General features: G+C 32.4%; 43 protein-coding genes and 1 riboswitch (2 of these 44 cut by a window edge). Of the genes, 13 read left to right on the plus strand and 30 right to left on the minus strand.

The features are described from left to right. The 4 genes from OZJ21_RS02095 to OZJ21_RS02110 form a co-directional block, all read right to left on the minus strand. Window positions 1-479, minus strand: the 5' portion of a protein-coding gene (locus tag OZJ21_RS02095) for an HAD family hydrolase (protein ID WP_201897013.1). It extends 163 nt beyond the left edge of the window; only the first 479 of its 642 coding nucleotides appear in the window; the start codon lies at window positions 477-479; its stop codon lies beyond the left edge, outside the window. Window positions 480-561: 82 nt separating this feature from the next. Then, window positions 562-1,614, minus strand: a complete 1,053-nt coding sequence (locus tag OZJ21_RS02100; RefSeq protein ID WP_003701193.1) for an aldose epimerase family protein — start codon at window positions 1,612-1,614, stop codon at window positions 562-564. A 131-nt stretch (window positions 1,615-1,745) separates the two neighbouring features. Beyond that, on the minus strand, window positions 1,746-2,309 hold the full coding sequence (locus tag OZJ21_RS02105; protein ID WP_268857350.1) for an NADPH-dependent FMN reductase: 564 nt from the start codon (window positions 2,307-2,309) through the stop codon (window positions 1,746-1,748). Between the two features lies 1 nt (window position 2,310). Next, complete coding sequence (locus OZJ21_RS02110; protein WP_268857351.1) at window positions 2,311-3,375, minus strand: LLM class flavin-dependent oxidoreductase; 1,065 nt, start codon at window positions 3,373-3,375, stop codon at window positions 2,311-2,313. Between the two features lie 143 nt (window positions 3,376-3,518). Between OZJ21_RS02110 and OZJ21_RS02115 the strand changes: the two genes are divergently transcribed. After that, entirely contained in the window at window positions 3,519-3,851 is a 333-nt protein-coding gene (locus tag OZJ21_RS02115) for a winged helix-turn-helix transcriptional regulator (protein WP_003703410.1), read from the plus strand. Window positions 3,852-3,885: 34 nt separating this feature from the next. Here the strand turns inward: OZJ21_RS02115 and galE are convergent, their stop codons facing one another. Then, window positions 3,886-4,878 (minus strand): UDP-glucose 4-epimerase GalE, encoded by a 993-nt coding sequence (galE, locus tag OZJ21_RS02120; protein ID WP_003703422.1) that lies wholly within the window; start codon window positions 4,876-4,878, stop codon window positions 3,886-3,888. Between the two features lie 195 nt (window positions 4,879-5,073). Beyond that, on the minus strand, window positions 5,074-6,225 hold the full coding sequence (locus OZJ21_RS02125) for an RNA-guided endonuclease InsQ/TnpB family protein (protein WP_003705405.1): 1,152 nt from the start codon (window positions 6,223-6,225) through the stop codon (window positions 5,074-5,076). A gap of 363 nt (window positions 6,226-6,588) precedes the next feature. Here OZJ21_RS02125 and OZJ21_RS02130 point away from each other — a divergent pair, with 363 nt between their 5' ends. Together OZJ21_RS02130 and OZJ21_RS02135 are read left to right on the plus strand one after the other, a co-directional pair. Continuing rightward, window positions 6,589-7,314: a GntR family transcriptional regulator gene (locus tag OZJ21_RS02130; RefSeq protein ID WP_003703401.1), complete on the plus strand. Its 726-nt coding sequence runs from the start codon at window positions 6,589-6,591 to the stop codon at window positions 7,312-7,314. Between the two features lie 159 nt (window positions 7,315-7,473). Continuing rightward, entirely contained in the window at window positions 7,474-9,834 is a 2,361-nt protein-coding gene (locus OZJ21_RS02135) for a phosphoketolase family protein (protein WP_268857352.1), read from the plus strand. Window positions 9,835-9,893: 59 nt separating this feature from the next. Here the strand turns inward: OZJ21_RS02135 and OZJ21_RS02140 are convergent, their stop codons facing one another. Next, on the minus strand, window positions 9,894-10,442 hold the full coding sequence (locus tag OZJ21_RS02140) for a cysteine hydrolase family protein (protein WP_268857353.1): 549 nt from the start codon (window positions 10,440-10,442) through the stop codon (window positions 9,894-9,896). Window positions 10,443-10,584: 142 nt separating this feature from the next. On the opposite strand from OZJ21_RS02140, the gene OZJ21_RS02145 reads away from it, so the two are divergent. Beyond that, window positions 10,585-11,175 carry a histidine phosphatase family protein gene (locus tag OZJ21_RS02145; RefSeq protein WP_268857354.1) on the plus strand — a complete coding sequence of 197 codons (591 nt, stop codon included), beginning with the start codon at window positions 10,585-10,587 and terminating at the stop codon, window positions 11,173-11,175. 52 nt (window positions 11,176-11,227) lie between these two features. Here the strand turns inward: OZJ21_RS02145 and OZJ21_RS02150 are convergent, their stop codons facing one another. Then, the gene (locus tag OZJ21_RS02150; protein WP_268857355.1) at window positions 11,228-13,150 is read right to left on the minus strand and encodes a glucose PTS transporter subunit IIA; all 1,923 of its coding nucleotides are present in this window, start codon (window positions 13,148-13,150) and stop codon (window positions 11,228-11,230) included. A gap of 211 nt (window positions 13,151-13,361) precedes the next feature. Between OZJ21_RS02150 and treR the strand changes: the two genes are divergently transcribed. Together treR and treC are read left to right on the plus strand one after the other, a co-directional pair. Beyond that, window positions 13,362-14,075 (plus strand): trehalose operon repressor, encoded by a 714-nt coding sequence (gene treR, locus OZJ21_RS02155; protein WP_268857356.1) that lies wholly within the window; start codon window positions 13,362-13,364, stop codon window positions 14,073-14,075. Between the two features lie 18 nt (window positions 14,076-14,093). Then, complete coding sequence (gene treC, locus OZJ21_RS02160; RefSeq protein WP_268857357.1) at window positions 14,094-15,755, plus strand: alpha,alpha-phosphotrehalase; 1,662 nt, start codon at window positions 14,094-14,096, stop codon at window positions 15,753-15,755. A gap of 47 nt (window positions 15,756-15,802) precedes the next feature. On the opposite strand, the gene OZJ21_RS02165 is transcribed toward treC, so the two are convergent. The 6 genes from OZJ21_RS02165 to OZJ21_RS02190 form a co-directional block, all read right to left on the minus strand. Further along, the gene (locus tag OZJ21_RS02165) at window positions 15,803-17,017 is read right to left on the minus strand and encodes an MFS transporter (protein ID WP_003709586.1); all 1,215 of its coding nucleotides are present in this window, start codon (window positions 17,015-17,017) and stop codon (window positions 15,803-15,805) included. A 136-nt stretch (window positions 17,018-17,153) separates the two neighbouring features. Then, entirely contained in the window at window positions 17,154-17,372 is a 219-nt protein-coding gene (locus OZJ21_RS02170; protein ID WP_003705415.1) for a hypothetical protein, read from the minus strand. A 127-nt stretch (window positions 17,373-17,499) separates the two neighbouring features. Beyond that, window positions 17,500-20,478: a sulfatase-like hydrolase/transferase gene (locus tag OZJ21_RS02175; RefSeq protein WP_268857358.1), complete on the minus strand. Its 2,979-nt coding sequence runs from the start codon at window positions 20,476-20,478 to the stop codon at window positions 17,500-17,502. A gap of 130 nt (window positions 20,479-20,608) precedes the next feature. Then, a complete protein-coding gene (locus tag OZJ21_RS02180; protein WP_268857359.1) occupies window positions 20,609-23,518 on the minus strand; it encodes an N-acetylmuramoyl-L-alanine amidase in 2,910 nt (969 codons plus the stop codon). Between the two features lie 77 nt (window positions 23,519-23,595). Next, complete coding sequence (gene thrB / locus OZJ21_RS02185) at window positions 23,596-24,474, minus strand: homoserine kinase (RefSeq protein WP_268857360.1); 879 nt, start codon at window positions 24,472-24,474, stop codon at window positions 23,596-23,598. Between the two features lie 4 nt (window positions 24,475-24,478). Continuing rightward, a complete protein-coding gene (locus tag OZJ21_RS02190) occupies window positions 24,479-25,765 on the minus strand; it encodes a homoserine dehydrogenase (RefSeq protein WP_095758893.1) in 1,287 nt (428 codons plus the stop codon). 138 nt (window positions 25,766-25,903) lie between these two features. Here OZJ21_RS02190 and OZJ21_RS02195 point away from each other — a divergent pair, with 138 nt between their 5' ends. The 3 genes from OZJ21_RS02195 (at window position 25,904) to OZJ21_RS02205 (ending at window position 30,948) form a co-directional block, all read left to right on the plus strand. Continuing rightward, window positions 25,904-26,899, plus strand: a complete 996-nt coding sequence (locus OZJ21_RS02195) for an FAD:protein FMN transferase (RefSeq protein ID WP_034982800.1) — start codon at window positions 25,904-25,906, stop codon at window positions 26,897-26,899. Between the two features lie 69 nt (window positions 26,900-26,968). Next, window positions 26,969-28,456: a threonine synthase gene (gene thrC / locus OZJ21_RS02200; RefSeq protein ID WP_268857361.1), complete on the plus strand. Its 1,488-nt coding sequence runs from the start codon at window positions 26,969-26,971 to the stop codon at window positions 28,454-28,456. A 125-nt stretch (window positions 28,457-28,581) separates the two neighbouring features. Further along, window positions 28,582-30,948 (plus strand): glucosaminidase domain-containing protein, encoded by a 2,367-nt coding sequence (locus tag OZJ21_RS02205; RefSeq protein ID WP_268857362.1) that lies wholly within the window; start codon window positions 28,582-28,584, stop codon window positions 30,946-30,948. A gap of 60 nt (window positions 30,949-31,008) precedes the next feature. Here the strand turns inward: OZJ21_RS02205 and OZJ21_RS02210 are convergent, their stop codons facing one another. The 5 genes from OZJ21_RS02210 to OZJ21_RS02230 all read right to left on the minus strand — a co-directional run bounded on the left by OZJ21_RS02210 (window position 31,009) and on the right by OZJ21_RS02230 (window position 39,556). After that, window positions 31,009-33,927: an LTA synthase family protein gene (locus tag OZJ21_RS02210; protein WP_268857363.1), complete on the minus strand. Its 2,919-nt coding sequence runs from the start codon at window positions 33,925-33,927 to the stop codon at window positions 31,009-31,011. A gap of 27 nt (window positions 33,928-33,954) precedes the next feature. Further along, complete coding sequence (locus OZJ21_RS02215; RefSeq protein WP_268857364.1) at window positions 33,955-35,709, minus strand: hypothetical protein; 1,755 nt, start codon at window positions 35,707-35,709, stop codon at window positions 33,955-33,957. A gap of 155 nt (window positions 35,710-35,864) precedes the next feature. Continuing rightward, entirely contained in the window at window positions 35,865-37,523 is a 1,659-nt protein-coding gene (locus OZJ21_RS02220; RefSeq protein WP_098183725.1) for a hypothetical protein, read from the minus strand. 29 nt (window positions 37,524-37,552) lie between these two features. After that, window positions 37,553-39,028 carry a YfhO family protein gene (locus tag OZJ21_RS02225; RefSeq protein WP_268857365.1) on the minus strand — a complete coding sequence of 492 codons (1,476 nt, stop codon included), beginning with the start codon at window positions 39,026-39,028 and terminating at the stop codon, window positions 37,553-37,555. A 387-nt stretch (window positions 39,029-39,415) separates the two neighbouring features. Next, window positions 39,416-39,556, minus strand: coding sequence for a hypothetical protein (locus tag OZJ21_RS02230; protein ID WP_003701828.1), 141 nt, complete (start codon window positions 39,554-39,556; stop codon window positions 39,416-39,418). A 189-nt stretch (window positions 39,557-39,745) separates the two neighbouring features. Then, window positions 39,746-39,790: riboswitch (PreQ1 riboswitch) on the plus strand. 17 nt (window positions 39,791-39,807) lie between these two features. On the opposite strand from OZJ21_RS02230, the gene OZJ21_RS02235 reads away from it, so the two are divergent. Then, window positions 39,808-40,791, plus strand: coding sequence for a nucleoside hydrolase (locus tag OZJ21_RS02235; protein ID WP_268857366.1), 984 nt, complete (start codon window positions 39,808-39,810; stop codon window positions 40,789-40,791). Window positions 40,792-40,794: 3 nt separating this feature from the next. After that, on the plus strand, window positions 40,795-41,355 hold the full coding sequence (locus tag OZJ21_RS02240; protein WP_160996324.1) for an ECF transporter S component: 561 nt from the start codon (window positions 40,795-40,797) through the stop codon (window positions 41,353-41,355). 80 nt (window positions 41,356-41,435) lie between these two features. Here OZJ21_RS02240 and OZJ21_RS02245 read toward each other — a convergent pair whose 3' ends face one another. From OZJ21_RS02245 to OZJ21_RS02260, 4 genes are all read right to left on the minus strand, one after another. Further along, window positions 41,436-42,728 carry an NADPH-dependent oxidoreductase gene (locus OZJ21_RS02245; RefSeq protein ID WP_034982810.1) on the minus strand — a complete coding sequence of 431 codons (1,293 nt, stop codon included), beginning with the start codon at window positions 42,726-42,728 and terminating at the stop codon, window positions 41,436-41,438. Window positions 42,729-42,745: 17 nt separating this feature from the next. Further along, window positions 42,746-43,351: an NADPH-dependent FMN reductase gene (locus OZJ21_RS02250; protein ID WP_003709552.1), complete on the minus strand. Its 606-nt coding sequence runs from the start codon at window positions 43,349-43,351 to the stop codon at window positions 42,746-42,748. A gap of 187 nt (window positions 43,352-43,538) precedes the next feature. Then, a complete protein-coding gene (locus OZJ21_RS02255) occupies window positions 43,539-44,693 on the minus strand; it encodes a D-alanyl-D-alanine carboxypeptidase family protein (RefSeq protein WP_095761734.1) in 1,155 nt (384 codons plus the stop codon). A gap of 370 nt (window positions 44,694-45,063) precedes the next feature. Next, complete coding sequence (locus tag OZJ21_RS02260) at window positions 45,064-46,239, minus strand: cation:proton antiporter (protein ID WP_003701155.1); 1,176 nt, start codon at window positions 46,237-46,239, stop codon at window positions 45,064-45,066. Window positions 46,240-46,420: 181 nt separating this feature from the next. On the opposite strand from OZJ21_RS02260, the gene OZJ21_RS02265 reads away from it, so the two are divergent. After that, the gene (locus OZJ21_RS02265) at window positions 46,421-48,826 is read left to right on the plus strand and encodes a Xaa-Pro dipeptidyl-peptidase (RefSeq protein ID WP_268857367.1); all 2,406 of its coding nucleotides are present in this window, start codon (window positions 46,421-46,423) and stop codon (window positions 48,824-48,826) included. 59 nt (window positions 48,827-48,885) lie between these two features. Here OZJ21_RS02265 and OZJ21_RS02270 read toward each other — a convergent pair whose 3' ends face one another. The 5 genes from OZJ21_RS02270 to coaA all read right to left on the minus strand — a co-directional run bounded on the left by OZJ21_RS02270 (window position 48,886) and on the right by coaA (window position 55,563). Beyond that, entirely contained in the window at window positions 48,886-49,296 is a 411-nt protein-coding gene (locus OZJ21_RS02270) for a GtrA family protein (protein ID WP_003709545.1), read from the minus strand. Beyond that, on the minus strand, window positions 49,277-50,239 hold the full coding sequence (locus OZJ21_RS02275) for a glycosyltransferase family 2 protein (RefSeq protein ID WP_268857368.1): 963 nt from the start codon (window positions 50,237-50,239) through the stop codon (window positions 49,277-49,279). Before OZJ21_RS02275 ends, OZJ21_RS02270 begins: the two co-directional genes overlap by 20 nt. Window positions 50,240-50,269: 30 nt before the next feature. Then, a complete protein-coding gene (locus OZJ21_RS02280; protein WP_268857369.1) occupies window positions 50,270-52,171 on the minus strand; it encodes a DUF2142 domain-containing protein in 1,902 nt (633 codons plus the stop codon). Window positions 52,172-52,989: 818 nt separating this feature from the next. Continuing rightward, window positions 52,990-54,531, minus strand: a complete 1,542-nt coding sequence (gene guaA, locus OZJ21_RS02285; protein ID WP_199161407.1) for a glutamine-hydrolyzing GMP synthase — start codon at window positions 54,529-54,531, stop codon at window positions 52,990-52,992. A 111-nt stretch (window positions 54,532-54,642) separates the two neighbouring features. Beyond that, a complete protein-coding gene (gene coaA / locus OZJ21_RS02290) occupies window positions 54,643-55,563 on the minus strand; it encodes a type I pantothenate kinase (protein ID WP_047035958.1) in 921 nt (306 codons plus the stop codon). Between the two features lie 106 nt (window positions 55,564-55,669). Here coaA and OZJ21_RS02295 point away from each other — a divergent pair, with 106 nt between their 5' ends. Further along, window positions 55,670-56,266, plus strand: a complete 597-nt coding sequence (locus tag OZJ21_RS02295) for a GDSL-type esterase/lipase family protein (protein ID WP_268857370.1) — start codon at window positions 55,670-55,672, stop codon at window positions 56,264-56,266. Between the two features lie 75 nt (window positions 56,267-56,341). Here the strand turns inward: OZJ21_RS02295 and OZJ21_RS02300 are convergent, their stop codons facing one another. Then, window positions 56,342-57,082 carry an amino acid ABC transporter ATP-binding protein gene (locus OZJ21_RS02300; protein WP_003704724.1) on the minus strand — a complete coding sequence of 247 codons (741 nt, stop codon included), beginning with the start codon at window positions 57,080-57,082 and terminating at the stop codon, window positions 56,342-56,344. Further along, a protein-coding gene (locus OZJ21_RS02305; RefSeq protein WP_011476410.1) for an ABC transporter substrate-binding protein/permease crosses the window boundary here: on the minus strand, window positions 57,075-57,671 show its 3' portion. The gene runs 903 nt beyond the window's last position; the window shows 597 of its 1,500 coding nt (coding positions 904-1,500); its start codon lies beyond the right edge, outside the window; it ends in the stop codon at window positions 57,075-57,077. The genes OZJ21_RS02300 and OZJ21_RS02305 overlap by 8 nt, the downstream gene beginning before the upstream one ends.

A 57,671-nucleotide genomic window follows, 5' to 3' on the forward strand; every position in this document is an offset into this window, starting at 1 on the left:
GCCTTATCTAGATCATGTCTATCAGCAAGTATGTTTATACCATCTGGAGCTGGCTTGTAGTTTTCCACTTGATCAGATCCAATTGTGTCTGTAAACAAATCTGCTATCCCCAAGTTTTCCAAATTTCTATTTAAGGAAACTGAGTTCTTGCTTGATACTACAAATAAACGTTTCCCATCCTCAACTAATTGCATCAAAGTTTCTTTCATACCTGGGAAAAGTTGTGTAATTTCAAGTTCTAATTCACTATAGTATTGTCTAAATATCGCAAAAACTTCTCCCCATTCAGTATCGTTTAACTCACGATTAGATATTTTAGGGAAGAATATTTCAATGGGAACACCCATATAATATCTGACTGATTCTGCAGTTGGCTTCTCCAATCCATAATCAACAAAAGCTTTTTGAACTGCGATAATTCCAGTTTCACCAGAATCAGCAATTGTACCGTCAAAGTCAAATAAATAATTTTCTAACATAACTCACCTCAAGAAAAAAGCCAGTAATAATACTGACTTTTTGTTTATTATAATCTTAACGAAAGATCTATTTTAGTTCAAATTAATTTTTATCGTTAGAATATGTGTATTTAATGTGGTAGGAACGCTTTGCTCCACGTGGTAATACAATATCTCCAAATGTTTCTTGATTAATTGCATCTGGTAAAGTTTGAGCTTCTAAAGCTACCCCTTCTTGTTTCTTAGCAGGGCGTCCATTATCACGTTTGAAATGAACATCTGGCAAATCATCATTCATTGTATACATGATCAAACTGTTACGATCTGAATCAATTGTTACTGTATTTCCAGATTGAGTATCACGTAAAACAGCGATTGGTTCCACAGCCTTACCTGGTCCATTTACAATAAATGCATCATCAAAGCCACCTTTTTCATTTTGTTGGATAGCTTCGTATAAATTAGCACCCTTAGTAAAATCATAAGCTGTACCTTCGCCATGACGAATGCGGCCTGTTGGAATTAGGTTCTCATCTAATTCTAGATATCCGTCACTATTGATTTTAAGCTCATGACTAGCCAAGTCAGAACGATTACTCAAGTTAAAGTAAACGTGGTTAGTTGGGTTAAATAGTGTATCTACCTTATCGTCTCCAAGTGCATTAAAGGAAATTGTTACGTTATTACTATTGTCTAAAGTATAGATAACAGTTACTAAAATATCTCCTGGGAATCCATCAACTGCACTTAAAACTTGTTTTTGGAAAATTACACTAATGCTGTTACGGTTAGCAGAAGTTGTAAAGCTCCAGTTATAAGTATTAAATCCATGAGGACCACCGTGCAAAGTATTACCGTTTTCATTTTGTGGTAAAGTTACTTGTTCCCCATTAATTTCGCACTTACCATTCTTAATTCGACCTGCAACACGACCAATTACTTGATTAGTGCATAAACCATTGCTGTAGTATTCAGCTACTGTGTTATAGTTTAAAATCAAGTTTTGTTTTGTACCGTCTGCAGCTGGTACTAAGAATTCGTGCCATAAAGCTCCCATTGTCAAACATGAAATTGCTACTCCATTATCGTTTGTCAATGTAATTTTGTTTACCTTTTCACCGTTCAGTTCACCAAAACGTTCTGCTGAGATGTCCATCAAAATCTTCCTCCAATTATTTCAATTTATATAATCATTGTACACTAATTCACGACTATTTTGTAGACCGTTTTCAAAACCTGCTCTAATAAAAAAGAAGAATGGAATTCCATCCACTCTTCTCGGTAACTCTAGAATAATGCATCTTCTTGTTTCTTTCGAAGTTCTTTAAAAGTTTCAACCATGATTAAAGTATCTTCAACTAATTTATCCAGTCTAAAGTTAATATCAGCATTGATGATTTCTTGTCTGAACAAATCCTGCCCTTCAATAAAGACAATTTCTGGTAAAACTTGTGCCTTCATATATGACAAGATTGGCTTAAGTTGCATCTCAGCTACTAAATAATGCTTAGCAGAACCAGCAGTAACCACAATTGAAACCACTTTGTCACGTAAGGCTTTTTCCGGCAGTAAGTCAAAAATATTTTTCACTGATCCAGGAATTGAAGCTTGGAAAATCGGCGTTCCAATTATTAGAGCATCTGCTTCCATAATCTTAGTAGTAATCTCTAAAGTATCTCCTTGATATTCAGTATAATTACGTCCATCGCTAAATTGAATATCCTTTTCACCCAGATCTATCAAGTCAAATTCAACCTCTGGAAAATCTTTATTCATCTTTTCTGCTACATATTTCATGGCAGTTAGAGTCTTTTTCCCAATTACAGCTCCGGAAATTGCTACAACTTTCATGTTATTTCCCCTTTGTATACTTTTTAACTTCTGGTAAAATCTTTGTTCCAATAATTTCGATATTCTTCATAACTTTTTCAAATGGCATTCCACCAAAATCAATTTGTGCTAAATATCTTTGATGGCCTAATTCTTCGTATTGATAAATCATTTTTTCGATAATTTGTTGTGGACTTCCCACCAACATTACATCATTCATGTCTGCACCATTAGCGAATAAACGCTTATGGTAACCTGTACCATTTGCCAACTTCATTCCTTGATCTACATAAGGGTAAAGTTCTCTTAAAGCTGTCTTGGTATCATTAGCTGCATAGAAAAATCCTGTTGTCGCTACTGGGAAATCACTTGGATTATAGCTCTTCATCTTCAAACTTTGACGATAAGCATCGATTGAACGCTTGAAGATTGGTAATGGACCACCTAATAAAGTGATTGTCATTGGTACACCTTGTAATCCAGCTTTAATTGCACTTTCAGCTGGTCCACCTACTGCACGCCAAATTGGTAGCTTATCATTCAATGGTCTTGGTAAAACTTCTGCGTCTTTTAATGGTGCTCGGAAATTACCTTCCCAGTTAACGCGATGATTTTCGTTAATTTTGAGTAGTAATTCAAACTTTTCTTCAAATAATTCTTCGTAATCATTCACGTTATAGCCTAATAAATCGAATAAACCTAAACGTGAAGCACGTCCACCAATAATTTCAGCACGTCCATTTGATAGTAAGTCTAGTGTCGCAAAATTTTCATAAATTCTAACAGGATCAGATGTTGAAACAATTGTTGCAGATGAACCAATCTTGATCTTTTCAGTAGCTTGGGCAACTGCTCCTAAAATAACAGCATGAGCTTGTCCAACAAAGTATTTTTGGTGACTTTCACCTACACTGAAGAAATCTAACCCTGCTTCTTCAGCTAATTTTGCTTCAGCAACAATTTGATCAATTCTTTCTTTAGCTGAAACACGTTTGCCTGTAAGGGCATTAGGCATGTGATCTCCTAGTGAATATAAGCCAAATTCTAGTCCATTTTCTTTATTTATACGATAATCTTCCATTGCCATTGTTAAAACCTCTTTTCTATCTAACTTACTTTATGTAAGCTATTCTACTAGGATTTTTTCTTTTGTGAAGAGGTTTCATTTTAATAACTAGGTAACTTAAAGTATACTTTTAGATGGATACTGAGATATTGCGAGGTATATTTATGAAGATTGATCCACAATTTTGCCGTGTTGATGATGGTTTGGATACTATTTTGGGTAAATGGAAAATACCAATCATCTTATATCTATTAAAAAATCAGACTATGCGTTTCTCAGACTTGCAAAAGGTTCTTCCTGAAATTTCAAAGAAAATGTTATCTAAGAATCTCAAAGAACTTGAAGAAGATGATTTAATTACTAGAACAGTCTACCCTACTGTCCCACCTAAAGTTGAATATAGCCTTACTGAACATGGAAAAGAACTTGAAGATATCATTGATAGTCTTCATAAATGGGGTTTACGTCATCAACAACACTTATCAAAAAAAGCTTGAAACTCGTTTTTAGAGTCTCAAGCTTTCTTTATTTTTAGTCGTTATATCCTTGTGGATGAGTTGTATGCCATTTCCAAGCAGTTTCGATAATCTTGTGAATGTCATCAAATTCTGGTTTCCATCCTAGAACTTTGCGTGCTTTTTCTGAAGCAGCAATCAATGTATCTGGATCTCCCCCACGACGAGCTGCGATTTCAGCTGGAATTTCTTTACCAGTTACTTCACGAGCAGCCTTTACGATTTCCAAGTTAGAGAAACCTGTTGAAGAACCTAAGTTAAAGGCACTTGATTCGTTACCATTACGTAAATAATCTACTGCTAAAATGTGTGCATCTGCTAAATCAAATGGATGTACGTAGTCACGGACATTAGTTCCATCTGGAGTGTTGTAATCATCGCCAAAAATTTGTAACTTTTCACGTTCACCCATTGCTACTTGCAATACAATTGGTAATAAGTGTGTTTCTGGATGATGATCTTCACCAATAGATCCATCTGGTTTTGCACCAGCCACATTGAAGTAACGTAAAGCAACAAACTTAATTCCATAAGCTTCATCTGCCCAACGCATAATTTTTTCCATCATCAACTTACTTTCACCGTATGGGTTAATTGGAAGTTGTGGATCATCTTCATAGATTGGCATTTTTTCAGGAATACCATATGTAGCAGCTGTGGATGAAAAGACGATATACTTGATATCAAACTCATTCATAACTTCAAGAAGTTTAACCATACCTGCTGTATTGTTATCAAAATACTTCAAAGGATCTTTCATAGATTCTGCAACTAATGAGAATGCTGCAAAGTGAATTACTGCATCGATATCTGGATTTTCAGTAAAAACTTTACGCATGAAATCCTTATCTGCTAAATCCCCTTGATAAAATTTTGCTTCTTTACGTACCGCAGCTAAATGACCTGTAACCAAGCTATCAACTACGACAACGTCTTTACCCGCTTCAACTAAGCGATCTACGGTGTGAGAACCAATGTATCCAGCACCACCTAAAACTAATACTGACATAACTTTCCTGCTATATAAAATGTGGAATAATATAGAACAATATTTATTAGTTCTACATCATTAGAAAGAAATATAGCTTTCCCTTTCCTAATTTTATTTACTACCGTCAACACCAGTATTCCCATATCCTAACAAGAGGGTAACGACATTGACTGGCTCTGATAGCATAAGGGTGTAGCCCACCCTAAAAATATTTTAATCTAATAAAGCTAAAAGATTTTTAACTGCATTTTCATCTCTATCCATTTCAAAACCACATGCATAACAAATATATTCGTTATGCTTAGTTTTATATTTTTGATTACCATCAAGACCAATTTTATCTTCGCCAGTCTTAATATGATCACAATTAGAACATCTTTGTGTGCTTGGATAATATTTATCAGCTAACTTCAAGTATCGACTATACCATTCAGCTTTATAAGTCAATACTTGTCTAAAATACCCAAATAATGACCTCTGTAAGCCTTTAGAAGCAACGTGCGTCATCTGCATTTTCTTTACATCTAAATCTTCAATTGCAATCTTGTCGTAATCACTCACTAGTTTGGTCGTAAATTTATGAATAATATCATGTTGGATATTAGCTACTTTACGATAATCACGTTGTAACTTGGCTCTCGTTTTAACGTAATTATGTGATTGAGTAGCTTTTCTTCCATTGACAATACGTTTCCTGGCTAACTGACGTTGATAATACTTAATTCGTTTATAGAGTTTCTTTAAATGATTAGGCAGAGTATTAACTTTACCTTCGGTATAATTAAAATGACCGACATTAATATCAACCGCTGTTTTATTGCTAGTTTTATTTTTCTTAGCTATTTCAACTTCGAAAGGTAAACTAGCCCAATACTTACCATTTTCACGGTAAACAGAAACCACTTTTAAATCACCAGCTAAGCTCTTAGCACCTTTAAACTTAATATCGTACCAAGTTTTCCCACGAGGCTTGTCTAGCCTTAGTTTCCCATTAATAATTTTGGCTCTATCGGTTTTAAAGCCCTGTCTAGAAGCTTTTTTAGATTTAAATTTAGGCTTTCCCCAATCTGGCATAGCTTTATTAAAAAAGTTGCTCCAAGCTTTGCCTAAATCAGAAATCGCTAATTGTAAACAACGAGCTGATAATTGATACTGCCAATCCTCTTTATTAGCCACTAACTCATCTCGAACCTTACGTTTACTAGGTTTTAACTTTTTATCATCTAAAACCAGGGAACTATCATACATATCATTCCATAAAGCTAAACCTCGATTCCAACAATATCTACGATAATCACATAAATCATCAATAACCTTTTTCATAGTTTGATTTGGATAAAGTCTTACTTTTTGAACTCGGATCACTATTTTCACCACTTTTCATAATTAGAATTACTTCAATTAATATTTTATCAATAATTTCAGACTAATCCAAGATGAAAATAGAACTTTAGTTCGCTATATAATTAAACTTCTTAATACAGTAAATTTCTTAAAAAACTTTGTTTGTATAATATTCACTCCACATTATTATTTCTAATGAAATTTTATACCATTAAATTCTACATTATTTTATATACTAGTAACAGTTACTTACTTCCTAAAATTACTTATCTCTTATTTTACCACCTTCTTTTGTTACTGTGTGTCACTACTTGTCGTTTTTTTACAATTGTGCTTTACTTTATTGTATAAGACTTGTCTTTTATGATAGAAAGTGGGGAGAAAATGGCTGAATTAGTCTATAAAAATATTATCAGTGATTTAAAAGAAAAAATATTTGCTGGTAAGTTTACTGATATGAAATTACCAGATGAACGTTCATTAGCTGAACAATACAATGTTAGTCGTAGTTCGGTCAAACGTGCTCTTAACAAAATGTCTAACGAAGGTATTATTTTCAAAAAACGTGGATCAGGTACTTTTATTAATCCCTTGTACTTAAAAAATGAATCTATTTTTAATTATGAGGAAGGATCTAACTTAGGGATTTCCGATAATTTCAGATTAAAAGGAAAGAAACCTCAAACCAAAATTTTAGATTTCCAAGTAATCAAACCAACTTCAGAGTTACAAAGAGATTTATTCTTATCCCCTGAAGATTTTGTGTATAAGATTATTCGTCTTCGTCTTTTTGAAGATGAACCTTTTATGATTGAAACAGGATATATTCCTATTAAAATTTTACCTAAACTTAGTCGTACTCAGCTTGAAAGTTCGATCTTTGCTTACATTCAATCTGAACTTAACCAAACTGCCAGCAAATCATTCATGTCGATTTATGCTGAGCCTTCAACTTCAGAAGATCAAAATTTACTCAAGCTTAAAGAAAATGAACCTGTCAGTGTGATGGAAGGTATCTTCTTCTTGGATAACGGTACTCCATTTGAATTTTCACAAATGCGACTACATTTTAAATACCTTAAATTCAATACTTTTATCAACCTAGATTAACTCTCATGTTTTGCACTGAGAGTTTTTTTCTTAATGTTTTTTAAAATTGGTACGTTCCAATTTTAAAAATGGTTGACATTTAATAAAAAAGCGTTATTATTTACTTGTAAAGTTAATTATTAAAGAAAAAACAGATTTATTAATTAGGAGGGTACACTCATGACAGATTATTCATCTCAAGAATACTTAGATAAATTAGATGCTTATTGGCGTGCTGCTAACTATGTTTCAGTTGGTCAATTATACTTAAAAGATAATCCTTTACTTCGTCGTCCTTTAAAGGCAGAAGACGTTAAGGTTAAACCAATTGGTCACTGGGGAACTATCGCTGGCCAAAACTTCATTTATGCCCATTTGAACCGTGTCATCAACAAATATGACTTGAATATGTTCTATGTTGAAGGCCCTGGTCATGGTGGTCAAGTTATGGTTTCTAACTCATATCTTGATGGTTCTTACTCTGAAATTTATCCTGAAATTTCTCAAGATGAACAAGGTATGAAGCGTCTATTTAAACGTTTCTCCTTCCCAGGTGGTGTAGCTTCTCATGCTGCTCCTGAAACACCAGGTTCTATTCATGAAGGTGGCGAATTAGGTTACTCTATTTCTCATTCTGTTGGTGCAGTGTTAGATAATCCGGATTTAATTGTTGCAGCAGTTGTTGGGGACGGTGAAGCTGAAACTGGTCCTTTAGCTGCTTCATGGCAATCTAATAAATTTATTAATCCTATTCATGATGGTGCTGTTCTGCCAATCTTAGATCTTAACGGATTTAAGATCTCTAACCCTACTATTCTTTCTCGTGAAAGTGACGAAACTTTAACTAAGTACTTTGAAGGAATGGGATGGCATCCAATCTTTGTTGAAGGCGATGATCCTAAGTTGATGCATCCTGCAATGGCTAAAGCAATGGATGAAGCAATTGAAGAAATCAAGGCTATCCAAAAGAATGCTCGTGAAAATAACGATCCTAGCCTTCCAGCATGGCCTGTTATTATCTTCCGTGCCCCTAAAGGTTGGACTGGTCCTAAAGAATGGGATGGCGAACCAATTGAAAATTCATTCCGTGCCCATCAAATTCCAATTCCTGTTGATCAAAATGATATGCAACATGCTGATGCTTTGGTTGACTGGCTTGAAAGTTATAAACCTGAAGAATTGTTCGATGAAAATGGTAAGTTGAAAGCTGAAATTGCTGAAATTACACCTAAGGGCGACAAGCGTATGGCTGCTAACCCTCACACTAACCCTGGTAAATTAATCAGAGAAGTTATCAAACCTGATTTCCGTGATTTTGCTGTTGATACATCTGTTCCAGGTAAAGAAGTTGCTCAAGATATGACTGTTTTAGGTAAATACCTTGAAAAAGTACTTTCTGATAACCGTCATAACTATCGTGTTTTTGGTCCTGACGAAACAATGTCTAACCGTCTAGCACCTATCTTTGACGTAACTAAGCGTCAATGGTTAGCTGAAATTAAGGAACCTAACGATCAATACTTAGCTCCATCGGGTCAAGTTATTGATTCTCAATTATCAGAACATCAAGCTGAAGGTTTCTTAGAAGGATATGTTTTGACTGGTCGTCATGGTTTCTTTGCAAGTTATGAATCATTCTTGCGTGTAGTTGACTCTATGTTGACACAACACTTCAAGTGGTTACGTAAAGCAACTGAACAACCTTGGCGTACATCAATTCCATCATTGAATGTTATTGCTACATCTACTGTATTCCAACAAGATCACAATGGTTACACACACCAAGATCCTGGTATTTTAGGTCACTTAGCTGATAAGAAACCTGAATATATTCGTGAATACTTACCTGCAGATGCTAACTCATTATTGGCTGTATTCGACAAGACTATTAATGATCGCGATAAGATTAACTTGATTGTTGCTTCTAAGCACCCACGTCAACAATTCTACTCAGTTGCAGAAGCTAAGGAATTAGTTGATAAAGGTTTGAAGATTATTGATTGGGCTTCAACTGATAAGAATGCTGAACCAGACGTAGTTATCGCTGCTGCTGGTACAGAACCAAACTTAGAAGCTTTAGCTGCAATTTCTATCTTGCATGAAAAATTACCTGACTTGAAGATTCGCTTCATCAATGTTGTTGATATCTTGAAGTTACGTAGTCCTAAGGTAGATCCTCGTGGCTTAAGCGATGATGAATTTGATGCTTACTTTACAAAAGACAAGCCCGTTATCTTTGCTTTCCATGGTTATGAAGGCCTATTGCGTGACATCTTCTACTACCGTCACAATCATAACGTTGCTTTCCACGGCTATCGTGAAAATGGTGATATCACAACTCCATTCGATATGCGTGTGCTAAGCCAAATGGATCGTTTCGATCTTGTAAAATCTGTTGCACTTTCTCTTCCAGATGCTGACAAGTATGGTCAACTTGTTGCTGAAATGGATGCTAAAGTTGCTAAGCATCATCAATACATTCGTGATGAAGGTACTGATTTACCAGAAGTTGAAAACTGGGAATGGAAACCTCTTGATTAATAAATCAATTGAATAATTAAAAAGAGTCGAGATTAATTTCTCGGCTCTTCTTTTGTATTCTATTCAACTTTTGCTCCTAAACTATTCTTAAAATGTTCTAGAGCCCATTCTTGTCCATTATTTGTAAAAGTAGCTACTCCATCTTTTAGAATTGTTAATTGATAATTCAAATTGTAGCCACCAATTGCTGTATGTAAGACACAAATATCGGTACAAACTCCTACTAAATATAGATCTTTAATTCCTCTTTCACGCAAGAAATTATCTAGATTAGTATTTTGAAAGGCAGAGTAGCGATTCTTCGCAAATTGATATACCTTTTCGTCTGCTTGATGTTCTTGATACCATTCATCTAATTTTCCATACAACTTTTGTCCCCAAGTCCCTGCTATATTATGTGGTGGGAACAATTTATGTTCTGGGTGAAATACGTCATTTTCAAAATGCGTATCTGTTGGTAGAATTACATAATCACCATTGCTATAAAAATCTTGAGCTGTTTTAACAATGTAGTCTTCCAACTCTTGAGCCGGCTTACCACAAGTTAAAGCTCCCTTATCATCCACGAAATCATTAGTATAATCAATAATCAACAATGCCTTTGTCATTTATACCACTCTTTTCTTCGACTAGTTGTCTTTTCTACCTACTGTATCACTTTTAAATAATTTAGCAATATTAATTTTATTTTCTTGAATTAATTTTTGAAAACCTTTAAACTAAAGAAAATTACGCTAGAGGTGTGCAATTATGACAACATTTTATATTATCCGTCACGGACAAAGTGAAGCTAATGCTAAAGGAATTCTTCAAGGTAGCCAAATTGACACTCCACTAACTGAACTTGGACGCTCTCAAGCTCAAGTTACACTTTCCAAACTTGGAACTGACAATTTTGACGCTATCTATGCTAGTCCGCTTTTACGAGCTGCTCAAACTGCCACAATCATCGGTGGTAGCGATAAAACTATTACTTTTGACCCTCGCCTAAAAGAATATGATTATGGCACTTGGGATGGCGAAATTGAAGCTGATATTTGGCAAAAGTATCCCCAATATTTCGATGAACATCACAATTTGCTTCCTAATTCTTGGGTGGATTCAAAAGGTGATACATATTTAGAAGTAAAATCACGTTTAGAATCCTTCTTCGATGAAGTTATCGCTCGACACCCTGATGACTCTGTGCTAGTCGTTAGCCATGGTTTCACCATCAAATTAATCTTAGATTATATTCTCTATATCGGTAATCTAGTTAATATTAGCGAACCTACAAATGCTGGTATTACTAAGGTTAAAATGACTAAAGATACTAAAACTGTTATTTACTTCAATCGCTAAAAAATAAGGTACCATCTCCTTTTTGCTAGGAAATGGTACCTTTATTTTATTATTAAACTGTTCCTGGGCGTTTCTTCTTTTCAACTTTCTTACCCATTGCCATGTCGTCACTGTATCCCCATACCCAAGTTACTACAAAACTTACTACTAAAGCCAAAGCACTTGAGATTAAGAATGCATAGAAACTATTTAAATCACTAGGATGTTTCAAATCAAAGAATGAGGAGAAACCGATTAGAGATCCTGTAAATCCAAACATGGAACCGTGCATTAAACCTGTGACAAAACCACCTACAGCAGATCCGATTAAACCGGAAATAAATACTTTACGATAACGTAAGTTGATACCGTAGATAGCTGGTTCTGTAACCCCACAGAATGCGGAGATTGCTGCAGCGATACCTAATGACTTCATGTCATTCTTCTTGGACTTGATAGCTACTGCTAAAACAGCTGCACCTTGAGAAACCATTGTTACAGAAATAATAGCGTTCAAAGCACTTTCGCCCGAACCTGCGATTTGTTGAGCAACCAATGGCACAACGCCCCAGTGTAAACCGAAGATAACTAGTAATTGATAGAAACCACCAATTACCAAGCCGCCTACCCAACCGGAAGAATGTACTAACCAGTTAATGAAGTCAGCGATACCGTTAGCAACACCTTGAATAATTGGACCTGTAACAACTAAAGTAATTGTTGAAACAACTAATACTGTAATTAATGGATTGAAAATCATTTGTAAGTAACTAGGGAGAACTTTCTTCAACCAGTCACCTAACTTCTTAGCCATCCATGCAGCTAAAATCATTGGGAAAATGGAGTATGTGTAGTTTAAGAATTGGAAGTTAATTCCAAAGATTGTAAACATACCTTTAAATGCTTTACCCCAAGTTACTAATTGTGGATATGTTAGTACCCCACCAATAACTGCGGCTACAATTGGATCGCCACCTAAACGCTTAGCTGCCGCAAATCCTACCAAGACTGGTAAGAAGTAGAAAGCAGAGTCTGCCATTGCACTAACAGTAATGTATGCTGTACTCTTGGCATCAAGCAATGCTCCTAATTGAGGTAAAGTTAATAATGCTAAAAGACCTTTAATAATACCAGATGCTGCGATTACCCCAACTACTGGACTCATGGAACCAGTAATAACACCAATTAAATTACCAAATGCACGACTAACAGGATTTCTACCATCATCAACAGGAGCTGTATCTTCTGCTGGTGCGTCAGCTAGATTTGGCATTTTCTTCATAACTGCATCAAAAACGTTAGTCACTTCATTTCCGATAACAACTTGATATTGACCAGATGCATGTAAAACATCAATTACTCCGTCTGTATCTTTCAAGACATCATCATGAGCTTTACCTTCATCTTTTAAGTTGAAACGAAGACGAGTGATACAATGAACTAAGCTATTTACATTTTCTTGTCCACCGACATTATCAATAATTACATCTGCCAAAGTATCATAATCTAACTTGCCATTTTTCTTGGTAGCTGCTTTAACGTAGGCAGTTGCAACTTCTTTACCAGCTTCAACTTCACCTTCTTCAATATCAAGCCCTTCCAATTTATCGCTGGAGTTAGTTATAATTACCATGATTGTTGTTTCTAAGCCAGCTAGTTTAATATTTTCTAGGGACATTGTAGCTAATGCTTGACCTGCTTTAACTTCTTGTCCATCTTGAATGGCTAAATCAAAAGGTTCGCCATTCAAGCCTACAGTATCGATACCCATATGTACCAAAACTTCTAAACCTTCTTTAGTAGTAATACCTACCGCATGTTTAGAATCGGCTACCATAGTTATCTTACCTGACACTGGTGCAACAACTTGTTCACTAACGGGTTCTAAACCAAAGCCTTCTCCCATCATACCTGTGGAGAAAACTTCATCATTAGTTGCACTAAGCGCTAATACTTTACCTGCTGCTGGAGAAACAATTTTTACTTTCTTAGCCATGTTTTCCCCTCCTGTAAACCTTTTCTTTCCCTTTTCGTAATCATAGTATCACTTGTATATACAAGTTGTCAATCAAAAATATGAAATTGTTTACAAATATTGATAAAAAGTTAATATATCTTCACAAAAAAAATGAATATATATTGTATATACATCTATTAATTGTTATAATGATTTTGAAATTTACTTAACTTAATTGGAGGGATGCAAATTGGTTCAAAGTAAACATGATATGATTGCGCAAGACATCGCTTCAAAAATTAAATATCATCAATATAAAGAAGGAGATTATCTCCCAAGTGAACATCAACTTTGCGAACTTTATGGAACTTCTCGCGAAACTATTCGTAAAGCTCTTAATCATTTAAATGAATTAGGCCTTATTCAAAAAATACGTGGTAAAGGTTCTGTCGTTTTGGATATTCAAAAATTTACTTTCCCTATCTCCGGTATTACAAGTTTCAAGGAATTAAATAAATCTTTGAATATGCACGCTAAAACAACTGTATTAAAACAAGCCAATACACTAGCTCCTAAAAGATTTATGGACATTAATATCGATAATCAACAGGCGATCTTCGTTGAACGTCTTCGTACTATCGACGACCTACCTGTAGTGTTAGATCAAGATTATCTACTTACACCTCCAGTTTCTTCTTTGCCAGCTGGTGTAGCTGAAGACTCTATTTATGAATATTTAGAAAAAGAATTACATTTAAAAGTATCCTATGCTACTAAAGCTATTACGGTTGAAAAAGCCGCAGATGACATCGCTGAAAAGTTGCAACTGGATGATGATAAACTCGTTGTTATAGTCAGAAGTCTTTCTTATTTAGACGACACTACACTATTCCAACTAACATCTTCCTATCATCGCCCTGACAAATTTAAATTTATTGACTTTGCTCGTAGAAAAAAAATCTAAGAAAAGAGGTAGCTAAACATGACGAAACTCGGACAAAAAGTAATTTATCAAATTTATCCTAAGTCATTTTACGATTCTAATAATGATGGTTTTGGAGATTTGAAAGGAATTATTGCTAAGATTGACTATTTGAAGAAACTTAATATTGATATGATTTGGTTCAATCCTTTTTATGTTTCTCCGCAAAATGATAATGGATATGATATTGCTGATTACTATAAGATAGATGAACGTTTTGGTACTATGGAAGATTTTGAAGAAATGGTAGCTAAACTAAAAGAAGCTAACATTGGTGTAATGTTGGATATGGTATTAAATCATTGCTCCACTGAACATGAATGGTTCCAAAAAGCTTTGGCTGGCGATGAAAAATATCAAAAATACTTCTATCTTCGCCCAGCTAAAACTGATGGTTCTTTACCTACTAATTGGCAATCTAAATTTGGTGGTCCTGCATGGGAAAAATTTGGTGATACAGATTTATACTATCTTCATTTATATGATAAGACTCAGGCAGATTTAGACTGGCATAATCCAGATGTACGTGCTGAAGCTGCCAAAATTGTTAACTTCTGGAAAGAAAAAGGTGTTGCTGGATTTAGATTCGACGTACTTAATGTAATTGGAAAAGATGAAGTCTTAGTAGATTCTATAGATCCAGATCATGAAAAACCTCTATATACTGATACTCCAATTGTCCATAAATATATTAAGGAACTTAATCGTAATACTTTTGGAACAGATCCTGAGATTGTAACGGTTGGGGAAATGTCATCAACAACTATTCCTAACTCCATTGAATATACAAATCCAGACGAACATGAGCTATCCATGGTATTTACTTTCCATCATTTAAAAGTAGACTACGATAATGGCGAAAAATGGAGTAAAGTTCCCTTTAACTTCATGGAATTAAAATCCTTATTATCTACTTGGCAAACAGAAATAGATAAAGGCAATGGTTGGAACGCATTATTCTGGAACAACCACGATCAACCTTGGGCCTTGAACCGTTTTGGTGATCCTGTAAATTACCGTGAAAAATCAGCTGAAATGCTAGCTACTTCACTTCATTTACTTCGTGGCACCCCTTATATCTACATGGGTGAAGAATTAGGCATGATAGATCCTCATTATAAATCCATTGACGATTATGTTGATGTAGAAGCTTTGAATGGATACCAAATGTTACTTGATAAGGGTGTAGATAAAGATCGTGCTTTTGAAATTGTTGTTTCTAAATCACGGGATAATTCTCGTGTTCCTATGCATTGGGATGATAGTAAATATGCTGGCTTTAGTGAAACAAAACCTTGGTTAATGCCTACTGATCAAGATGAAATTAACGTAGAAAAGGAATTAGCTGGTGGAGAAATCTTTAATCATTATCAAAAATTGATTAAATTAAGAAAAACAGAGCCTCTTATCTATGCTGGACACTTTAAAGAATTATTACCAGATAATAAGCAAGTCTTTGCTTATGAACGTTATTTAGATGATTCTAATAAAAAATTAGTTGTCTTTAATAACTTCTATGGCAATGAAGTTACAGTTGATTTGCCAGCTGAATATCAAGATAAGGACTGCACAACGCTTGTCGATAATTACCACAATGAGATTCAAAAGACTGCAAAACAAATTACACTACAACCTTATGAATCTTTAGCAATTAAAATTTAAGCATATAAAAAATAGCATTTATTACGGTATTTCTACCGTGATAAATGCTATTTCTTTACTAAAATTCGTTTATTTTGTGACCAAATTACTAGAATGAAATTAAATCCTAACATCAAAGCTGTGAATAAAAAGACTGCTTGATAACCAAACAAACTAGATACGAATGATCCTAGCAATGGTCCAATTACCCCACCACTAGCTTGGAAAGATTGGTTATAACTAAATATTCTACCAAATGCTGCTGGTGGTACATCAACTGATAAAATTGTCTGTACAGCTGGTAATAAAGCTGCATCCGCAATTCCTATGAAGAAACGTAATACAGCTAGTAGCCATGGCGATGTTACCAAAGACATAGGGATAAATAATAGTACTTCTACAACTAATCCCGTTATCAATACTTTTTCTGGCCCTATTTCGTCCATCTTGTGTCCTAATTTATTTGCGACTAATAACGTTCCAAAACCTGGAGCTGCCGCAACAATCCCACTAACTAAAGAAATATTACCTTGTCCATGCATCAATCTTTTAACCAACAAACTAATAATTGGTGAGATTGACATCAAAGAAGCGTTAATAATCAAAGTTGTTATAAACATTGAAATTATCAATTTAGTATTTGAAATTTGAGAAAAAATTTCTTTCATAGGCTTCATTTCACGCTTAGCTACTGGTTTAAAGTGTTCTTTGGTGTTTACCCAGGTTAAGAAAAACGCAACTAACATCATAAAACCTGTAATAAAGAATGGTACTCGATAGCCAAATGATCCAGCAATTGCGCCACCAAAAATAGGTCCCAGTAAATTTCCAGAAACACTAGCAGTCATCATATTTGCCATTGCGGACCCCGTTTTAGCACGTGGAGTTTCACCAGCGATAAATGCAGTCGCATTATTTATATAACCAGAAAATGCTCCTTGTAAGAAACGAAGGAAAATAATCACCCAAACACCTTGGGCTAATCCTGTTAGGAAAATCGTAAAAGCCATAACACCTGAAGCACGCATACACATTAATTTACGACCCTTACGATCTGCCAAACTTCCCCAATATGGTGATACAATTGCTTGTGATAAATATGTCATCGAAAAAGCTAAACCAGAATATAAATTTAGTTGCCAAGTCGAAAAATTACCTAAAGTTTCCATGAACAGTGGCATAAATGGCATGGTCATGGAAAATCCTAGTCCAGTAATAAAACAGCCTAACCATAATGATATAAATGTTCTTTTCCAAGTTTTAGGGTATTCATTAACTTTCACCTGCACGTCATCTCCAATGCTACTCTCTTATGTTTTACTCAATATGGTTATCATTATAGCACCGATTTCTTAACTATTCTTTAAAAATTTTCGCCCATACAAAAAAATGATGAACAACTTGTGTCCATCATTTTACTTACTGTAATTTCTTTAGTTCTTTACTATTTCTTCTAATTCTATTGAAGTCACTCAAGCATAGCGTAATTTCAAATGCAGCTATGACCGCAATCATAGTGTCGTAGCCATGTTGAAGCATTCTGATACATATCAGTCCAAATATCATTTGAATTATAATTGTTACTCTTCTATACTTAATATCCTTTTTTAAAATTTCTATCTTTTCCTGATTGTTCATATATGTCATTCCTTTATACAATAAAGCGTCTAACTATCCTATAGTTAATTTTAACATATCTTAACCGATTAAATTATTAAAGTAAATTAAAAAGAACGAGCAGATTAAAAATCCACTCGTTCAAAAATTAATTATTCTTCCAATAATTTTTTCCAGCAGTTATATCGTATTGTAATAGCTTGTAGTCTTCCCACAATTGCTTTTGTTTCTTCGATAATGATTTATATTTTACAATTTTTCCATTATTATCTACGAATTCCGTATGTGTATTATAACTATTAACAGTCGACTTTTGCGTATTAAGCGTTGCTACTGGCAGTTTTTCTTGAACTTCTGTTAATAAAGCTTGATAAGCATTTACTTTTGAGTTAGTTTGTTTTGCCATTAATGCAATAAAGTCATTTGGTCCTACATATTCAGTCTTGCTGACTAAATTTCTAGCACCATGTTCTCGTGCATACTTATTTGAATAAATAAAGTAATCCGTTGAGTGTAATTGAATTCCATATTTAGTCATATCTACTCCGCCATAAATTCCTGGAAGATGATCCCCATAAAATACAAGTGTTACAGGCTTATCTAATTTATCAATTTCACTGATAAAGTCTTTCACAGCTGTGTCTGTATAACTTAATCCTGTAGAAAAGTCTTGAACCGCATTTCTAGTATAATCATCAATTCCTTCGCCTACTGGAGTGTACCTATCTGAATTATTATAGTAATTGCGATCATAAGGGAAATGATTTTGCATGGTTACTAAGTTTATAAATTCACCATTATTAGCTTGTTTCACCTGATCCAATGCATTCTTATATGCAGTTTCATCTGATAAATATGGACTTCTATCTATTTTCTTCTTGTATTTTATTTTGTATTTGCTCCCTAGATAATAGAATCTATCGAATCCAAAACGTTTATACACTTCTGTTCTACTATAATAAACGCCTTGGTAAGGATGGATAGCAACTGCTTCTGGGAAGGATTGTGCAATATTAGGATTATATTTTCTATGTGTTACCAACTGTGTATATGGTGTTGGTAATGTAGGCGAAAAGTTACTCAAATCAAGTCCTGTTAATGACATATATTCCATATTGGCAGTTCCACCACCATAACCCGCACTTATCATGGTGCCTGAAGTCGTCTTTTGTTTTAATTGACGAATATATGGGATTGGATCATTACTTAATTGTATTCCTGGAACTCGATTAGGATCAGAAAAACTTTCACTTAAATTAAAGATAACAACTTGATCTTTGAAATTATTTACTCTATCTTTATTGATATCTGCCGCAACTTTTTTATACTTATCCTTTAATTGCTGCATCCTTTCTTTAGAATATCCACTAGGCTTTTTCATAACCTCAACATCTATGTTGTTTAAAAATTGTTGAGTCGGTCCATTTTTTTGTGCACCTGCTAATTGATTATAAAAAGTAGGATCGTTACCTATTCCTCCATAAATTATATGAATTACAGATTTTTCATGATTCAGGTAAGTAACACTACTAAAAATTACTGGAATTACTATTAACCAAACTACTCGACTATACCATTTTTGCCTAGGTAACCTATATTTCTTTTCTAAGAAGTAGATTATTGGAATCGTTATAGCAATTACTGCAACAACTAAAAGTAATATCCAACCATCTACCATTCCTAATAAGCTTCTCCAAGCTTTAATCATTGATAGTTCAGATGGCAAAATCGGTTCATTACGAATACCTATTTTGATTCGATTAGCTACTACCCATATTATCCACAGTAAACTAGCCACAATTGTTGAAAACCAATACCTATTTGTCAGACTGAAGATAAATTTCAAAAACAGCAAAAATATTATTGTATTTACAAGAACCATTGCCTGTCTTACACCAATTGTATATGTGAAGATGTTATATTTTACGTCAACATTGGGTGCTACAGTCCATTTTGTATTCATCATTAAAAATGAAAAGATTGCTAAAAAATATCCCAAAGCAATTGTTGCTAGGTACACTCGATGTACTTTTAGCCAACTTTTTATTCCATTAGTAATTCTATAAAAGAATTGAGAAAGTTCCTCATCTGCTCTGATGTCATAAAAATTTGAAATCTTTCGTGATATTCCAATTAATTTACAAATTCCTAATATTATAAAGTTAGAAAGGATTACAATTAACATTAACCATAATATCTCTTTAATATCTTTGGCCAAAATCCATCTAGTTACGCTTTGTGCAGTTTTGCGATTATATTCGATTAACTTATTCAAAAGAGTTTGATTATTACTAATTACTAGTAAAGCCCATGCTGTATAGATTATGAAATCTACATAACCATTTTTTACGTTTACTTTTATCTTCGACACTAACAAAACAACGTAAAAGGCTAATAGAATTAATAACGCTGAAGCTGAGTTAGTAAAACGTCCAGCAGTTGACAGATCATTATGTACAGCTTTACTAAATTCAGGCATAAGTGATACTACAATAATATTTGTCAAAAGTAATAAAATTATCCTTGTTACTACTTTTTTTACATTTAATTTTGACTTGATATAATTTCCATAAAATCCCAAGTTAACCAGAATGTATCCAAAAACTGTCCCATTAGCAAATCCAAAAATATCTTTATTGAAAATAGTAGGAGCTATTATTACCAATAGTAAACTTAACTTTATTATATTTGCATACTTCTTAACTCCTTTATTAAATAAAGGTAACGTCAACATTCCTAGTACTATACCTGATAATACACCATAAGTATTGCGAACAAATGGGAATAACATATTGTATAAGTCCACTATTGAAAATTCTCTACCAAATAACGTTAATATTATTAATCCTAATGTTCCTACAAAAATAGTATATAACCAATATTTTATAGAACTACTCCAAGATTTATCTTCATTACCTTGCAATAAAAATCCTAGTGTTATAGCAAAAATATCAACTCCTATCAAAGTAGTTGCATGATATATTTGCAATAAAGATTGTTGCAAGTTAACCTTATCATTTATTAAGATATCTGGATTGGATTGCCAAAATATTCGATCTAAACATACTAATAAAGAACTGAATATAAGCAATATAGCTAATCCTATATTTTTTCTCTCTTTATTCACTTTTATAACCTTCCTAATCAATCATTTACTAACACATTCTATCAAATTATAACACTTGATTAAATCTCTTTTTTATATAAAAAATGAGGACAACTTTTAGTCATCCTCAAATTTTAATTAACTTTTATTTTTACACACCATACAATAAATCATGTGCTAACTTAGCTTGTGTAACACCAAAGCGACTTAGATATCCGTATGGATCAACATGGTCTCCCCAGATATTCTTTGTTACCCAGTAATGACTCTTGATACCCCTAGTTCCAGCACCACCTGCATCTAATGTCAAAGGTATACCATACTTACCAGCCATATCACGAGCTACTCTGACATATGTTACATAGTCTTGCCAGAATTGACCAGAATTATATGTTCTGCCAAGTTCAATTTGAACTGGGGCATTGTGGTTAGCAACTCTACCAGCACCCCAAGATACTTGTCCAGGTCTACCAACTTGGTAAACTTTACCACCATCACCAACAACAAATGTTACATATGATTCATTTGTATCTACTGTGTCATGGAAGTATCTAGCATTAGTAGCAGCACCTGACTCTACACCAACGTCATGCAAAATAATGTAGTTGTTAGCAGCTGTTTCATCATCGCCCTTACCTGCTGGCAATGCATATCTATAGTCGATGGAGTAGTTCAAAATTTGTTTACCGTTGCCATCAAAGTTATAACCAACACCGTTAATTACAGCACTACCTGTTTGTAACTGTCCATTTTGTTGGTTGTAGTAATACCAGTCATTACCTGACATTAACCAACCTTTGTACATTGCACCATCAAAAGTATTAAATAAATACCAATGTCCATCAATATTTTGTTTACCGTATTGCATTTGACCATTTGAAGCATAGTATACTGTCTTATTTTGACCGTATGGAGTTAAATCTTTGAAACCTGTTTGCATAGATCCATTAACTTTATCAAATAAGTACCAATGTCCGTCAATATTTTGTTGACCATATTGCATTTGTGCATTATTTGGACTGTAGTATACTTTGCGGCCATCTTTTAATGTTTGGAAACCAATTAATACATGGTTATTGTTATCAAACAAATACCAGTTTCCAGCAATATTAGCTTCACCTTGTAAGTGCTCTAGTACACCAGCAACATTAAATACATATTCAACATTGTTAATCTTGTACTTCATATTCTTAGCAACTAAACCTTCGCTAGTTACATAAGATAAAGTATGATTTGTTTTATCAAAAACTAATGTACCTTTTCTCATTGCTCCAGTTGTTGTATCGAAGTAATAATTCTTACCATTGATTACTTGATTACCATACACCATTTGACCATAGTTACTTTTAGCTTCACTGTAGTAAACTGTACGCTTTCCACCATCTAAATCGTGGAAACCTACTTGCATTACACCTTTACTATCAAATAGATACATATGATTATCTATTTTCTTTTCACCAGTTGCTACTGTTCCTTGCACTTTGTCGAAATAATAAGTTTTACCACTTATGGTTTGAAAACCATATAACATTTGACCTAACTTAGTCTTATCTTCACTATAGTAAACTACCTTATTTGAGTCTGTTAAATGTGTGAAACCAACTGACATCTTACCTGTTACTTTGTCAAAATTGTACCAGTGTCCATTAATATACTTTTGACCTTTTTGAACTGCACCAGTTACTTTATCAAGATAGTATCTACCACTGTTGATATCTTGCCATCCAAATTCCATTTGACCTAATTTAGACTTATCTTCACTATAGTAAACAGTCTTATTTTGGTCAGGAATATTAGTAAAGCCTATTGCCATTTTACCTGTTGCTTTATCAAATAAATACCAATGCTTATTAATATATTTTTGACCGAATTGCATTTGTCCATTCGATGCATAGTATGCCACTTTATTTTGACCATACGGTGCTAGGTTTTGGAAACCTGTTTGCATTGCTCCGGTTACCTTATCAAATAAATACCAGTGCTTATCAATGTATTTTTGACCATGTTGCATTTGTCCATTTGTTGCATAATATACTACTTTATTTTGGCCATATGATGCTAGATTTTGGAAACCTGTTTGCATTGCTCCGGTTACTTTATCAAATAAATACCAGTGATTATTTACTACTTGTTGACCATGTTGCATTTGTCCATTTGTTGCATAGTAGACTACCTTATTTTGACCATATGGTGCTAGGTTTTGGAAACCTGTTTGCATTACACCACTACTCTTATCAAATAAATACCAATTATTGCCTACTACTTGTTGGCCCTTACGTACTTCTCCACTTACTTCATCTAAATAGTAGGTCTTTTGATTTACTTTAGTTAAACCATGTTGCATTTGACCTTTTTTATTATAGTAGACTACCTTATTTTGACCATATGATGTCAAATTTTGGAAACCTGTCTGCATTGCTCCAGTATATTTATCAAATAGATACCACTGATTGTTTACTACTTGTTGACCATGTTGCATTTGACCCTTTTCATTGTAGTATACTGTCTTACCTTGATTTTCTATTTTTTGGAATCCAGTTAAGTTCTTACCAGTGCTATTATCTATTAAATACCAATTACCATTGATATACTTTTGACTAGCATTATCAGCAGTATTTACTGGTGTTTCTACTTTAGGTTCTTCGCTCTTTTGTGTAGTTGAGCTTTGAGTAGAACTAGCTTGATCCTTATTAGCTACTGAAGTATTTTGAGAAACAGCTACTGATGTTGTAGTTGCTTGCTTGTTGTTTTGGCTACTACTTGTAGCATCAGTATTTGAACTACTTTGTTCTGTTGTAGTAGTTGCTGATGTTTGAGCAGCATTACTTTCATTTGTAGCATTTGTTGCTTTTTCTACTTGAGTTGTAGCTTGTGTAGAAGTTGTAGTTGCACTTGTTGTATCTACCTTGGCAACTTGTTCAGTTGTGCTTTGAGCAACTGTATCAGCTTTAGCAGTATTACCACTCATCGCCATTACACCTGTTAAAGCTATAGTTGATAACATCGCAAAGACCCAATTTTTACCTGCTTTATACATCTTATAATGCGTTTTACGTTCCATCTTATAACCCCACTTTTAATAGAATACGCACTAATTATAACACTATATTTTATCAAATTTAAGATTTTCTAAAGCAATTATTCCACTTCAATCCTTGCACCATCTCTATCAACTTCAAGCAAACGATATTCATCATTTAAGCCCGATTCTTGAGCAATTTTTATAAATTCATCAACCTTGTCTTTTTCAATTAGCGTCATTGTTGTAGGACCAGCTCCACTTAAATATGTAGCAAGTGCTCCTACCTCATGTCCCAAATATCTTAACTTTAAGAAATGTGGAACTAATTTATCACGATACGGTTCGTGTAAGAGATCTGCTTCCATCAATTTTCCCATATCTTTTTTATTTCCTGATACAATCTTCGCTACCAAAGCATTGCCAATTGCATTAGCTCTAACAGCATCTTTGAAATCCAAATTTGCTGGTAATACTCCTCTACTCTTTTTAGTAGCTAACCAATAATCAGGAATATACGCTAACAAGCTTACGTCTGGGAAACTTATTTTTTCATACATTATTTCTCCATCCAAATATGTAGCAACGACAAAATCACCTAGTATAGCTGGTGCAACATTATCTGGATGCCCTTCAATTTCAGTCGCTCTTTGAACTAATTCTTGTTTTGATAGATTTAAGTTTCCAAAATGATTTGCTAACATCAAACCTGCAACGATAGCAGAAGAACTACTTCCTAAACCTCGGGTTAATGGAATATCAGATTCTACTTTTACTACTAATGGTTGTAAATCTGGTACTAATTCTAAAGCTGTCTTTACAATTAAATTTTCTTCATCATGTGGAATTTTTTCACCTAAATTATGATCAACATACCAAGCGTCTACATTCTCTTCCACAACAGTCACTGTTAAATAGCTAGTTACAGCTAAACCTAAAGAATCAAATCCTGGACCTATGTTAGCACTAGTAGCTGGTACAATAATTTTTACACTCACCTTACTACCCCTTTTCTAAAACTTTATATGCTGCTAGAAGTTCTACGTCTTTTTCTTGCTTAAGACCTTCTTCAATCTTTAATAACTGAGCTTCTGTCATTGCGTGAGTAACAATTGAGATTTTAGCAAAACCTTCATTAGCTTCTGTTTGTGTAATTAACTTGAAACTAGCTTCTACATTAGTAAACAGTTCTGTTAATTTCAACATTTCCCCTGTCTTGTCTGGAACAATTAATGAGATATAATATGGATTCTTCACTTCGTCTGGAGTTGCTAGCTTAATCTCATGTGAATAATCATTAAAACTGTTACCTGTAATTCCCATTACAATATTTTTAGTTACACTAATAATGTCACTTAACACACTGTTGGCAGTTGGAAGTTCACCTGCACCTGGACCATAAAACATTGTTTCACCTACTGCAACACCTGTAACAAAAACAGCGTTATTTTCATTAATAACAGTTGCTAATGGATGTGTTTGAGGTACCAATACAGGTCCAACTGATACAGTAATGTGGTCATTAACCTTTTCTGCTACCCCTAAGAGCTTAATATTGTATCCTAAACGTTTAGCTTCTTTAATGTCTGATAATTGAATTTTGGAAATTCCTTCAATCTTTACATCATCTAAAGTTATATCTTTTCCAAAAGCAAATTGTGTCAGAATTATCATCTTATATGCAGCATCGATTCCCTCGACATCGTTAGTTGGATCAGCTTCTGCAAAACCTAATTTTTGTGCATCTTTTAATGCTTCCTCATAAGCAACATTATTTTGATTCATCTGTGTCAAAATATAGTTCGTCGTTCCATTAACAATTCCCTTAACTGATACAATTTGGTCAGCCGCAAATGAATTGACGATTGTTCGTAAGATTGGAATACCACCAGCTACACTTGCTTCGTAGAAAAGATCACATTTCTTTTCCTTGGCTAGTTTTGTAAGTTCTGGACCATATGTCGCAATCAAATCTTTATTTGCTGTAACCACATGCTTACCAGCTTCTAAAAGACGCTTAATATATTCGCGTGCTTTTTCTACTGTTCCCATTACTTCCACTACCATTTGAATCGAATCGTCATTGATCAACATTTCAAAATCATCAGTCAAGGTTACCCCATCTAAATCAACTGTCCTTTTCTTAGTCATATCACGTACAACTACCGTTTTTACCTTTAACTTTCTACCAGTAATGCTTGAGATTTTATCTGCGTGACTTTGTAAAATCCTAACAACACCACTACCTACTGTACCTAAACCTAAAATACCGATATTGATAGTTTCCATAAAGAGAACCTCCCTACTAATTATTATAATAATCTTATCAAATTTTAATTATTATTGAAAGATACTGTTTTCATATTTAATATATTTTTTGATATTTTTTCGTTATAATTAGTATCATCAATAATATTTTTAGAAAAGATGATTCATTTGGAAAATAAAAATACAACATTTAAACAAACTCCACTTCAAAAAACTTATTTTGCACTGGGAACTAGAATTAATCTAACTATCTTTGGTTGCGAAAATCCTGTTATCTTAGATAAAACATTTGACTTAATAAAATATTACGAAGATATCCTAACTGTTAACCGTGACGAATCTGAAGTCATGTCCATTAATCATGCTGCTGGCAAATATCCTGTCAGAGTAAGCGAGGCGACTTATAAGCTTATTAAACGTTCTGTTCAAGTTAGTCAGGAATATCTTGGCTTCAACTCTTTAATTGGGCCACTTGTTAAACTTTGGGGAATTGGCTTTGATAATGCTAATGTACCTGAAGATAAAGATATTAAGTCAACTTTAAATCTGATTGATCCTCAAAAAATTATTCTAGATGATAATGAAATGACGGTATTCCTACAAGATGATGGAATGGAACTAGATTTAGGTGGAATTGCTAAGGGATATATTGCTGATAGAATTAAAGATTTTTGGCATGCCTTTGACATTAGTTCAGGTATTATCGACTTAGGTGGAAATCTATTATTGGTCGGTCCTCAGCCTAAACATGATGATGCACTCTGGCGAATTGGTGTACAAAATCCACATGATGCTCGTGGTAGTGCAATTGGAATAGTTGTGACATCTGAATGTTCTATTGTAACTAGTGGAATTTATGAACGTCATTTAGAAGTTGATGGTAAAAGTTATCATCATATTTTAGACTCTAAGACTGGTTATCCTAAACAAAATAATCTAGCAAGTGTTACAGTATTCTCTAAATACTCCATTGATGGAGAAATTGAAACTACCAATCTCTTCTTTGCCGGCGAACCAGTTAAAGATTGGGGCAAAGATAATCCAAACTTATTAGGAGCTGTATTTGTAACCACTGATAATAAGATATATTTAAGTAAGTTTACTCCTAATGATTTCCATTTACTCTCCGATGAATTCGAAGTTATTCAACATTAAATTTAATTGAGCCTCCCTAATGTTTTTGTTAAAATAAACTTAACAAAATTTCATTAAGGAGGCTTTTTTATGGCAACTTTGTATCGTAGTACACGCGACGCTTCAGCTAATAGTATTTCTTCGTCTCAAGCTGTTCTTCAAGGAATTAGTCCAGATGATGGTTTGTTTGTTCCGGTTGATTTTCCTAAATTAGATCTAGATTTATCACAATTACCATCGCTATCCTATCAAGAATTAGCTTATAAAATTCTCCAACCTTTTTTCAGTGACTTTACTGAAGATGAATTGCGTTCATGCATCAACTCTGCTTATGGCAGTAATTTTACTAGCAAAGAGATTACTCCAGTTTCCTATCATGCTGGCAATATTTACCTTGAACTATTTCATGGCCCTACAATTGCTTTTAAAGATGTTGCGCTACAATTATTGCCCTACTTATTAATAACATCAGCTAAGAAAAATAACTCTAATCTGAAAAATGTCATCTTAACTGCTACTTCAGGCGATACAGGTAAAGCTGCCATGGCTGGATTCGCAGATGTAGAAAATACACAAATTATTGTCTTCTATCCTAAATACGGTGTTAGCCCTATTCAAGAAAAACAAATGCTTACACAAACTGGTAAAAATGTCTATGTGGTTGGTATTACTGGTAATTTCGATAATGCTCAAACAAATGTTAAGCAGATTTTTAATAATTTAACTTTAACTGATAAATTACTAAAAAGTGGCTATCAATTTTCATCAGCTAACTCTATTAATATTGGTAGATTATTACCACAAATTGTTTATTACTTCTATGCTTATGGACGATTATTAGCTGATAATAAAATTAAATTAGGTGACAAGATTAATTACAGCGTTCCGACTGGTAACTTTGGTGATATTTTAGCTGGCTTCTTCGCTAAAAAGCTTGGCTTACCGATTAACAAGCTACTATGTGCATCAAATGAAAATAATGTCTTAACTGAATTTTTCAAAACTGGTACATATAATAAGAAACGTGATTTCAAAGTTACAAACTCTCCTTCAATGGATATTCTTGTATCTAGTAACTTGGAACGTTTATTATTCTACGCTACAAATGGAAATGCAGCTTTAGTAGCTGAATGGATGAACCAACTTGAAAAAGAAGGTAAATATACTGTTGACTCAGATACACTTAAATTTCTCCAAACATATTTCTACGCTGGTTCGGCAAGTCAAACTGATACTAAAAATGAAATTAAACAAGTTTTCACTGAGAGTAATTATGCTATTGACCCTCATACAGCTGTTGCTTCCTTTGTTACTCGAAAATATAAAGATGCAACTGCTGATTCTTGTCTAACAGTTACAGTATCTACGGCAAGTCCGTATAAATTTCCACAAACAGTTCTAGCTGCTTTAGGAGTAGATGATGCGACTGGTGATTTAGATGATGTACAAAAATTAGTTGATTTAATTAAACTGCCTCTACCTAAAACAGTCGCTAATTTATTTGATGCTAAACAGTTACATGATACTGTTATTGAACCTGATGAGATGGAAAAATATGTTAAAGAATTGCTGATTTAATATTACCAATACTTTACAAAAATTAAACTTTAAGGATACATCTTGCATTGTATCCTTTTTTTGTTCAAAATATATTTTCAATAGTTTATAATGAAAACTAGAATAAAAAATAAGGAGAGCAAATCATGACCGAAAAAAAGAAGACAATTTCTGATAATTCGTTAGTAAAGCAAGCCTACATAGCCTCAGGAATTGCATTACTTTCCTTAGGGGCTGGGACTGCTGTTAATTCTAATAATGTAAAAGCTGATACAACTGAAACTACTCAAAATAATAATACAAATACTAATAATCAAGTAACTAATAATACTCAAACAACAACTAATAATTCTGTTAAAGCTACATCTGTTCAAAACAATAGTAATACTACTAATACAACAGAAAATAATACACAAAATACTACTAATAATTCTCAAAGTAATACTTTGGTAATTCAAAGCAATAATACTAGCAACACTGATTATAGCTACAGTGGTGAAATCAAACATGATGTTTCATCTAATAGTCAAGCTGCTGCTACTAATGCTACAAATGTTCAAGGAACAACTGATACTAATGAAAATATTTCATATAATACAAATCTGACAAATGCACCCGCTAGTGTTAACAATTTTGTTAACCAAGTTGGTAGTGCTGCTGTGAAAGTTGCTAATGAATATGGTGTTTATGCTTCTGTAATGATGGCTCAAGCTGGATTGGAAAGTGCTTGGGGACAAAGTTCCCTTTCTAGAAACGCTCATAATCTCTTCGGCGTTAAATATAGAGGAACTGGGAATTATGTAGTTATGCCTACATTGGAATATTATGGTGGAGCATATCATACTGTAAATGCTCGTTTCCAAAAATATGACAGCTACTATGATTCTCTAGTTGGATATGCACAACTTATTAAGAGTAACTTTTATTTATCTACTAAAGTAAATTCTTCTACATATCAACAAGCTGCTAACAATCTTCGTAATGGTAAATGGGGATCATATGCAACTGATCCAGGTTATGCTAATAAATTAATTAACTTAATTAATTCATACGGTTTCTACAAGTTTGATTACAATCAAAATGCCGCTCAAGAAAAATATATAGATGGTCACTGGTATTTGTATAAAAATAATCAAAAACAAACCGGATTACAACATCTTTCTACCGGTAATAGAGTTGCATATTATAACTCTCAAGGTCAAATGGTATTTGGTCAACAAAATATTAACGGACATTGGTATTACTTTGACGATGTTACTGGTGCAATGCAGAAGGGATTAAAATATATTGCTAGCCAAAAGAAGAATGTTTATTATGACTCTCAAGGTCGTATGCAATACGGCGAACAAAATATCAATGGACAATGGTATTTATTCGATAGCGTAACTGGTGCGATGAAATATGGCTGGCAAAAACTTGCTAAGGGCAATAGAACTGTCTTCTACGACAACAATGGTAAGATGGTTCATGGTCAATATAATATTAAGGGAAGCTGGTACTACTTTGATGATAATGATGGTCATCAGTTATTTTCCCAATTCAAATGGATACCTGGTCAAAATAAAACTGTTTATTACAATAATCAAGGAAAAATGTTATTTGGTACTCATCTTATCAATGGTAAAGTCTATTACTTTGATAAAGTAACCGGTGCAATGAGAGCTAATACTTTCTATTACAATGACGAAACTAAAGGTATCCAATACTACAATTCCAAAGGTCAACTTACCTTTGGTCAAGCTCATATTGGCGATAGCTGGTACTTATTTGATAAGAATAACGGTAATATGAAGACTGGATTCCAAAATCTCTCTTCATACGGTCAAGATAAAACTGTTTATTACAACTCTCGTGGTCAAATGGTATTTGGACAACAAAATATCAATAATAAATGGTACCTCTTTGATTCTGTTACTGGCGCAGTAAAATATGGATTCCAAAGCATTAAAGATCAGAATAAAACTGTTTATTATAATAATAATGGTCAAATGGTATTTGGTTTACAAAAAATAAACAACCATAATTATTACTTCGATAAAACAACTGGTGCGATGAAGACTGGTTGGTTATACGTCCCAAATACCAAGAAATTATATTATTTCAATCATAACGGCCAAGCTGTTACAGGAACACAAACTATTGCTAATAAACAATATCAATTTGATATAGCAGGTCGTTTAATAAATAAAGCTGGTCAATATTCATTTGATGGTAACTGGTACCTACTCGATAAAGATAGTTCTGTATTAACCGGCTGGCAATATATTAAAGATCGAAATAAAACTGTTTACTATGATCCAACAACAGGTATTATGAAGCATGGCCAAGCTTATATTAATGGACACTGGTATTTATTTGACAATGTAACTGGTGCGATGAAGACTGGTTGGCAATACATTAAAGATCAAAACAAGACTGTTTATTATAATTCTCGTGGTCAAATGTTATACGGTACTCAATTAATTGATGGTAAACGTTACTACTTCGATAAGCATGATGGTTCATTGAAATAAAAAAAGAAGTGAAGAATATGGAAAAAATAAAATCCATATTACTTCACTTCTTTTTTGTAATTACTCGATTTTAAAAAATTTAGTTTTATATAAGTATTGATTTCCTGCAGTTAAATCATACTGCACTAATTTTAAATCATTATATAACCTTTTTTGTTTCCTAGTTAATTGTTTATACTTAATAGTTTTTCCTTTTTTATCAACGAAAACCGGATTTTTACCATCATTATATGCATATACTTTTATTGTTGGTAATTCCTTTTGAATTTCTGTCAACAAAGCATAATATGGCGATACTTTAGAATTTGTTTGTTCAGCAGTTAATGCAATAAAGTCAATCGGTGAAACATATTTAACGTGTTTTAGATTCTTCGCACCATGCTGTCTAGCATATTTATTAGAGTAAATGAAATAATCTGTTTCTCGTGCTTCCAAACTATTTCCGTTTATATTGCTATAGATTCCTGGGAGATGATCTCCATAAAATACTAGAGTAATTGGTTTATTGATTTTATCTATTTGCTTGATAAATTTTTGTACAGCTTTATCAGTATATGAGAGTCCTGCACTATAATTACTAATAGCATTTTTCTCACCCTCATCCATATTACCACTTACTTGGTAATCTCCAGAATTATCATAGTAATCTGCATAAGGAAGATGGTTCTGCATAGTAACTAAATTAATAAATTGTCCATTCTTATAATTATTGATTACATCTAATGTATTTTGATATGCCGTTTCATCTGATAAATATGGGTTAGTTCCTATTTTCATCTTATGCTTTATCTTATATTTACTTCCCAAATACATGAACTTTTGAAAACCAAATTTTTTATAAACCACCTCTCTACTGTAAAAACTACCCCTGTAAGGATGGATAGCTGTAGACTTTTTAAAATAGTTATTAATTGTTAAAATTTGGTTAGAATTTGGTACTACTTGTGTATAAGGAGTCGCAATTGTTGGTGAAAAGTTACTTACTGGAAGACCAGTTAACGTCATATATTCCATATTCGCAGTTCCACCACCCAGACCTGAACTTATCATTAATCCAGAAGTTGTATTTTTCTTAACACTATCTATGTATAATAATGGATTCTGCGATAATTCTACTTCTTTCAATCTATTAGGATTTGCTAAACTTTCACTTAGATTGAATACAATGGTTTGTGTAGATAAGTTATTAGTCCTACCTTTATTGATATTTTCTGCTTGCCTTCTATATTTTTCAGCTATTTTATCAACTTTTTTTCTAGAATAATTTGCATTGTCTTTCATAATATTAGTATCAATATTATTTAAAAATTGTTGTAATGCACCATTATTTTGTACTCCCCATTCTTGGTTCCAAAATATTGAGTTGTTTCCATATGAACTTAACCACGCACTTACTATTGAATTTCTATGATTAATTCGTGTACTACTACCAAAAATAACAATAGCTAGTAAAATTCCTAATAACCTTGACTTCCAATTTAATCTTTCTTGTGGAAATTTGATTTCACAAAAAATAATAATTCCAGTTAAAATAATGATTCCTACTATTGCTATCCACAAAATAATTTGGGGAATCATCTCTAAAATATCACCATAGGCAGACACCATTGTCACTTCAGTAGGCAATATTGGTTCAGAACGATAGTATATCTTAATGGCATCTGCTACTATCGCTATTGCTACAACTATATAGGTAATAATAGAACTTAACCAAAATTTATTTGTAATTCCATAAAAAAACCTATATATCAGATAATATAAGATAAAGTTTAGCAGTAGCATATTTTGCTTAATAAAAAAAACAAAGAAAAAGATACTTGTATATGAATCACCATCCATATGTGGAGAAATAAAATGTGGAGACATAAAAATAAAAGAACAATATGCTAAAGTATACAAAATGACAATATTCATTAGATTATGCTTGTGATTTTTAACATAGTTAATCATTTTCACAATTGTCTCACTTATCCATGGAATAATTGTCTTTTCATCATTCAATGATAATTTTCTCTCTAATATATGTTCTCTTTTATCTATTTTTGCTAGTAACCGTCCTAAAAAAACAATAATTATGGTAACTATACAACTCTTAAAAAGCAAAATTTTCAAACTCGCATTATTATTAACTATTTTTTCAATAATAAAGTTATTTGAATATATTAATAATGCTAATAATCCTGTATATTCTGGTATCTTTATATTAATCTTTAGTCTCTGTCCAACTATAAATATGACTATAGACATTGCTACAACAGATATTGAGGTTAGCACATTAAACCTGTATGCTGTTGAAAAATCACTATGTGCTTTTAAAGAAATATAAGGCATAGAAAGTGCCAAAACTACATTTACTATTACGCCCATACTCATTAAAGTAATAGCTTTTTTATCTATATGCAATTTATCTATTCCTACATTTGAACAGGCTATTCCTAATGCTACTAACGAAAAAGCTGTAATTATATTATTTCCATTACCTAATCCAAAAATATCTTTATTGAAGAGACTTGGTAATGTAAAAGCTATAGCATATCCACCTAAAATAACTGAGAATTTATACTTCTTAAACCAATTCTTTAATTTATCTTTTATCAATAGCGCAGATATAGCACCAAGTACAACCGGATAAGTATTTCTAGTAATTGGAAGAACTGCATCGTACAAATTTTGAGTAGTGAAACTTCTAGTCCACAAAAATAGCCCTATAAATATCAATAAGTTTACTACATAAATATATATATACTTTTTTATAAGTTTTATATTTCCTTTTATTTGATAACCAATTAAAATTAGTAACACACCAACAATTACATTAGAAAAATTATTTAATAAGCCATATGCAAATAATCTTTTCGATAGTAGATTGTTTTGCAAAAAAGCTGGATTTGCTTGTGTTATTAATAAAGAAAATGTAACTATTACTATAGCTACACATACTATTAATGCATTACATAATTTCTTTATCAAATTTTTCACCTCTTACAGATAACCATCACTATCTAATTAGTTTACACTTTTTCTTCCACTAAAAATTAATCCTACAAATAAACCCAGCCATGTTATGGTAGCAACGATTATTCCTACATATAGTAACTTACTTGGTTGATATGTCACAGAAATTTTATTATTTCCCTTGTTTCCATCAACCATAACAGTTCCACGTGGACTAACAGTATAATTAATATTTCTTCCGTTTAACATAACCTTAGTTCTTTTATATGCAAGAACTGGAACATCTATCTTCTCCTTTTTATTAACTTTGACACTATACTCTATACGATTAGCTGTTGCTTTAGGAGTTTCTATTTTCCCTTTATTACCCATAATTACTTTATGCAATAAAATACTATTTATCTTCGGATTTATTTCTACTGATACATTCCTATCTTCAAGATTATCAAAAGCCATTTTAGGATAATAATCTGTTTCCCCATATAAAATCGAATAATCAAATATGTTATTATAGTTCGAATTTCTTATTATCGCATCATTAGGAATAACCTTTGCTGTTTCTACATTGTTTCTCAAAAGATTTCCCTGCAAAGTATGTACTTTTACAAGTAAACCTGTTAATGATCCATAGTAACTTATTATAAAAAATACTATTATTCCTGTGCCTACTAACATCTTGGTTTTTTTATTAGCAATACTATGTATAAATTTAGATACAATTAAAGAGAATGTTACCATTAAGAAAAAACCGACATATGTATTTAATCTATATGGAAATTGGATAACTCCTAAAATTTTACCAACTACAGTGTTATTAAATAATTGCCATGGCACAACTGTTGAGGTACATAATAAAAAGAAAACTCCTAATCCATATACAACCTTTTCTTTTGCTTCATTTCCTCTCACAAAATACCAACCAGTCATAGTTGTAAATAATGCTAGTATTCCTATAGATTTATTAGAATCAGCAGTATTCGTCAAAGATATTCCAAAAATATTCTGTAATGTATCTAAAAAGCCAAATGCACTAGAATTAGGTGAATTAATTCCTGCATTTATAAAATCTGTAATAAATGGAACTAATATAAAGGAGGATAGCAGAATAACTAGAACTATATTTTTACTTAAGTTAATTACTACCTTTTTTATAGAACTTGGATCAATAAACATATATATAGCGCTAATAATCACTGCACAAAGTATTGTTATATATGCACTGATAATATGACTATATAATATTAAAACCCAACCTATACCTAACAAATACCACTTTTCTATATTTGTTAAACAATAATATAAACCCACGAAAAACAATGGTATAAATGTATATGCTAAAAACTCTCCTACTACTGTATGAACAACTCCAAGATGGACATGATATGGAAAAACAGCATACAGTATTCCAAATAGAACTGCCCTAATCCTATCCTTATCAAATAACCACATAGAATAATAAGCTATACACATTGTTATAAAGAGCATTAGGCCATACCAAACATAAAATGCTGTTACCGGAGAAAATACCAGTCTTAAAATAACCCAGGGATATAATAAAATACTTGGATAAAACAAAAACGTACCTACTCCAGTATTATTAAACGTATGACTAGCAATAAATGTCATGTTCCCACTACGAAAATTATCATATAACTCTTCTAGCCTAGAAAAATGAAAACTCCCATCAGAATTTAGAACTATAGTCCCTAACTTTATAAAAGTAACAGTCATTAAGGCGGTAACTATTCCAAACAAAAGTACTATTGATATATTTATTTTTATTTTTTTCCATCTACTATCTAACATCTACAATTCCTCCCAAATGTGTATTAGCTACTATATAAATTAAATCCCCTTTTCACATTATTAACTTCCTATCTAAATTAAATACTTAACAACCCTTAATCCCAAATTTTGAATAATTACTCATACTTCTCATTCCTCTATACTAGTCAATCTTATTAATTTTTATCGGTAGTTTTATACACATTATATGTCTCACTACTAATTTTGTCCTGTCCAACTTTTTTTAACTTCTTATTTTTTGCAAGATTTCCATTATCCTTTTTTACATCTATCAGTATCAATGAATTTTTTTCAATACTTTGATTCATATTATTACTATCTATCATTTGATAATTTTCAAACTTAGAATTTACTGTCAATATTTCTTTTGAATTAGGATTATCTTTAGTTGCCTGATATTCATATGGAGATATTGGAATTAAATCTCTTATCATCATTAAAAATTGAAAATCAGTTGTATCAAAATAAACCTTTTTATAATTTTTAGTCTTTAATCTTTTTATAGTTTTTATCAGATTAACATCATATTGTCCTACAGCAATATTTCGTTGTTGAAAATAAATACTACTAAAATTTAAAAATAAAATTGCATAACTCATAACAATCGCTAATTGAACTTTTTTACTAATAAAAATCTCATTTATTCCAATAGTTATAAAACCTAACACTACAAAATGAATAAAAATCCAATGATTATAATTAGGCGTTACAACTAACATAATAGGAATTGAACTCATACACCCTAATATTAACAACTTATCTATTATGTTTCTTCTATATAGAGAAATGATTATCCCTATCATTAAAAATGGTAACATTATCGGATAATATGCACCTATGCCTGGGATACTATTCCAAGGTAACCCGTCTGTATTATTTAAAAACATATGTCCGCCGTCTAACACATTTTTTACTATGTTATGCAAGACATCTCCATCAAAACTTATCATTGACTCACTTGCTCTACTACTTAGTAATTTAGGATAAGTCCATATAAAAATATGTACAGTTTTATTTAACGCATCAATATTGGAACGAATTGCAAATATCATTATGGGTATAAGTTCTAATAGTAATATAAAAATATAAAGTAATAATTCTTTTACTGGTATATTCTTTGATAAATAAAATACTCCAAAAATACCCGGAATAAAAATTAATAAATACATCCATCCTACATTATAAGAATATGCAGTTAATCCCAGAATAAATGTTCCTAACATTCCAACTAATATTCTAGTGCATACCCCTCCTATTTTGAATCTTGTACTTAATAATAGCAACAATGTACCAATTAAAACCATGAAAGGTGATATATTACAATCCATTCCAAATCTTGATATCATGATAAGCCAAGGTGAAGTACAAAAAACCATAACAGTAAGAAAAATACTTTTACTTTTTATATCAAAGGCATTTAGAACATTAAAAAGTAATATTACAGAGGTTAGCGAAACTAATACTAACGGTAAACGATAAACATATACATTGTACCCTAGTATTTTAAAAAAAGTACCTACCAACCTAGCATATAAAATCGATTGCCCTTGTCCTGCAAAAGATTGTAAATATATCGGATTACTGTTTAAATTACTATCAACTCCGTATTTAGATAAAGCCCATGAGTCATACATGCCATTAGCTTCATCGAAAAACATGGTTGGCACAGTTTCTAATTTGAATAACAGTACTATGGAAAAGGCAACCATACCAATTATAGATACTATATTCCAAGCATTTAACCTCTCTTTTAAATTATATACTGCATAAATAATATTTAATATAAATATTATTATTAATCCATACGCTAACATTGTCTTTTATTTTCCTCCATGTTGATGATTTATCTATTACCATGTTTTTTGTTTTTATAACTTATATAAGATATAAAGAATATATTCATTCCAACTATCATTGCAGATACAATATTTACTACTCTATATTTCATAGGAACAATATATTTAACTTTTACATCTATATTTTGTAGATTCTTACCTTTATATATTTGTAATTGTGAGTATTTATTCACATAAAGCTCAACTTTTATACTATTTAGATAGACATTATAATTATTTTTATCATAAATAACAAATGGCAAAGTTAGTCTCCCGCTATCAGATGGAAGTTCTCGAAGTTTATAGGTTATTTCTTGATATCCTGATTCTATATCTTTATTACTTATACTCTTTCTATAATTTCCAATAGATACTTCATGATTAAATATACTTACATCATTTTCTCTGGCACTCTTCTTATTGTAGTCATTGTATGTAAAATATTTATTAGTATCAGCAGTTTGATTTATCGATAACATCTTATTATAGTTACTAGAATTAACTAATTTATCCCATGGATTTGCTATATCTTTATCACTTTTTGCTATGTGATACATACTTTTTTCATTAGATATAAAACTTTGTTCTGAAACAATTACTGAGATCAAAGAAACCATAATTACTAACGATACTCCCCATATTTTCAGCATTTTCATACTATCTAAAGTAAATACTGCACATACAGATAGAAGTACTATTATTATTGCTAACAATCTCCATGGAAATTGAATTATCCTTAAAGGAGTATTTTGTAATAACGACCACGGAAAAATACTTGTTATTAATATTAACAAAAATAATGACATCATATACATTCTTCTTATATTAACGGACATCTTCTTCAAAAAAAATATTCCTATAAATGTTAATATTAGCAATATAATTCCTATATTTTCTGAATCTATCCCAATAGAGTTAGATAAAGAAAGTTTTATTAATTTTACTGGAGTATAGTTGTATATACTCCACAATGATGAGCCAGGAGTTGCAATATGTTCCCTTAATAAGTCAATGAGTGGTACTAAAATTATTAAACTCTCTAATATAGATAGGATTGCACCAATTATTAATGACTTTATCTCAGTAATTACATTTCTTCTATCACTTAATAGATGGAGAATATACACACCTATTAAAAATAGAATCGTCATTACTGCAGATAAGATATGAGAATATAGTTCTAATGAAAGACCTAAAGATAAGATTAGAGCACCTCTAATATATTCTCTTCTAGCAGTTATCAAATAGTACCCAATTAATGCTAATGGTACAAAAATTAGTGCCCAAGCCTCACCAATATCAGCCCTACCAAAATCATTATACATAACATATGTACTAGTTCGTAAAATTACTGCAAATATTAATGCAATTTTCTTACTACCTTTAAAAAATATCCATCCCGCATAGAAAGCAACTATCAAACCGAGAAATTGTTCAACCATAATATAACTATAATATGAAATAACTGGCTTTACTAAAATCAACCTAATTAATCCATATATTATTAAATTAATCGATGGATATCCTTGACCTGTAGCAATTCCAACTCTAGTCGCACTATATGTAGATATATAACTTAATAAATGTCCACTTCTTAATGTTCTATATGCTTCTTCTAAACGTTCAAGAGAAATATTCTATCACTACTTACGTATATGATTCCAGTTCTTATGAAACTCCAAACATATATGTAAGAAATAATAGCAAATAATCCAATAATTCCTATATATTGTATATACTTTTTCATTAATTTTCTCCTAGTAAATAATATATTACTTACAAAAAAATCCACATGCTTTCCTTGGAAGATCAACATGTGGAAGATATCAATATTTAGTTATCTGATATTCAATATCCAAGGAATAGCTCAATTACTTGCTTTCCTTGTCTGCTTCGTCGCGTTCCTTTAAGAAGTTAAGTACAGCTTGGTGTTGTGCACGACGCTTCTTAATGTTCTTGGAGTTTACAGGACGACGATCATTTGCTACGCCAACATGTGTATTTTGTGACATTCTTAGTCCCTCCTTTTCAACTCATATACTTGCTTATTTTATCTTAAATTACAAATTATTTCAAGGTCTTATCCAAAATTCATATCATATTAATTCCAATTCATACACTCTTTCCATTTAAATATTTTCTTCCAATTTCTCACAAACAGACTTATACTAATTAGGTACATTCATTAAATTCAAGTTTGACTTGGACTGGTTCGTAAACTTCCCAGTATAAAAAACCAAGAATCTCAAAGGAGGTCGGAGAAATGAATGACAGACAAAAAGTTATCATTGACTGTGATCCAGGAATTGACGATAGTCTAGCATTAATGCTTGCTTTAACATCGCCCGAACTAGAAGTCGTCGGAATCACAACCGTTTCTGGTAACGTTCCTTCCGATATGGGCGCTAAGAATGCCCTCAAAATCTTAAATCACTTAGATCGTCTTGATATTCCAGTCTATCAAGGTGCAGCAACGCCACTTAAACGTGACTATGTTGATGCCATGGATACGCATGGAGAAGATGGTTTAGGTGAATCTTATCTTCCTGAAGTCTCAGGTGTTCCTATTCACGATAACGCTATTGAGTTTATTAATCAGACTCTAGCCGATAATCCTAATCTAACAATTATTGCGTTAGGACCACTAACCAATATTGCACTAGCTCATCAAGCACAGCCAGATGTTTGGAATAACTGTACTCGTTTTATTTCAATGGGTGGAAATTTCAAGAGTTTTGGTAATTGTTCCCCTGTTGCTGAATACAATTACTGGTGTGATCCTGATGCTGCTAATTATGTTTATCAACATCTTCCCGTAAAAATCGAAATGATAGGACTTGATGTTACACGAAAAATTGTGCTTACACCAAACATTCTGGAACTAATTCATCAAGTTAATCCAGAACAAGCTGATTTTATTCAAAAAATTACAAGATTCTATTTTGATTTTCATTGGAAATATGAAAAAGTTATCGGCTGTGTTATTAATGACCCCTTAGCAGTGGCTTACACTATTTTTCCAGAATTATGTACTGGTTTTGACTCCCATACTGAAATTGAAACTAAAGGTATCAGTATTGGTCAAAGTGTTGTTGACGAAATGAATTTTTGGCATAAACCTATAAACAGTCACATTTTGACAGAGGTAGATAACCTACGTTTTATGCAAATCTTCTTGCAACGTACCTGTTCAATTGATGCAAAACTTCTGGAAAAAATTTTGCCACAATTAATATCGGAGGAATAATTCATGAAAAAATTATCAACTAAAATCATAACTATCTTAGCTTTATGCATCGCCTTAAATATTGTCGGAAGCAACATTGCTTTACTTTTGAAACTTCCAATTTACTTAGACACTATCGGTACCATTCTAGCTGCTTCTTTAGCCGGCCCAGTTGGTGGCGTTACTGTAGGTGCTTTAACTTCAATCATTGTTGGATTAACAACTGACCTATTTTCACTATATTACTTACCAGTCCAACTCATAATCGGTTTTATCGCTGGCTTAGTATATTCACACTATGCAGCAGATACATTTAAAAAGTTATGGTGGTTAGCCATTATTATTTCTTTACCCGCTACTCTAGTAAGTTCTGCTATAACATTATTTCTATTTCATGGCATTACTAGCTCTGGATCTGCTATTATCGTACAAATACTGGCTAAATTAGGTTTAAGCAAGGGATTAGCTGTATTCCTTGTTCAAGTTGGAACTGACTATCTCGATCGTTTAGTTGCTATTTATGTCGTTTCACTTGTTTACAAAGCCCTAAAGAGTCGTATGTCTTTAGGAGTAACTAAATATTAATTTCTCAACAAGATTGGCATAGACTAATCTTGTTTTTTTATCAAAAAAAGCCGAGTATCCAAACTCGACTTTCATATCTATTAAGATTCAGAAGCACCTGATGTTGCATCTACTTCTGGTTCAGCAACTTTTACTTCTTCTACCTTTGTTTCTGATTCAGATGCGCCTGATGTTGCGTCTGTTTCAGGAGTAGCTACTGGTTCTTCTTTTTTCTCGGAAGCACCTGATGTTGCATCTACTTTTGCATTTTCATCAGCTACCAATTTTTGACCTGTCATCTTCAAATAAGATTCAACTACTGGCCAAATATCAACTACCCATTCATTAATTCCACGGTAGCGACCATCTTCATCATGCATCGCCTTGTAATAGTGCATTACATGCTTTTCATTAACCTTATTGATAAATGGTACTGGCATACTTACAAGATCTGTTTCACCTGTACGGAGTGTATGAACCACATGTTTTACACCCTTCAAAGCACGTTCTGGGTGAACTGATTCTAATGGATCTCCAACTTGCTTAGGTTGACGAGGTGCCAACATATCTTTAGGATTTTCATCCATACGATTATAATAGATAAATTGGTTATTATCATCAGCAAATGTCAATTCAACTGGCATTGTATTCAAGAACCAGTTAAGTTGGTTAACTGTCAAAAGACCTCTATCTAACTTGACATAAGTATCACCTTCAACTGCATTAGTCTTAGCTGCAGCTTGTTCTACCCAGTCTTCAGCCTTCATGTCTACACCTTTAACGGTTGTATCAATTTCTTGAGATGCAGTTAAGTCTTCTGATTCCCAGTCACCTTTTACATCATTATTTTTCTTCATAGCTTTTAAGACTTTGATCCACTTCAAGAAGTTGCCCATAACACTTTCTAAGAAGCTAACAGTTCTTGCTTCTTTTAAGTTACCATTTTCATCAAAAGCTGATTTGACATTTCCTAATAAGAATTCATCCTTTGGCATTACTAAAGCATTTACCCCTGGAGATTCTAAAATTTGACGTAAATCTAATTGTGCTCTACCAGAACCTTGTTCAAAGTAAGAAGCACCTACCAATAATACTGGTTTATCTGCGAATGGATGAACACTAGAAGATAACCATTCAATCACACTCTTTAAAGCAGCCGTAGTTGTATGATTATGTTCAGGAGTTGCAATAATTACACCATCTGCTGCAGAAATCTTCTTATTCAAATATTCTACAGCTGGTCCCATTTCCATCCCTGCTCTAAACATTGGAACATCTCTAATATCAAGAATTTCAATATCAATTGTTTCTTTAAAATGGCTTGCTATGTATAGCATTAATTTACGATTATATGATTCATCGGCAATTGAACCGATAATTCCTACTAATTTCATCTATGACACTCCTTTAACTAATCTTTCCATGAATAGTTTTCTACTTCTTTTCTTTGTTCATCATTAGCATTAGTTAGATGTTTTGAAATATTTGAAAATACTTCAAAGTCTTCAAATAAACCTTCTAATAATGTAACTTTTTCTTCGTTATTTAAATTTCCATCTTCATCAAATGCTTGCAATGAATGACCTAATAAGAATTCTGAACTTGGCATAATTCTAGCACTCAATTCTGGTGAATCTAAAATTCTGCGTAAATGTGCTTGAGCTCTCGAAGTACCTAAAGTACCGTAAGAAGCTCCAACGATCATAACTGGTTTACCTACAAAGGGATGTCTTGCATAGGATAGCCATTCTAATGCATTCATTAAAACAGCAGGTACTGAATGATCATATTCAGGTGTAGCAATAATCACGCCATCTGCTGCTTCGATCTTCATAGAAATTTCTGCTGCTTTTTCTGGGATAACTCTATCTTTGTTCTTAAAAAATACTGGTAGATCACTAATATCAACTAGTTCAATTTCTGCTTTTTCGCTGAAATGATTCTTAATATATTGCATTAATTTAAGATTAGTAGACTTCAAATCATTAGTGCCGGCAATTCCAACATAGTGGTTCATAAGTTTCAACTTCCTTTAACTAATTAATTATCTTTATAAGTTTATTTTTACACAAAGTCAGTTTCTTTGCAAGCACTTTCAGTTTTATTAAAATATTTTTTAAACCTATAAAATATTTTTATATCTGACAAAATAAAAAAGCGTAAAACCAGTATTCATCTACTTATTTTACACTTTTATAATTAATTTATTTAGCTTCTAAATTGACATTTAATTCCACTGGAGATACCCCAGAAGAACTTATTTTAATTGTGCCAACTTTCTCATTCTTAGTATTTTTTGCTTTTATTTTTCCATTAGATAGAGTTAATTTTGCTTTTATTCGTTTAGGATCAGCGTTCTTGGCTACCCAAATATTAGTATCATTTACTTTCAAATTTTCTTTTTTCAAAGCCTGCTTAACACTCTTTATATCCTTAGTATTAACTACTTTATCATTATTCATAACTGACTCAATCATCTTATTCGTTTCAGCAAATTGTTTATTATAATCTGAAGCATTCAAAATAACAGTTATCACACGTTGTCCATTGAATGTACCTGTTCCTACAAAGCAATATCCAGCCTCATCTGTAAATCCTGTCTTAAGACCATCTATTGTCCCATTTTTAGGAGCTGCATAACTTCCTTCCAACATATAATTAATATTCTCCATATTGTATGTCTGATCGGCACTTATTTTAAAATCAACATTCTTTTGTTTGGTGATATCTATTACTTCTGGATAATTATTTACTAAGTACTTTGAAATCAAAGCTATGTCTTTAGCTGAAAATTTATTTTCTTGATCATCGCCTACATTCTTCAACTTCAAATTACCTAAATCTGAATTTGGCAAACCAATCATATTATAAATCTCAGCATCAGTAACTCCTGCTTCATGTGCTACTTCTTTCATCTTTTTATTAAAATCTTGCACACTTCCAGCATCAGCCAAAGCTAAAGCTTCTGTACTACCATCTGCCGATACAATCATCATTGATTCTATTAGTGACTTAACTGTATAGCTTTCACCCTCGTTTAACTGAACATTTGAGTATTGCCAGTTATTAGCCATATCCGCTACATCTTTGTTCACTTTAATTTTTTGATCCCAACTTAATTTTTGGTTGTGGATATCTTTCATAATAACCGCTAATGTTAAAATTTTAGTTAGTGATGCAATCGGATATTTGCTATCAGCATTTTGTTGATACAAGACCTGACCAGTACCTGCATCTATCATGTAGGCTGCCTTAGCATCAATCTTATCTGCCTCTACTCCTCTCATAATTCCACTACCAGTTATAATTGCAATTCCTAGCATAACTAGAATTAGCCAATTCTTAAATTGCTTCTTCATAAATAATTCTCTTCCTCATTAATTAAGTTATCTATCAATAATAACGCAACTTTATTTCTATATTGTTAAACTAAGATTGTTTTCTGTTTTCACTTTATTAAATTAATCTTATCCACGTTTGTAAATCCAAACATTTCATCTACGTGGATAAAAATGGCAGTATTCTACAACTTATCCCCAAGTTATGCACACTTTTTGTGGATAATACCATTTTATTATCCAATAAAGTGAACATATGTACCTCTATTTTACTTCTAGCATTTGATTATTTAGCACTTATACACAAAGTTATGCACAATACTGTGTATAAGTGAATAAAAAGACGGATAAAAATTATCTTTTCCAATAATTTATCCGTCTTCTATTAATATTATTTAGCTTCTGCCTTTGCTTGGCGCATAATTGCTGATTTCAACATAAATGGTGCAATAATTGTAGTTAAGATGATTACGATAATAACACTTGAATAGAACTTATCAGATAACAAGTGTGCTTCATATCCTACTTGGGCAATAATCAATGCCATTTCCCCACGAGAAACCATTCCTGCTCCGATAATATCACCAGAATGCCAACTCATTCCTAGCATTTTAGCACCTAAGCCACAGCCACCCCATTTTGTTAGTAAGGCCAATACTAACAAAATTACAATAAATAACCAATTAGTCAATAAGCCTTTAAAGGTCATGTTCAATCCAATTGATACAAAGAACATTGGAATAAACACTGCATAGCCGATTGGTTCAATACTTGAATCTATCTCTTGTTTATATGGAGTTTGTGCAACTGCTACTCCGGCAAAGAATGAACCTACCACTGCACTTAAACCTACCAAGTCAGCAAAGAATGCCATTCCCAAGCAAATTACTAATGACATTAGAATTTCACTGGAAGATATTGGTAATTTTTCACTGATCTTCATTAAAAGTGGGGCAATCCATCTAAAGACTAAGTAAATACCAATAAAGTATATTACTTGAATTAAGATACCCACGCCTAAATTAGATTGAGTATGTCCACCTTCTGCTTGAGCAACATCACTGAAGATACTTACTAAGACACTTAAAATCAAAACCGCCAATATATCATCAATTACGGCAGCGCCTAAAATCGTTGTTCCTTCTTTTGTATCTAACTTCTTTAACTCTTTTAACACTTCAACTGAAATAGAGACTGAAGTTGCTGCGAAAGTTACGCCGAGAAAAATTGCTTCTTCATTAGTAAAGTTATATATTCGCCCCAAAAGATAAACTAAAATAATTGGTGCAATTACACCGAATAAGGCTACTGAAGTCGCAGGTTTAAGATATTTCTTCAATAAATCTAGATCACTTTCAAGTCCCGCCATAAACATTAAGATGACCACACCAATTTCTGAAAAGATGTGGACAAAATTATTACTTGTCACCCAACCTAGCATCGCTGGTCCCAGAATAATCCCTACCAATAACTGACCAATTACAGCAGGCATTCCGACTCTGCGACTAATACTGCCAGCAAAAGCAGTTGTCAGCAAAACCAAGCAAAGTGTTCCTAAATAGGTCATATAATCTTCCTTTCAAAGTACCTAAAAATTACTCTACAATATATATTTTACAAAAAAAATATTTGTCTTAAAAGTCAAATACCCTGGCTATTCAATGTAAACGTTCCCTCTATTACCATAGAAGTTTTTCTATAAAAAGTCTATAATGGTAATAAATATTCTAAAAGAAAGGATCGTTATTATGAAATTCAATCAATTCGCTCATGTCAAAGTTCCTTTTGAACAAAAATTAGCAGAACTCAATCGTATTGCTTTTCTTCACGCTGGTGATGAAGATTTAGCTAGCAATCATATTTATCGCTTATTTTTGGAACGTGCTTTCCCAAATTTCAAAACTGAAGTAGCTAAAAATCACGCTCTTTCCAATCTAGCAGCTACTGAGAATGCTGATATTTTAACTTATTTAAACTCTAGTAAAATAAATGCTCGCGTTTTCTATGCTGTCGGCTTACAACTCTTAGGATTTGAAACTGAGCTTGATTTCGATTTAAAAGATCCATTTTCTGCAATGGACAAGCTAAACTTGCCATACCAAAAAGAATTAAATCATTGCGATGATGTTATTAATGCTTGGTATGATTTACTATGTACTTCAACTAAAAAGGGACAGAATTTACTCGATATTCTAGCTAACCGTGGATATTTCACACAATTTTACCAATTGAATCTGACAGAACCAATTTTCTTTAACGGAAAAGCTCAACCTGTTTTTGATACAAATAAACTTATCCACGAAGTAGTCTATGTTGAATCAGAATTAGATACCGACCAAGATGGTAAGCGTGATTTACTAAAAGTTATCATTACGCGTCCAGCAATGACTGATAATGGTATGAAAGTCCCTACTATTTTCACAGCTAGTCCCTACTATTTAGGAACTAATGATGCTAGTGCTGAGAAAATGATGCACAGTGTTGACTTACCAATTAAACGTAAGGAAGTTAACCAGCTTTCTTATCAAGATATTGAATACCATAAGCCAGAAACTAAACTTCCTAAGAAACGTCCTGTTGTTATCTCTACTAAAAATGCTGAAGAAAGTTGGGAACACTTATTTACATATACTTTTAATGACTACATGTTAGCTCGTGGATTTGCTGTTGTTTATTCTGGTGGAGTCGGAACTCTGGATTCTGATGGCTACCGTACTTGTGGCGATGAAGCTGAAACTCTAGGAGCTAAAGATGTAGTTGAATGGTTAAACGGAAAGAGAACGGCCTTTACAACTAAAGAAGCTAATAAGGCTATTCCTGCTTGGTGGTCAAATGGAAAAGTAGCGATGACTGGGAAATCATATCTAGGAACGCTTGCCACAGCTACCGCTACTACTGGCGTAGAAGGATTAGAGACTATCATTAGTGAAGCTGCTATCTCTAGCTGGTATGACTACTATCGTGAAGGCGGACTTGTTATTGCACCTGGTGGATTCCCTGGGGAAGATGCCGACATCTTAGCTGAAGAATGTTTTAGCCGTCAAAAAAGTGCTGGTGACTATAATCGTGCTAAAGATGGTTTTAACAAATTCCTATCAACTATTACTAAAGATCAAGATCGCACTACTGGTAATTACAATACTTTCTGGGATGCTCGTAACTATTTGAAAGATGTAAGTAACATCAAATGTGATATTGTGATGGTTCATGGTCTCAATGACTGGAATGTTAAGTTAAAGAATGTATTTAACTTATATAATAAACTTGGTGATGTTGAAGTAACGAAGAAACTTATCTTACATCAAGGTCAACATATCTACATCAACAATTTCCAATCACTTGATTTCACAGACATGATGAATCTTTGGTTAAGTCATAAATTGTATGGTGTTGAGAATAATGCTAAAGAATTACTCCCAGATATCTTAGTTCAAAATAATACTAAAGAAAGTACATGGGAAACTTATTCTAGTTGGCAAAGTAAGAACTTTACTAAGTTATACTTAGATTCTGATTCTCTCTCTAAACAAAAGAAAGAAAATCAAACTTTAGAATTTAGTAATCATTTGCCAGAAGCTACATTTAAACACTATCAAGCAAATATTAATAGTTGGAAAGAAGATATTCTTGCACCAACTAGTCCAAAACTTGAAAATAATCGTTTAATCATCACTAGCGAACCTTTAAAGCATGAAACTTTACTTAAAGGTGTCGCTAAAATCAAATTGAAGATTGCTAGTCAACTTGATCATGGATTGGTTAGTGTTAAGTTGGTTGATTATGGCGATGCTAAACGTCTAGGAGCTACTCCTACAATTATTGAAAGACGTGGCTTAGATTTAGGTTATCACTGGCAAGAAGATAATTTAGTAGAATTTAAGTTAGCTAAGGAAACACCATTTAAGATGATTACACAAGCTCACTTGAACTTACAAAATCGACATAATGACTTTAGTACAGATGAACTTAAAGTGAATAAGTTCTATGATGTTGAAATTACTACCCAACCTATGTTCTATCATCTTCCTAAGGGACATAAGTTAGGCTTGGTAATCTATGCAACTGATATGGAAATGACTTTACAAGGCAATGAAGAAAATTCATATCACATTGATACTACAGGCTCATATTGCCTACTTCCAATAGAAGAATAACAAAAACGCAGATGAAACAAGACTTTATTGTCTCGATTCATCTGCGTTTGTTTGTTTAATTATAAATCTTGATTATCTTTTTTAAATATCAATAATTTACTAAATATATAGTTGCATACAACAACTACTACATTATCAACAACTTTAACAATAAAGGAATTAATACCTAGTAAACTTATACCTATAAATGTTATTACAAAGTCCATTACTAACGTTACAATTCTATAAAAGAAAAAGCGTCCCATTTCTTTTATAGTATTTTTTAATCCCATGTACTTAGAATAAAATACCCAAACTTTATTAGTAAAATATGACACTGTAACTGCAGCTAGCCATCCTAGAACATTTCCCACTTGATAATTGATGCCTATTTTTACCACTAGCATAAAAATTCCTATGTTTAGAATAGTTGTCACTACACCCCAAAATAAATATGCAATAACTGCTTTATTAATTCCTATTTTCTTCACTTATTTCACCATTATTTATTAATTGTAATCTAAATTCAAATTCTCTCTTTTCTTTTTGTAATACTGCATCCAAAATAAGCCCACTATATACTGATAAAATAGCAGCTAACACAAAGAAACAACAGAATATTAACGTAGGAATTTTTAGTACTAATCCTGTATTTAAATATGGTATCCATACTTCTGGTATAAAGAAACCTAGTGCTAATAAAAATAATATGCCACCTATGATTGAGAAAAATTTCAATGGGTGATATTCTCTATACAAATTAAAGATTCTCAACAACACTTTAAAGCCATCAGAGTACGTACTTAACTTTGATTCACTACCATCAGGTCTATCCTTGTATTCAATAATTTTATTTTGAATAGATAGATTATTTTCAATTGCAAAAATACTCATATCAGTTTCAATTTCAAATCCCTTAGATAGAATTGAATAAGCTTTAACAAATTGGTAACTAAAAGCTCTATAACCTGTCATAATATCTCTTATATTACTCTTAAACAACCAATTAATACTACCACGAACAATTCTATTGCCAAAGTTATGAAACGGTCTCTTATTTTCTTCAAAATAACTGGAAGATAGTCTATCTCCTATAACCATATCCACATTTTTTTCACAAACTAATTGATACATCTCAGGAATAGCATTAGTTGGATATGTATCATCGCCATCCAACATAATGTAACATTTAGCATTTATTTCTCTAAATATACGTCTAATAACGTTACCTTTACCTTGCTGATATTCATACCTAACTATTGCCCCACCAGCTTTTGCTTCTTCTACTGTATTGTCAGTTGAATTGTTATCATATACATAAATGTTGACTTTTCCATCAATATCTTTTGTATCTCTAAGGCAATCTTCAACAACTTTTCTAATAGTTATCCCTTCATTATAACAAGGAATCAAAATAGCTAGATCATCTTTCATGTGTACAAATTCTCCTAATTTATCTTTATATTATATAGCAAAAAATCCTATAACATTGGACAATACCAACATATTAATTACTAATAGACTAACTATACTTCGCCAGTCATTAACAATACTTACATCTTTATTATTAATCTTATTCAATTGAAAAGATACCATCATAATAGGTAGTATTGGTAAGAAATATCTTCCTTGAATACCAATTATTTCTGTAATTTGAGAAACTCCATTTAAAGCAGGTGTCCACTGTACATATAAGCTAGTATATATTAATACCACATTAGCTAAACATAATATCCATATAAATAGTACTCTTAAATTCAATTTAAAATCAAAAACACAGTATCTAACTAATACTATTAATAACAGTATTAGTATTCCGCTGTTAATTTCAATATTTAGTGCTCCTAATGGACCTACTATCATCTGCTCTACGTGTGCAAAGATATTTTTCCAAAGTGTATTATTCATAATTTCTATATAATTAAAAGGATGTTTTAACATAAACATTACCTTTTCAGAAGATGAAGCACCACCATTGGTATTAACAAGATATCTAGAAGCTATCTTCAACCATCCAACAGACACTCCCATTAATATAATCACTGATATTAATTTATGCCATACTCCCTTTAATTTACTACCGAACTTTTTATTTGGAATCAACAATATAAGAAATCCTAGAATAAAATATATAACCTTACATGATGCTAAGAAGAATACTAATATATACATCATCACTTTCATTTTATTAGTAATATTATTCTCATTTTTTAAACTATATATTACAAAACTAAATAAAGCTATAACCACTGTATAAGTAAAACCATCGGCTGATAAACTGGCTCTTTCAGCAACATTCATAGGTAGTAGTGAGCAAATAGCCAAAACTTCTTTGCCAACTGGAATATATTTTATTGAATAATAGATTATTAATGTACATAATATCCCAACTAATATTCTACTTCCATAAAAAATTAATAATACATTTTTAGTAACTATACTAATTATACCTATACTTAAACTTTGTAGCACATAAGATTGAGGTGTATACAGTGCCATATTAATAATATTAGTACTTGAAAGTTGACTACTTAATGTAACATGAAGATTTTTTATAGTATCAATGTAATTACTATTGACTACATCCACTACAGGTATAAGATTATTAGGAATATTAATGTTCCCCGATGAATCCACTAAAAATATTCCATGTAAAACACCATAAGCTCTTGCAAAATGTTGTGCTTCATCTGGCGCACGATATACTGGAATAAATAATGCATAACCTATAATTAAAAACATAGATACTAATAAAAATTGATTTTCAAATTTTGATAGTCTTTTTCGATAATGAGAAAATCTAATTAAATATACCAAAAAAGATAATATAATAACCTCAATTAAAATAGCTGCACTTTTTATAGTTTTACTATCCAATAGTTTATATGTTGTTCTATGCCATAATTTTTTCTGACTATTCAAATATACTAACGAAGAATCTCTTCTTTTAGAATTATCTTTTATTACAAGAGTGTATGATTTATTTTTCTGTACTTTTATTCCTTTTTCTCCGTTGAGTTTTAAAGTAGCTTCTTTTGCTTCACTCGCTTTTATATCATTTTTTGGAATATTTCCACTATATACTGTTTTAGAACCATCAAGTAGTTTTACTTTAATATCATTATCATCCCCAGGTGAGTTCACTTTCAACCATATACCTAAAGAATATAAATTACTTGAGTCAAATTTTATATTTTCTTTGATTCCCTTATCGTTTATAACTTTCGTATAGTTACTTACTCCACCTATATTTTCACTTACTCTATAATCACCTTTAAAAGTATACAAATTAAACGAGATTATACCTATTACTAGTAGAAAAAACAAACTATACTTTCTTAAAATATTAATCATTGTTTTAAACATCTTTTCTCCTTAACTTTTTCAATTTATCTATAACACAATAAATACATTATAAAATTCTTATACTCTAAAAGATTAAATCTCTGCATTTCTTTATACTGTCTACAAGACTATAGCAAATTTCATTGAATCTAATAGCTAATAATTTGGTAATATATACCTAATTGTAAAAATTTTTTATGAATTATCTATCTTCATTAACTGTTCCTTTCATAATTACGTTTCTATTTTTATCTCAACTAATTATACTTACAATATTAAAAATAGTAAATTACAATTTTTTCCTATATAAATTCATATTTCAGAACTCCAAATATCACTAATTGATCTTTATTAACTACTAATATGTAAACCATTATTATCATACAACACCAAGACTTCTAATATCTATATTACTTTAGTGCCATATTTTATTTTGTATTCTCGTTACACCAGTAATATAGACAATTATTTTCTACTAATTAAAAATAATCTATAGTTATCTTCTACAAGTTGAAATTTTCATTTCATACCTATTCTTTTTCCTTTTGATTTATTTTTTTTGATTTTATCCAATTTGTAAATCTAGACACAGAACCAATTTACTAATTTCTGCAAATTTAACGCTTACTTGCATAAATTCCAGAATTTCTCCTATGTCTAATATAATAAATAAAGTTTTATACATTCATTCTTTTTATACGTAATAAAAAACCAGTAGCTTTTACACTACTGGCAAACTTTTGGCAAACAGCCATGTTATTTTTATTGTTTTTTTGGTTGGGTTTTGTTCCCTAAATCGTTGTTAAATTGGTATTACGTCACCAAGTTGCATTAGCAACTTATTCCCATTCAATAGTTGCAGGTGGCTTAGAAGTAATATCATACACTACGCGGTTAACGTGATCTACTTCGTTTACGATACGTACTGAAATTTCTTGCAATACATCCCATGGAATTTGTGCAAAGTCAGCAGTCATACCATCGATAGAAGTTACTGCACGAATACCAACTGTATAGTCATAAGTACGACCATCACCCATAACACCAACGGAACGAATACCTGGTAATACTGTAAAGTATTGCCAAATTTCCTTATCTAAACCATGTTTTGCGATTTCTTCACGTAAGATAAGATCAGAGTCACGTACAATTTCAAGTTTTTCTTCTGTAATTTCACCAATTACACGAATACCTAAACCTGGACCTGGGAATGGTTGGCGCCATACTAATTCATGTGGCATTCCAAGTTTTTCACCAAGTTCACGAACTTCGTCTTTAAATAAAGTATTCAATGGTTCGATTAATTTGAATTGAACATCTTCTGGTAATCCCCCAACGTTGTGGTGAGACTTGATTGTTTGAGCAGTATCTGTACCAGATTCAATAATATCTGTATACAAAGTACCTTGTGCCAAGAATTCAATTCCTTCTAATTTAGCAGATTCATCATCAAAGACACGAATAAATTCGTTACCGATAATCTTACGTTTCTTTTCAGGATCAGATATACCTGCTAACTTGTTCAAGAAACGTTCTTTAGCATCAACTTTGATAATGTTCAAGCCAAACTTGCCACCCAAGCTATCCATAACTTGTTCAGCTTCGCCTTTACGTAACAAACCATGATCAACAAAGATACTTGTTAATTGATTACCGATAGCTTTGTGTAGCAATACACCTACAACAGATGAATCTACCCCACCAGATAATCCAAGTAAGACTTTCTTATCGCCAACAGTTTCACGAATCTTTTGAATTTGCATATCGATAAAGTCGTCCATGGACCAGTTGCTACGAGCTTGACAAACGTCGAAAGCAAAATGACGTAAAATATCGTTACCATATTCTGTGTTACGTACTTCTGTATGGAATTGTAAACCGTAGAATTTCTTAGCATCATTAGCCATTGCAGAAATTGGGCAGTTATCACTTGTTGCTGTAACTTCAAAGCCTTCTGGAACTTGTGTTACTAAATCACCGTGACTCATCCACACTGTTTGAGTTTCTGGTAAGTCTTTGAACATTACATTTTCTTGGTTCTTAACTGTAATAATAGCCTTACCATATTCCTTGTTATCAGCACTTTCTACCTTACCACCTGGTAAATTGTGTGCCATTAATTGCATACCATAACAGATACCTAAAATAGGAATACCTAGTTCAAAAATTTCAGGATCAATTTGGAAAGCACCATCATCATAAACACTGTTAGGACCGCCAGAGAAAATAATTCCTTTTGGATTCATTTCCTTAATTTGAGCGGCTGTAAGCTTATGTGATAGTAATTCAGAGTAAACACCGAATTCACGAATACGACGTGTAATCAATTGGTTATATTGACTACCAAAGTCTAAAACGATAATTTTATCAAATGTTTGCATATCAACATTAGCCAAGTCTTTCACCTCATCTTAAATTTCATTATGCTTTGTACCTATTATACATAGTTAGCAATAGTTGAGCAATGTTTTAAACCATAACTCATCACTAACTTAGTATTTTCTCAAAAATAACTCATTTACTACATGATTATTCGTCTTATGCATGATCAAATCAGCTCGATTACGTGTTGGTAGGATGAATTCCCGTAAGTTCTTAAGATTTATTGTTTTCCAAATATTTTTAGCCATCTTAATTGCTTGTTTTCGGTCACCAATTGCATAAGGATAATAATAGTTCGTAGGATCCTTAAAAGCTGTATCTAACAAAGTCTCAAATCTTTCCAGATACCATTCTTCAATTAAACTTTCTTCAGCATCTACATAAATTGAAAAATCAAAGAAATCACTCACATAAATTTGTTGGTTGGTTGGCAATTGTAAAACATTAATCCCTTCAACAATTAAAATATCTGGACTCTCTACTGTTTCATATTGTCCTTTTACAATATCATAGACTTTATGTGAATATACTGGTGCTTTAGCAGGTAAATTATTCTTAACGTCATTTACAAAACGCAATAGTCTTCTCATATCATAACTTTCTGGGAATCCTTTTCTTTCCATTAAGTTACGTCTCTTCAATTCTTGATTAGGATATAAGAAACCATCCGTTGTAATAAGCTGAACTTTCTTATCTGGATAGACTTCACTTAATAAGCTTTGTAATAAACGAGCAGTTGTGCTCTTACCTACCGCAACTGATCCCGCTATTCCTAGAATAAATGGTACCTTTTGTGCTTTTACTCCTAGAAACTCAGATTGGCTATCTTGTAGCTCTTGATGTGAGTCTAAGTGTATTCTCAAAAGGTGCACCAGTGGCATATAAATATCTTGCACATCTTTCAAGGAAATTTGGTCATTTAAAGATTTTAAATTCAATAATTCTTCTTCGGTTAATGGAACAATGTGTTCTTGATAGAAATTGCTCCATTCATCGCGTTCAATTTTATAATAATTTAGTCTATTTTCCATATTTTTTTCTCACAACTGTATATTTTTAACTTCATCATTATATCATATTATTTTATAATAATATTACGCTTTCAAAAAGCTGATAACAAATTTAAAGGTGATCTATATGACAAATTTAGTTTTATTTGGAGATAGTATTACCGCTGGCATGACTGACGGCTATCCCTCTCCAATATTTTCTAATGAAATCAGAAAATATTTTCCAAATGTTGAAATTCTGAATCGAGGAGTTCCAGGAGATCGTACCGACTTGTCCCTTTCACGTATTCAAGCTGACGTACTTCAAAGTAATCCTGATATCGTTACTATTTTCTTTGGTACAAATGATGTAACAGCTGAAGGTCCTGATTATCAAACTTTTATCACTAATATTAAAGAAATGATAACTTTAATTGGAATTCAAAAATGTATTCTTATCACTCCTGGGATTACTGGACCTAGCTTACAAGACTTTTATCCTAATCAGAAGTTATCCCAGTATGCTCAAGGACTTGTAACATTAGCTGAAGAACTTAACGTTGCTTGTTATGATTGGCACAGTGTCGCTTCTGAATATGAAGCTAGTGAGTTACTACAAGCTGATGATATTCACTACTCTAAAAAAGCTTACGAGCTACTAGTTCAAGGTTTGGCTCCTTTAATCGAAGCTAAAAATAAAATCAGTACAGAAAATAGAGAAAAAGATCTATTAGAAAAACAATAGCAATACGCAAATAGCACTTACTCAAAACAACCGAGTAAGTGCTATTTCTATAAACTACCTTTTTATTTTCCTATCTTATAAGATCTTAGCTAAGAAATCTTTAGCACGTTCAGAAGTTGGATGTTCGAAAACTTCTTCTGGTGTTCCTACTTCTTGTACGTAGCCATCTGCCATAAACCAGATTTGGTCGGCAACTTCTTTAGCAAAGCCCATTTCGTGTGTTACAACTACCATAGTCATTCCTGAATCAGCCAAGTCGCGCATAACCTTCAATACTTCTCCTACCATTTCTGGGTCTAACGCACTTGTTGGTTCGTCAAATAGCATTACTTCTGGATCCATCGCCAAAGCACGAGCAATCGCTACACGTTGCTTTTGACCACCAGATAAACTATCTGGGAATTGATTTGCTTTATCAGCCAATCCAACTTTAGCTAATAATTCTTTTGCTGTCTTTTCTGCTTGTACTTCATCAACGTTCTTAACTTTCATTGGAGCTAACTTAATATTTTCCAATACGCTCATATTAGGGAATAAGTTAAAGCCTTGAAAAACCATGCCCATTTTTTCACGTAGGCTATCTAATTCCTTTTCAGAAATATGAGTTAAGTCTTTTCCTTCAAAAATTACCTTACCACCAGTTGGACGTTCCAACACATTCAAGCATCTTAAAAAGGTACTCTTACCAGAACCAGAAGGACCGATTACACAAATAACCTGACCTTGTTCTACTGATTCAGAAATATCTTTAAGAACGAGATTATCTCCAAACTTCTTTTGAAGATTTTGTACTTCAATCATCTTTTTGTTACTCATGTTTCATCTTCCCTTCAAAGTAATTCAAGCCTTTAGATAATGTAAAGGTTAGTACAAAGTAGATTACCATTGTGATAGCCAATGGAGCTACACCTTTATAAGTAGCAGATTGAACTAACTGTGTTTGATACATCAAGTCACCTACACCGATAACTGATACAATTGAACTTTCCTTAATCAAGGTAATAAATTCATTACCTAAAGCTGGCCAAATATTCTTAATTGCTTGTGGAATAACAACATATTGGTATGTTTGCTTTTGACTCATACCTAAACTTCTTGCGGCTTCAGTTTGACCAATTGCGATTGATTCAATACCTGAACGAATAACTTCAGCTACATAAGCACCAGAGTTTAAAGATACAGCGATGATACCAGCTGCCAAAGCAGGTAATGATTGAATAACTGCACCAATTCCGAAGTATACAAACATTACTTGTACCATTAATGGAGTACCACGAATAAATTCAATGTATGCGACTGCTAAACCGTGTAAAAGCTTGTTGTGACCTAAACGCATCAAAGCAAGAATGATACCTAAAACAAAACCAATTAATACAGATACAACTGTGATAATTAACGTATATTC

Origin of the sequence: Ligilactobacillus sp. UO.C109 (genome assembly GCF_026847815.1) — a bacterium.
Taxonomy (GTDB): Bacteria; Bacillota; Bacilli; order Lactobacillales; family Lactobacillaceae; genus Ligilactobacillus; species Ligilactobacillus salivarius.

Excerpts from the sequence above, each read along its gene's own strand:
- OZJ21_RS02135 (WP_268857352.1), top strand. The coding sequence starts at position 7,474 with ATGACAGATTATTCATCTCAAGAATACTTAGATAAATTAGATGCTTAT.
- OZJ21_RS02150 (WP_268857355.1), bottom strand. The coding sequence starts at position 13,150 with ATGGCTAAGAAAGTAAAAATTGTTTCTCCAGCAGCAGGTAAAGTATTA.
- OZJ21_RS02295 (WP_268857370.1), top strand. The coding sequence starts at position 55,670 with ATGACAAATTTAGTTTTATTTGGAGATAGTATTACCGCTGGCATGACT.
- OZJ21_RS02240 (WP_160996324.1), top strand. The coding sequence starts at position 40,795 with ATGAAAAAATTATCAACTAAAATCATAACTATCTTAGCTTTATGCATC.
- thrC (WP_268857361.1), top strand. The coding sequence starts at position 26,969 with ATGGCAACTTTGTATCGTAGTACACGCGACGCTTCAGCTAATAGTATT.
- OZJ21_RS02220 (WP_098183725.1), bottom strand. The coding sequence starts at position 37,523 with ATGTTAGCGTATGGATTAATAATAATATTTATATTAAATATTATTTAT.
- OZJ21_RS02110 (WP_268857351.1), bottom strand. The coding sequence starts at position 3,375 with ATGGCAATGGAAGATTATCGTATAAATAAAGAAAATGGACTAGAATTT.
- OZJ21_RS02255 (WP_095761734.1), bottom strand. The coding sequence starts at position 44,693 with ATGAAGAAGCAATTTAAGAATTGGCTAATTCTAGTTATGCTAGGAATT.
- OZJ21_RS02145 (WP_268857354.1), top strand. The coding sequence starts at position 10,585 with ATGACAACATTTTATATTATCCGTCACGGACAAAGTGAAGCTAATGCT.
- galE (WP_003703422.1), bottom strand. The coding sequence starts at position 4,878 with ATGTCAGTATTAGTTTTAGGTGGTGCTGGATACATTGGTTCTCACACC.
- OZJ21_RS02140 (WP_268857353.1), bottom strand. The coding sequence starts at position 10,442 with ATGACAAAGGCATTGTTGATTATTGATTATACTAATGATTTCGTGGAT.
- OZJ21_RS02180 (WP_268857359.1), bottom strand. The coding sequence starts at position 23,518 with ATGGAACGTAAAACGCATTATAAGATGTATAAAGCAGGTAAAAATTGG.
- OZJ21_RS02260 (WP_003701155.1), bottom strand. The coding sequence starts at position 46,239 with ATGACCTATTTAGGAACACTTTGCTTGGTTTTGCTGACAACTGCTTTT.
- guaA (WP_199161407.1), bottom strand. The coding sequence starts at position 54,531 with ATGCAAACATTTGATAAAATTATCGTTTTAGACTTTGGTAGTCAATAT.
- OZJ21_RS02265 (WP_268857367.1), top strand. The coding sequence starts at position 46,421 with ATGAAATTCAATCAATTCGCTCATGTCAAAGTTCCTTTTGAACAAAAA.
- OZJ21_RS02195 (WP_034982800.1), top strand. The coding sequence starts at position 25,904 with ATGATTCATTTGGAAAATAAAAATACAACATTTAAACAAACTCCACTT.
- OZJ21_RS02250 (WP_003709552.1), bottom strand. The coding sequence starts at position 43,351 with ATGAACCACTATGTTGGAATTGCCGGCACTAATGATTTGAAGTCTACT.
- OZJ21_RS02115 (WP_003703410.1), top strand. The coding sequence starts at position 3,519 with ATGAAGATTGATCCACAATTTTGCCGTGTTGATGATGGTTTGGATACT.
- OZJ21_RS02205 (WP_268857362.1), top strand. The coding sequence starts at position 28,582 with ATGACCGAAAAAAAGAAGACAATTTCTGATAATTCGTTAGTAAAGCAA.
- OZJ21_RS02280 (WP_268857369.1), bottom strand. The coding sequence starts at position 52,171 with ATGTTTAAAACAATGATTAATATTTTAAGAAAGTATAGTTTGTTTTTT.
- OZJ21_RS02190 (WP_095758893.1), bottom strand. The coding sequence starts at position 25,765 with ATGGAAACTATCAATATCGGTATTTTAGGTTTAGGTACAGTAGGTAGT.
- OZJ21_RS02170 (WP_003705415.1), bottom strand. The coding sequence starts at position 17,372 with ATGAACAATCAGGAAAAGATAGAAATTTTAAAAAAGGATATTAAGTAT.
- treC (WP_268857357.1), top strand. The coding sequence starts at position 14,094 with ATGACGAAACTCGGACAAAAAGTAATTTATCAAATTTATCCTAAGTCA.
- OZJ21_RS02215 (WP_268857364.1), bottom strand. The coding sequence starts at position 35,709 with ATGTTAGATAGTAGATGGAAAAAAATAAAAATAAATATATCAATAGTA.
- OZJ21_RS02230 (WP_003701828.1), bottom strand. The coding sequence starts at position 39,556 with ATGTCACAAAATACACATGTTGGCGTAGCAAATGATCGTCGTCCTGTA.
- OZJ21_RS02105 (WP_268857350.1), bottom strand. The coding sequence starts at position 2,309 with ATGAAAGTTGTAGCAATTTCCGGAGCTGTAATTGGGAAAAAGACTCTA.
- OZJ21_RS02300 (WP_003704724.1), bottom strand. The coding sequence starts at position 57,082 with ATGAGTAACAAAAAGATGATTGAAGTACAAAATCTTCAAAAGAAGTTT.
- OZJ21_RS02130 (WP_003703401.1), top strand. The coding sequence starts at position 6,589 with ATGGCTGAATTAGTCTATAAAAATATTATCAGTGATTTAAAAGAAAAA.
- OZJ21_RS02245 (WP_034982810.1), bottom strand. The coding sequence starts at position 42,728 with ATGAAATTAGTAGGAATTATCGGTTCAATTGCCGATGAATCATATAAT.
- coaA (WP_047035958.1), bottom strand. The coding sequence starts at position 55,563 with ATGGAAAATAGACTAAATTATTATAAAATTGAACGCGATGAATGGAGC.
- OZJ21_RS02275 (WP_268857368.1), bottom strand. The coding sequence starts at position 50,239 with ATGAAAGATGATCTAGCTATTTTGATTCCTTGTTATAATGAAGGGATA.
- OZJ21_RS02100 (WP_003701193.1), bottom strand. The coding sequence starts at position 1,614 with ATGGACATCTCAGCAGAACGTTTTGGTGAACTGAACGGTGAAAAGGTA.
- OZJ21_RS02235 (WP_268857366.1), top strand. The coding sequence starts at position 39,808 with ATGAATGACAGACAAAAAGTTATCATTGACTGTGATCCAGGAATTGAC.